The sequence below is a fragment of the Pseudomonas atagonensis genome, assembly GCF_011369485.1.
GTDB classification, from domain to species: Bacteria; Pseudomonadota; Gammaproteobacteria; order Pseudomonadales; family Pseudomonadaceae; genus Aquipseudomonas; species Aquipseudomonas atagonensis.
The window spans coordinates 57,672-115,342 of record NZ_VXCA01000028.1; the positions used below are offsets into that span (position 1 = coordinate 57,672).

The following is a 57,671-nucleotide window of genomic DNA, read 5'->3' on the forward strand; positions in this document are numbered from 1 at the left end:
CGCCGAATAATCCACGGTTTTCGGTGCGACACAGCCGCCGAGAACGGTCAGCGCCAGGCCAGCGGCCAGCAGCTTCAGGGCACGGGAGATCATTGCGCGTCTCCGGTCTTGGCGTTTTTCAGCAGAAAGTCCATGTACGTGCCGGACTCAGGGAACAAGGTCTTTTCGGTGCGCAACTGCTGCACCATTTGATCGTCCTTGCCCATGCTCAGGTACAGCAGACCCAGGTGCGCGTGGTAACCCGGCGGCACGGGTTTGCCACTGGCGCGGATCTTTTGCAGATCGGCTTCCAGCGCTTCGGCCTGAGCCTCTTTCGGCGTTTCGCTTTTGAAGTATTCGTAGACTTGCGGCTGGTAGCCTTCCCACTGGTACAGGGTTTGCGGGCTGCTGCAACCGGCCAGCAAGGCGCTGGCGGCCAGCGTCAGGGCCATCAGTGACCGCGACAGATTCGAATTCATGGTGTGTTGCTCCTTGCAAAGAGGGGCTATCAGTTGCCCGGTTTCCAGGCACCGGCGTTCATGCCATCGACCAGGCGATTGATCGCCTCGCGCATGGCCAGATCGAGGACTTTGCCGTTGAGGGTCGAATCGTAGGCAGCGGTGCCGCCGAAGCCGATGATTTCACGGTTGGACAAGGCGTACTCGCCGGCGCCCTGGGTCGAATACACCACTTCGGAAGTGCTGATGTTGACGATGTTCAGGTTGACCTTGGCGTAGGCGACCTGAGTCTTGCCACGGCCGAGAATGCCGAACAGTTGATGATCGCCGGTTTCTTTGCGGCCGAACTCGGTGACGTCACCGGTGACCACGTAATCGGCGCCCTTGAGGCGCTGGGCCTGACCCTTGATCGCCGCTTCCTGCTGGATCTCGCCCATGTTGTCGCGATCCAGTACCGAGAAACGGTTGGTCTGCTGCAGGTGGGTGATCAGGATGGTCTTGGCCTGGCCGCCGAGACGGTCGACGCCGTCGGAGAAGATCCCGCGCATATAGCTGGAGCGGTTATCGAACTTGCCCACCGCCATTGGCACGCGTACGCCGGTCCAGACTTGCGTGGCGCTTTCCACCTTGGCCACCGGCAATGCACGGGAGCTTTCAGTGGCGCAGCCGGAAAGCGTGGTGGCCAGCGTGCCAAGCACGGCGATGGCAACGCCTGAGACCAACATCCGGGAGATCATTCTCACTGGGTATTTCCTTCTTGAAAAACGGTATGTCCCGGCGTGATAAAGCGCTGGGGAGCGGAAAAGGGGCGGCATTATGACAAAGTGCCATCATTGAAGACAGGTTTTTTTGACGCCAGTGAATTGGCTATTCGAACATACGCAAAACCTTGTAGGAGTGAGCCTGTTCGCGATAGCGGTTGATGCTGTCTGACACACCGCTATCGCGAGCAGGCTCACTCCTACAGGGGGTGTGTTTATCAGTGGAAGTCGCGGCTCTGTACGCGGATGCCGTTGAGCAGCGGGCTCAGGTCGCTCAGGCGTCCGGCGATCAGGTGGCGCACTTCGCCTTCGCGCTCCCAGCGCCCGTCGACCTTGAGCAGTTGCGAGCCCACCAGCACCTGGCGCTGACGCTCGGCCAGGTCGCGCCAGACCACCACGTTGACGTTGCCGAACTCGTCTTCCAGGGTCACGAAGGTCACGCCGCTGGCGGTGCCGGGGCGTTGTCGACCAGTGACCAGCCCGGCGATGCTCACCGGGCGACCGTGCTCGACGTCGAGCAATTCCCGTGAGCTGCGGCAACGCCGTGCGCTCAATTCGTCGCGCAGCAAGGCCAGCGGGTGCGGGCCCAAGGTGGTGCCGACCGTGGCGTAATCGGCGTGCAGATCCTCGCCGACGCTGGGCTTGGGCAGCAGCACTTCAGGTTCCTCCTCACTCGGCAACCCGGCAAACAGCCCCAGCTGCTTTTGCACACCGGCCACTTCCCAACGCGCCCGATGGCGATGCCCGGCCAGCCCGCGCAACGCTCCGGAATCCGCCAGCAACGCTTGCGCCCGACTGTCGAGTGCGGCGCGCTCGCCCAGATCGGCAACATCGGCAAACGCCCCCCGCGCCCGCGCCGCTTCGATACGCCGGGCATCGTCCTCGCGAAAGCCCTTGATCATGCGCAGGCCCATGCGGATCGCCGGTTGTGCGCCGGTGGTGGTTTCCAGGCTGCAATCCCAGTCACTGGCGCGCACGTCCACCGGGCGAATCTGCAATTGATGCCGCCGTGCGTCCTGCAAAATCTGGTCGGGACTGTAGAAACCCATCGGCCAACTGTTGATCAGCGCGCAGGCGAAGGCCGCCGGTTCGTGACATTTGAGCCAGCAACTGGCGTAAGTCAGCAAGGCGAAACTGGCGGCGTGGGATTCAGGAAAGCCGTAACTGCCGAAACCCTTGATCTGCTCGAAGATCTGCGCGGCGAACTCGGGGGTGTAGCCGTTTTTCTTCATGCCGGCGGCGAGGCGTTCCTTGTGCGGTTCGAGGCCGCCGTGACGTTTCCACGCGGCCATCGAACGGCGCAACTGATCGGCCTCGCCGGGGCTGTAGTCGGCAGCAACAATGGCGATCTGCATCACTTGTTCTTGAAACAGCGGTACGCCGAGCGTGCGCTTAAGCACCACTTCAAGTTCCGGTGAAGGATAGGTTTCCGGTTCTTCCTTGTTTCTGCGGCGTAGATACGGATGGACCATGCCACCCTGAATGGGCCCCGGTCGAACGATCGCCACTTCGATCACCAGATCGTAAAACTTCGCCGGTTTCAGGCGTGGCAGCATCGACATCTGCGCCCGCGATTCGATCTGGAACACACCGATGGTGTCGGCGCGGCTGATCATCTCGTAGGTCGGCTTGTCTTCGGACGGGATCGTCGCCAGGCTCAGATCCATATTGCGATGGCGGCTCAGCAAGTCGAAACAGCGGCGGATCGCACTGAGCATGCCCAGCGCCAGAATATCGACCTTGAGCAGCCCCACCGCGTCGAGGTCATCCTTGTCCCACTGAATGATCGTGCGCTCGGCCATTGCCGCGTTTTCCACCGGCACCAGTGTGTCCAGCGGCTGCTCGGAAATCACGAAGCCGCCGGGGTGTTGCGACAGGTGCCGGGGGAAACCGATCAGTTGCCCGGTCAGGCTCAAGACCCGGCGCAGCACCGGACTGTCGGGGTCGAAGCCGCCCTCCAGCAGGCGCGCCACGGGCGGGGTTTCATCACTCCAGTGGCCGCAGCAATCGGCCAATGCGTTGATCTGATCCGGCGGCAGCCCCAGCGCCTTGGCCACATCGCGCACCGCGCCGGCGGCGTGGTAAGTGCTGACCACCGCCGTCAGCGCTGCGCGATGCCGACCGTAACGGCGGAACACGTATTGCAGGACTTCTTCGCGGCGTTCGTGTTCGAAGTCGACATCGATGTCCGGTGGCTCGTTGCGCTCTTTCGACATGAAGCGCTCGAACAGCAGTGTGGTGCGATCCGGGTCGATTTCGGTGATGCCCAGGGCAAAACACACCGCCGAGTTGGCCGCCGAACCACGGCCCTGACAAAGGATGCGTTGCTGGCGGGCGAAGCGCACCACGTCGTGCACGGTGAGGAAGTAGCTTTCGTAGCCGAGTTCGGCGATCAGCTTCAGCTCATCGTCGATCTGCTTGAGGACTTTCGGCTGTACGCCTTTCGGCCAGCGCCAGGCGATGCCCTCCTCGGTCAGATGTCGCAACCATGAACGGCCGCTGTGCCCCTCGGGCACCAGTTCTTTCGGATACTGATAACGCAGATCACCGAGATCGAAGGTGCAGCGCCGCGCCAGATTCACCGATTCGTCCAGCAAGGCCTGCGGGTACAAGGCCTGCAAGACGTCGAGGCTGCGCAAGTGCCGCTCGCCATTGGGGTGCAGACGCAAACCGGCCTCGGCCACCGGAACGTGATGGCGGATCGCGGTCATGGTGTCTTGCAGGGCGCGGCGGCCACGGGCGTGCATGTGCACATCGCCGCTGGCCACGGCGGGAATCTGCAGTTCGGCCGCCAGATTCAACAACATCGCCAGCCGTCGCTGATCGTCCTGCCCGCGATGCAACTGCACGGCCAGCCACAGCTGCTCGCCGAAGGTTTGCTTCAGCCAGTGGCCCTCTTCCCTGTCATCCAGCGTGTCCGGCACCCACAACACCAATAATCCCGGCAGTGGTTCACTGAAGTCCTCGCGCAGCACTTGGTACTGGCCTTTCTGCGTCCGCCGCCGGGCGCGGGTGATCAAGCCGCACAGTGCCTGATAGCCCTCAAGGCTCTCCACCAGCAGCACCAGTTTCGGGCCGTTGTCGATGCGGATTTCACTGCCGATGATCAGCGGCAACTCAACCGATTTCGCCGCTTGCCAGGCGCGAACGATTCCGGCCAGCGTGCATTCGTCGGTGATCGCCAGCGCCTGATAAGCGTGCTTTTTCGCCCGCTGGAACAGTTCCAGCGCACTGGACGCACCGCGCTGGAAACTGAAATTCGACAGGCAGTGCAGTTCGGCATAACCGTGGCTCATGCAAACCAGCCCTGCAGCCACAACGGACCGCCCTCGCCCACCGCCCGATAGGCCCAGCCTTGCTGACCGGCGCGGTTCTGGATCAGGTAATAATCGCGGCGCACATCGTCACCGTCCCACCAGCCGGATTCAATGCGCTCCGGGCCCATGAGGATCCGCGCCGAACCTTGCGGCACACTCTGCGGCTCGCCAAGCAACCAGCCCGGACGATGCACACCGGGCAAGCCCGGACACGGTTGTTTATCGACGCCGTTTTGCCAGGCGCACTCCGGTCGGTGATCCGCCTGAAAGCGCAGCCCCTGCACCGCGTCATCGCCCAGCCGTGCACGCAGGCGTTCGCGCAGTTGCTCCCAGGGCAAGGTCTGCTGCGGACGGTCGTCGAACAGTTCCTGAAACTGCGGCACGAAACTCGGCAGATCTTCGGCGCGCAAACGAAAGCCTCGTACCGGCGCCTCGACCTGCACCTGCTCCAAACGGCCACGGGCCAGCTCGAAAAGCATCGCCGGGTCACGTTCGGCGCTGAGCAGGCCGACCTTGATCACGGTGTCCGGCAGCCCGGCGTGTTCCAGATGCAGATCAAAGCGCTGCACACCGCTGTCACGCCCGCACAGGAAGGCTGACAGATCGCCGGTCAAACGCCGTAAAGGGAACAACAAGGCTTGATGGGATTGCACGTCGAAATTGAGTTCGATGCGCACATCGAAACGATCCGGCGGCAGATAGAACGCCAGCGCCAGTGGCCGGGCGCCAAACAGGGTATCGAGGTGTTTGAGCATCGGCGCCTCGAAACGCCGGGCCAGCGCCTGACGCGGCAGGCTTTGCAGCTGGCTCAGATTGCGCAGGCCCATGCGCGACAACGCTGTGGCCACGCCCGGCTCCAGACCGACGCGGTCAATCGGCAACTGGCCGAGATGATGCTGCAAGGCCTCGCCGTCCGGCACCACCAGCCCGTCATAAGCGTTGGCCAGAATACGTGCGGCCGCCGGGTTGGGCGCCGCGACGATGCGATGACGGAAACCCAGATCGGTCAGTTCCTTGCGCAACCGCGCCTCGAACTGCGCCCAGGAACCGAACAGGCCCAGGCTCGACTCGATTTCAAACACCACCGTGCGCGGGTAATGCACGCTGACCTGTGCACTGAAACGGTAGGCCCACGCGGCGAGAAACTGCTGCCAGTGTTCGACCTCGGCGGCTTCGTAATCGGCGGTGGCGAAACCTTTGCTCATGGCCTGGGCGGCCGTTATCGACTGGCCGGGACGCAGGCCGAGTTTGCGCGCCGGCGCATTCACCGCTTGCAGCACCCGGCGCTGGGCCGGGCCGCTGAGCAACACCAAAGGCTCATCGGGATCGGGACGCTGACGCAGCACGGCGTCGAGGGCCAATTGCGGAAAAAGGATACACACCCAGCGCATGAGGACCTCAATGACCCACGGCAAAGGCAATCGGCGCCGTACGCGCCAGCCCGCCACGGCACTTGAGTATGCGTAACTGCGCGGGCTGCGCGTCGATGGCAATGCGCAGCGCCGCCGGTGACGGGTTGACCGCCTCGCTCAAGGGGCGCCAGGCAAATGCCAGGGTCTGGCCGGTTTCCGCCGCCACTTGCAAACGGCGCAACGCACGGTCGTCAGCCTTGTGCGGCCAGCACAGCACCGCGCCGCAACTGCCCGAGCGCAGGCATTGTTCCGCCGCCCACAAGGCATCGCGCTCATTGGCCTGGATCACCGACAACTGGCGCAGATCGACCCCGGCACTGGCCCACGCCTGCGGGTACGGCACAAATGGCGGCGCCACCAGCACGATGCGCTCGCCCGCCGTCGACAGCCGCGCCAAGGTCGGCCAGACCAGTTGTAGCTCACCGACACCGGGGCCGGCCAGGAGGATTTCGCTCAATGCCGCTTCCGGCCAGCCACCGCTGGGCAGCGCCGCATCCAGTGCGGCATGCCCGGTCGGTTGCGGACTGGCGGCCGGTGGCGCAGGCCGGCCCTTCCAGACCTGGCCGCCATTGAACAGCGTATCCAGTGCAACGACGGCGCCCATCAGCCTTGCCTCACCAGACCGCAGAACACCCCTTCGATGGCCAGATCCTGGTCATCACGCACGACAATCGGCTGATACGCCGGGTTTCGCGGCAACAGCCGGACTTCATCGCCCATTCGTTCGAAGCGCTTGATCGTCACTTCACCGTCGAGCCGCGCTACGACGATCTGGCCGTTGAGCGCCTCGGGATTGCGCCGCACACCGACCAGATCGCCGTCGAGGATGCCGTCCTCGATCATTGAGTCGCCCTGCACGCGCAGCATGTAATCCGGAACGCGGGAGAACAGTGCCGGGTCGAGCATCAAGCGGCTGTGGATGTCGGCATCGGCGCCGATCGGTGCCCCGGCGGCGACGCGACCGAGCACCGGAATGTCCAGCAGCTCCGGGCGCGGCGGTTGCCCGAGCAACCGAATGCCCCGGGCCTGATTGGGGTTGACCTCGATAAACCCGGCTTCAGTGAGCGCCAGCACATGCTTGCGCGCCACGCTGCGCGAGGCAAAACCAAAAGCCTCGCTGATTTCAGCGAGGCTTGGGGGCTGACCGTGTTCGGCGATGCGTTCGCGGATAAAGGTCAGGATGGCGGTACGGCGGGGAGTCAGGTTCGTCATGGAGTACATTTGTACTCTTCTGGCATTTTCCTGACAAGCACCGCAGGTCGGCCTCCCCATGTGATCGTTCCTACGCTCCGCGTGGGAATGCAGCCCGTGACGCTCCGCGTCACTGGACGCAGAGCGTCCCCATAGGCATTCCCACGCAGAGCGTGGGAACGATCAACCACGCTCGGCCAGAAACTCACTGATGTAATCGATGAACGCGACGACTTTCGCCGTGGCCCGGCGATGGCTCGGGTACACCGCCAGAATGTGCGGGCCGAAGCTGTCCGGGTCGATGGCGTAGTCGGCCATGACCCGCACCAGACGCCCGTCGGCAATGTACGGCGCGGCGCTCCACAGTGGCGTGTGCAGCAAGCCGCGCCCGGCCAGGGCACTGGCCAGCAACAGGTCGTAATTGTCGCTGCGCAATAACGGCGCCGAGGGTTGAGGCAGACTCAGGCGCTGACCGTCGCGCTCGGCCCACCAGAATTCGCGGCTGAGCAACGGATGCCTGTACAACAGCCATTCGTGTTGTTCGAGGGTTTGCGGATTCACCGGCAGACCCTTGCGCGCCAAGTATTCAGGGCTGCCGCACAGGGCCAGCCGATTACTGCCGACCACCCGCGAAATCAGCCCCGGCAAATCATCGTGACCTTCGCGCAAGGCCAGGTCATAACCACTTTCGAGCAGGTTGACGAACTCGTCGCACAGATCCACTTGCAGACTGATCTGCGGGTATTGCTGCAAAAAGCCGTCACACACCTGATCGAGAAAGGCTCGGCCGTACGCCAGTGGCGCGGTGATTTTCAGACTGCCGCGCAGACCGTGCTGCAACTGCTCGATTTCCTCGCCGGCCTCCTCCAGCCGCTGCAGCACCAGACGGGCTGTCTCCAGATACACCCGGCCGATTTCAGTCAGCAGAATCCGTCGCGTGCTGCGCTCGAACAGCCGCGCACCAAGCTCCGACTCCAGATGATTGACCGCTTTGGTCAGTGCCGACGGGGTCTTGCCCAATTGCTCGGCAGCACGGCTGAAACTGCCGAGTTGCGCCGTGACCACGAACATTTTCAATGCACCCAACTTGTCCATGCTTTTTCCATTCAGGCAAAAACGTTTTTCGTAAGGGAGGCGTTCTGTCGACCGGGGACAGCCACTAATCTGGCCATCAGACGCAATAACAAGGAAATCTTCAATGAAAAGATTCATCCCGAATCTGTTGGTCGCTGCCGTAAGTTTTGCCTCGATGGAAGCCATGGCCGCCCCTGATCTGGTCCTGCTCAATGGCAAGATTTTCACTGCCGACCGCGCTCAACCAAAGGTTCAGGCACTGGCCGTGGAAAACGGCAAAGTACTGAAAGTCGGCAGCGACGCGCAGATCAAAGCGCTGATCGAGCCCGGCACCAAAGTCGTCGATCTGGGCGGCAAGGCGCTGATGCCCGGCCTGATCGACAGCCATTCCCACGCCATTTTCGGCGGTCTGGAAATGGTCTCGGCGAACATGGAAGACGAAGTCGTCGCCCTCGACGAACTGGAAAAAAACCTGCGCACCTGGCGTGACGATGGCAAGGCCCGGCACGGCGATGTGCTGAGCATTGCCGGCATGAGTTCGAAGTATTGGGCGCAGGCCGAAGCCTTGGGCAATATTTTCAACAAGGGCGAATGGGCCAATGTGCCGGTGGTGTTCATCGGCAGCGACCACCACACCGCATGGGCCAATAACGTCATGCTCAAACGCGCCGGTATCGACGCCGCGCTGCTGAAAACCCTGCCCGACGCGGAAAAAGACACTATCGGCAAACTGGCCAGCGGCGATCCCAACGGTTTTGTCGTCGACGCCGGATGGGATCGGGTCGCCTCGAAAATGCCGGTGCCGAGCGCTGCCGACATGCTTAAAGCCGCGCAGTCGGCCGTGCGTTTCAACAACAGCCTCGGCATTACCGCGTGGATGGATCCTGCCGCCAACGCCGCACCGGGCGAAGCGGTGTTCGCCCTCAAGCCCACCGAGAAAACCATCGGCGTGCTGCCCGCCTACAAAGCGCTGTCGGAAAGCGGCGACATGAGCGTGCACGTTGCCGCGCTGCTGGTGGCCAACCCGAAAAGCATGCCGGCCGACCTCGAAACGCTGGATAAAGTGCGCCAGCAGTTTCAGGGCATCCCAAACCTCAGCCTGCCCGGAATCAAGATTTTCGCCGACGGCGTAATCGAATACCCGGCGCAGAGCGCGGCGATGATCGACCCGTACAGCAACTCGCACAAACAGGGCGAATTGCTGATCGATCCGCAGCACTTCGGCGAACTGGTCAGCGCCATCGACCAGCGCGGCTGGCTGGTGCACATCCACGCCATCGGCGACCTCGCCGTGCGTGAGTCGCTGAACGGGATCGCTCAGGCGCGCAAGGATCGCCAGAGCGGCGTGACCCACTCGATCACTCACCTGCAAATGGTCAACCCGAAAGAATTTGCCCGCTTCAAACCGCTCAACGTGATCGCATCGATGCAACTGCTATGGGCCAGCGCTGACGACTACACCACCGACATGATCAAGCCGTACGTCAGTGCCCTCGCCTTTCGCTACCAGTACCCGGCGCATTCGCTGCTGAAACAGGGCGCAACGATTGCCGGCGCCAGTGACTGGCCGGTGTCATCGCCGAACCCGTTCAACGCCATGGCCCAGGCCATCACCCGGGTCGGCCCTCTGGGCGTGCTCAATGCCGACGAACGTCTGGACCGCGAAACCATGTTCTACGCCTACACCGTCAACGCGGCGCGCACCATTGGCCTGGAGCAGCAGATCGGTTCGCTGACACCGGGTAAACAGGCTGACTTCATCGTCCTTGATCGCGATGTGTTCAGCGTCGACAACAAAGCCCTGCACGACACACAGGTTCTGCAAACCTGGTTCGGTGGCCGCCAGGTCTACACCGCCACCCAATAACAACACCCATCTCTGTGGGAGGGGGCTTGCTCCCGAAGGCGGTGGATCAGCCACATCTGAGCTGACTGACTAACCGCATTCGGGAGCAAGCCCCCTCCCACAAAGTGTCCGGCCTGCCCTCCCATAACAATCACAACACCGGGACTTCACATGAAAGCCTTGCCCCTGTTCACCCTGAGTTTTTTCAGTGTGCTGCCCTTGAGCAGCCACGCGATTCCTTTGAACGACGACTTCGCCGTGCTGGTGGATCTGACCCTGGCCAGCGATTACCGCACGCGCGGTATCTCGCAAACCCAGAATGACCCTGCCGTGCAGGCCGGTCTGACCCTCGCCCACAGCAGCGGCCTGTACCTGGGCGCCTGGAGTTCGAACGTCGACTTCGGCGGCGGTCTGAAAACCCGTCAGGAAGTCGATTACTACGCCGGCTGGCTGTGGCAGGCCACCGAGGATGTCAGCCTCGATCTGGGCTACATCAAGTACGCCTACCCCAAGGAAAGCCAGTTCAACCAGAGCGAGGTCTACGGGATTTTCGGCGCCTACGGCGTGAAGGTTGCGGCGTATTACTCCAGCGACGCACCGGGGATCGACAGCAAGCAGAGCTCGCTGTACAGCTACGTCAGTTATGAAACCGAACTGCCGTTCGATTCAGGCCTGAAACTGCGCTACGGCAATATGGACTTCAAGGATCCGCACTTGTACTCGGCGTCCGGGCAGGCCGAAGACAGCTATCGCGAATGGGAAGTCAAAGTCACCCACAACCTGGCCGGTGTGGTGCTCGGACTGAGTTACATCGACACTGACCTTTCGCAGACGCAATGCCTGAGTAACTGGGGTTTCAAGGACGTGTGCACCGCGACGGTCGTCGCCAGCGTCAGCAAATCCTTCTGACACGCTGAAATTAAAGTGTGGGAGCAGGCTGGCTCCCACATTTTTGATCTGCGCAAACCACTTGTTACAGGATGTTTACGAATTTTTTACTAATGTTCTTCTACAGTTACACGCGAACCGCGTGGTTTTTCATTCATGTAGAGGAATGTTTGACATGGCTTTGGGCAACGGACTGCGTTTACCGTCCATCACTCCTACCCGACTGGTGCTGCTGTTTTCTCTGGCGCTGGTCGCGCTATACAACCTGGCGACCTGGAAGGCGCTGGGCACGCTGATTACCCTGCAAGGCACGCACAAAGTGGCGTTTTTCGCATCCTTCGGGGTGTTCCTGTGGGCCGCGATCACCCTGCTGCTGACCCTGGTGTCATTCCGCTGGACGCTGAAACCAGTGCTCACCGTGGTCGCACTGCTGTCGGCCTGTGCGGCGTATTTCATGAACGAATACGGGATCACCATCGACACGGTGATGATTCAGAACGTATTCGAAACCAACCCAGCCGAAGCCGCCGCTCTGTTCAACGGCAAGTTGCTGGCTTACGTGCTGCTGCTCGGCGTCTTGCCGGCGGCGTTGATCTGGCGCTGGCCGGTCAGTTATCGGCCGTTCTTTCGCGGCCTGCTCAACAAGATTCTGGTAATCGTCGCCTGTGTGCTGGTGATCGCCGCGTCGGTGGGCGCGTTCTATTCGACCTACGCGCCGATCTTTCGCGAGGAAGACAAACTCACCCACTTCATCAACCCGACCAACTACATCTACGCGATCAGCAAATACACCAAGCAGCGCCTGGGCATCAAAAAGCATTTCGTGGTGCAGGCCATCGGCGAAGACGCGGTGATGAGCGCCAAGGCTGCCAGCCGCGAGAAGAAATCGCTGATGGTCTTCGTGGTCGGTGAAACGGCCCGCGCCGATCATTTCTCGCTGAACGGGTACGAGCGCGAGACCAATCCGCAACTGAGCAAACTGGACATCCTCAACTTCAAGCAGGTGCACTCCTGCGGTACGTCGACGGCGGTGTCGGTGCCGTGCATGTTCTCGATGTTCCCGCGTGAGGATTACAGCGACAAGAAAGGCAAAACCTACGAAGGCCTGCTGGATATCCTGCAACGCGCCGGCGTGCAGGTGCTGTGGCTGGACAACAACAGCGACTGCAAAGGCACTTGCCTGCGCGTGCCGCATCGCGATATTTCGAAGAATCAGCCGGGGCCGTTCTGCGACGGCAACAACTGCCTCGATGAAGCGTTGCTGGCCGACCTGCAAAGCTACATCGACAGCCTCAAGGGCCACGCAATCATTGTGCTGCACGCCGATGGCAGCCACGGCCCCGAGTATTACGAGCGCTATCCGAAAGAGATGGAGCGCTTCAAACCGATCTGCCACACCAATCAACTGGGCAGTTGCAGCCGCGATGAACTGGTAAACGTGTACGACAACACCATCCTGTACACCGACCACTTCCTCGCCAAGGTGATCGAACTGCTCAAGCGCAATCAGGCGACGCTGGATACCTCGATGATCTATGTTTCCGATCACGGCGAATCCCTCGGGGAAAACGGCTTGTACCTGCATGCCGCGCCTTATGCGCTGGCGCCGGAGGCACAGACCCATGTGCCGATGGTGATGTGGTTTGGCGACAACACGCTGGCTCATGAAGGGATTGATCGCGGTTGCCTGCAAGGCAAAACCGGTCAGGCAGACCTTAGCCACGACAACCTGTTTCATTCGGTGCTCGGTCTGTTTGAAGTGAAGACTTCGCTGTATCAGCCGGGGCTGGATATTTTCCATGGCTGCCGACCATCCATGACGGCTGCGCAATAACCCATCAAACACTACAAAAACCTGTGGGAGGGGGCTTGCTCCCGAAGGCGGTGGGTCAGCCACATCTGAGCTGACTGACTAGCCGCATTCGGGAGCAAGCCCCCTCCCACAGTTACTTGAGGTTTGCCAGATAGGCCCACGGGTAGATGCCGCGCTGGTGACCGTCGCTGAAGATCAGTTGCAGGCCGTAGCCTTGGGGGTTGAGTTCGAGAATGCGCACGCGGTCATCGACCCGTGGCGGCGAGCCGCGCAGGCGAAACGCACGGCATTGCGAGCACGGGCATTGGCGGCGCAATTCGGCGTGATTGAGCTGCTGTTCGCGCCCGTCCGGCCAGCTCAACCGCAGCGTCTGCTCGCTCGGCGAATTGCCCACCGACAGCGGATTCATTGCAACTGACTCAAGGCAATGCGCACCGCTTTGCGCACTTCCGGGTCGCCGTCATCCTGCGCGGCCTGCAACGCCGCCACGGCGCCGCGATCATTCAGTTCACCCAAGGCCAGCGCCGCTTCCTTGCGCAGGTTGCTGATGCGGTGGCCGAGGGTGTCGATCAAGGCGTCCAGCGCGGGGGCAAAGCGCAAGCGACCGAGACTGCGGGTGGCGCGCAGGCGAACTTGCCAATAGTCGTCGCTCAAGGCCTCGACCAACGCCGGGCCGGCGTCTTGGTGACCGATCTTGCCCAATGTCGTTGCGGCCTCTTCGCGCACTTGCCAGGCGCTGTCCTGCAAAGCCTGGCGCAGGGCCGGCAAGACGTCTGCACTGGAGGCCAAACCGAGAGCGCCGGTGGCGGCACGGCGGACTTCGGTGTCGGGATCTTCGCTGGCCAATCGGGCCAGGGCTGGCAGTGCATCAAGTTGTTTGAGCCAGCCAAGCACACCAACGGCTTCGCGACGGACATTGGCGTCGGCGTCATTCAGCGCCGCGAGCGCCGCCGGTGCAGCGTCAGCGAAACGCAGTTCTCGCAAGGCGCGGAACGCGGCGATCCGCACCGCGACGTCGGCGTGAGCGGTCCACGGCAGAATCACCCGCCCCGCCGCCTCGGATTTGAGCAGGCTCAAGCTTTGCGCCGCAGCGGATTGCACAGCGGGCGCCGGGTCGGTCAGTGCTTCACACAAGGCCTGCACGACCTCCTCGTCTTCCCACGCTTCCAGCAAGCGCGCAGCTTCGGCGCGGACTTCTTCGGCGGGATCCTGACCGAGGCGATCGACCAGCCAGAGCAAGCCGTCCGGCTCTTCCAGATCCGCCAGATCAATCAGCGCGATGCGCCGTACCCCGGCGTCGTCGGCGGTCAGGCGCGGTTGCAGGGCAAGGATGTCCTGGATATCGGTCACAGCAAAAATAGAGGTCATAAGGCAAATCGCGGCAAAGGGTTTTCGGGAGGCAGGCCGAGCGGATTGAGGCGCGGCAGCGGTCGGTCGTTGTCGTGGCGCAGCAGGTCGAGGCAATGGCGTTTGAGGCGCGAAAATTCGTGGCTGGTGACCAGTTCGGTGGTGCGTGGGCGCGGGAAGTCCAGACGCAAGTCTTCGATGATTCGCCCCGGCCGTGCGCTCATCACCAGCAAGCGATCGGCGAGGAACAGCGCCTCGTCGATGTCGTGGGTGACGAAGACCACGGTGGTACGAATGCGCGTCCAGATGTCCAGCAGCAGTTCCTGCATGTTCAGTCGAGTCAGCGCATCCAGCGCGCCGAAGGGCTCGTCCATTAGCAACAGCTGGGGACGATTGACCAGCACCCGGGCGATTTCCACCCGTTGCTGCATGCCACCGGACAGTTGATCGGGCCAGCGTTCGGCGAAGCCTTCGAGGCCGACCAGTGCGAGGATTTCATCGGCAGCGCAATGGCGCTCGGTCTTGCCGATGCCACGCATCTTCAGGCCGAAAGCAACGTTGTCGCGCACCGTGCGCCACGGAAACAGGGTGTGATGCTGGAACACCATGCCGCGCTGTGGCGACGGGCCAGACACCTCGGCGCCGTCGACTTTCAACTGCCCAGCATGGGGTTGCAGATGCCCGGCCAGCGCGCCGAGCAAGGTCGATTTGCCGCAACCGGACGGGCCGAGAATGCACACGAACTGGCCGGGCTCGATCTGGCAATCCAGCCCCTGTACCGCTTCGAACGCTTGCCGGCCTTCGCCGAGGACAATCGACAGCTGACGGATGTCGATCCGCCCTTCCGGGGTTTGCATCGCGCTCATCAGGCTTTTCCTCGTGGTCGATGCCAAGGCGTGAACACTGCGCCGAGGCGTTTGATCAGCAGACTGCTGCCCATGCCCAGCACGCCGATCAGCAACATGCCGACGACGATGTCGGCGTAGTTCTGAATGGTGTAGGACTCCCAGGTGTAGTAGCCGATGCCGAACTGGCCGGAGATCATTTCAGCGGTCACCAGACAGAACCACGACGTGCCCATGCCGATCGCCAGGCCAGTGATGATGCTCGGCGCGGCGCCGGGCAGGATCACTTCCCGCAGGATTGCCCGGCGCCCTGCCCCGAGGCTTTTCGCCGAGGCGATCAGCCGAGGATCGACGCCTTCGACGCCGTGGACGGTGTTGAGGAGGATCGGGAACAACGCGCCGGTAAAGGTGATGAAAACCATGGACAGTTCGGAAGACGGGAACATCAGAATCGCCAGCGGAATCCACGCCACGGCGGGGATCGGCCGTAGCACTTCCAACGGTGGCAGCAGCAGGTCTTCGGCCCATTTCGAGCGGCCGATGGCCAGGCCCAGGGCGATGCCGATCACCAGCGCAGCGAGGTAGCCGACGAAGACGCGGCTGAGGCTGGCGGTGAGGTGCTGGATGAGCTTGCCGGAGTCGCCGAGGCCGAGAGCGGCTTCGATTACGGCCAGCGGGGTTGGTACGTTGGCGAAGGTGACGAGGCCAAGATTCCAGTGGTGGCTGGCGGCGAGTTGCCAGAAGAGCAGGCAGAGTACTAGGGAGGTTGCTCTGGGTATCCAGCGGTTTTTTGTGATTCTCATGGAGCGATTTTCCGTGTGATGGCTGAGATCGCCCCCCCTCACCCCAGCCCTCTCCCCCAAGGGGGCGAGGGGGAAAGGGAGCCGATCTTCAAGCCTTTCAAAACCTGAGTTCGGCTCGATATTTCAGGTCGGCGTAACTCTTCAGAACAATACGGTCAGTCCCCTCTCCCTCCGGGAGAGGGTTAGGGTGAGGGGCTCTTGATCTTCAATCAGCGGGTGGCCACGGCCTGGGTGGTGGCGTCGGTGAAGTCGAACACCTTCCCGCCCTGCGCCGACGCGTATTGCTGCGCCTGGCCCTTGAGCAGAAACGCGCTCAAGCGACCCTTGGCATCACTGGCAAACCACGCCTGATCGGCCAGCAACTTGATCCCGCTGTCACTGGCCTGCGCATACACAGCGCGAATGTTCTTGCCTTCCTGCTTCAGCGCGGCGAGCGCAGTGAACGCAGATTCAGCGGAGGTGTACTGGCGCACCTTGTCTTCACCACGCACCCAGATTTCGGCGACGTGACTGAAGTCGGTGATCGCTTTCGCAGTCGCCGCATCCGTGGCTTGCAACGGGGTCTGCGCGTAATTGCCCAGTTGCGCCGTGTAATCCAGATTCGAAGCCTTGAACGCCGCACGGATGTATTGATCGTCAATAAAGGTATTCAGATCGAGCCCACGATCAGCCTTCTTCAGCAGCTTCAACGTATCAATGGCGGTGCCAACGGCCTGACGATATTCCGGCTTCCAGCTCAGGTCACGGGTCTGCACGCCGAGCGGGCCGTGGAACAGGTAATTGACCTCGGCATCAACGCCGGTAACCTTGGCGATCAGTTCGCTGTACCTCTCGGGTTCGGCGGCCAGCAGTTGATTGGCCTCGATGCTGGCGCGCAGATAGGCAACGACGATTTCCGGGTACTTCCTGGCGTAGGCCTGATCCACCAGCGCACCGTGGAAAGTCGGCGCATTGGCCTGGGCGCCGTCGTAGATCTTGCGGGCGAAACCACGGCTCGGGAACAGTTCGGCGAACGGCACGAAGTCGGCGTGGGCGTCGATCTTGCCGGCCTGCAACGCGGAGCCTGCGACCTCCGGCGGCTGGGCGATGATGTTGACATCTTTCAGCGGATCCCAACCCTGCTCCGCCACCGCGCGCAGCAACATGCCGTGGGCGGTGGAGGCGAACGGTACGGAAATGGTCTTGCCCCTGAGCTCGCTCAGCGACTGCACGCCGGAAGCGCTCGGCACCACGATGCCGTTGCCGCTGCCCTTGATACTGCCCGACAGCACGCTGATGAACAGGCTGTGTTTGCCGGCGGTTTCGAACGCCACGCCGTTGAACGCGCCGGGGAAATCGGCCATGGCGCCGAAGTCGAGTTTGCCGGCGACCATCTCGTTGGTCAGCGGTGCGCCGCTGGTGAAGTTCTTCCACTGCACGTCGTACTTGGCGTCCTTATAGGCGCCGTCGTGAGGCAGGTATTTGTCGAGCAGGCCCAGCTCGCGAATCAATAGGCCACCGGCGGCGCAGTTGATGGTGGTGTCCTGGGTGCCGATGGCAATGCGGATGGTTTCGGCCGAGGCCGACAGGGTGAACGAAGCCAGTACCAGACCGGCGATTGCTGCACGCAACATGGTTTAATCCCCTCGAATCATTTATAGGATGTTCGTCTCCGCCGCGATCAGGGCGCGGTGGGAAACGAGGGGTGTCTTGAATCAGGCGTCCGGTGTTGCCGGATAGCTTTGGCTTGCCACAAATCCCGAATGTGGGAGATCCCTTGCGGGAGAGGGCTTGCTCCCGAAAGCAGTGTTCCAATCAATAGAGATGCCAGCAATGCAGGCCTCTTCGGGAGCAAGCCCCCTCCCACAGTGGATTTGGGGTCACCGTAGGAGATAAGGGATATCGACTTTCACGGCACCGGTCGGGCAGTCCTTTTCGCAGGGCATGCAGTACCAGCATTCATCGAAGGCCATGTAGGCCTTTTGCGTGGCCGGGTTGATCGCCAGCAGGTCCATCGGGCAGACGTCGACGCACACGGTGCAGCCTTTTTCGGCGATGCATTTATCCTCGTCCACGGTGACGGGGGCGTTGGAGCGGAAGAAGATTTCCTGGGCTTGATAGGCCATGGTTCGGACTCTCTCTAGTGATGCATCAAGCAGCGAAAGCGCCAACACGCAAGCGGTCATAGGCCTGCATTTCTTCGGCATCAAGCGGGATGATGTAAGGCTCGACGGCTTTCTTGAAACTGGTCATCCGGCCGTCCTCGCCCTTCTTCAGATGGCAATGGCAGAACCACTCAGTGTCATTGCGCTGCGGGTGATCGACGCGATAGTGGTACAGGCCCCAACGGCTTTCGGCACGAAACAACGAGGCGCGGGCGGCCATTTCGGCGCAGTCGCGGATCACACTGGTTTCCATGGCGCGCATCAGTTCGTGGGCATTGTTGGCTTTCATCTGCTCGAGATCGCGCTCGATGTCGTTGAAGCGTTGCAGGCCGATCTGCATCTTCTTGGTCACTTTCGGCGGTTGCAGGTAGTCGTTGACGAAGCGGCGCAGCTTGTACTCGACCTGTGCCGGCGGCAGACCGTGCTCGCGATCCAGTGGTGCATAGACCCGGGCTTTCTCCTTTTCGATCTGCTCGGCATCCAGCGCAGAAAATTCACGCCCGGCGACAAAATCCGCCGCGTTGTGCCCGGCGAACCAGCCGTAAGTGAACGCGCCGAGCATGTAGTTGTGCGGTACGGCGGCCATGTCGCCGGCCGAGTACAAACCTTTCACCGAGGTTTCGGCGCGCTCGTTGACCCACACCCCGGACGCCGAATGACCGCTGCAAAAACCGATTTCGGAGATGTGCATTTCAACCATCTGCGTGCGGTAATCGGTACCGCGATTGGCGTGAAATTGGCCCCGGCTCGGGCGTTCGTTGCTGTGCAGGATTTCTTCGATGTTCTGGATGGTTTCTTCGGCCAGGTGATCGAGTTTGAGGAACACCGGGCCGTTGCCGCTCTCCAGTTCCTGGTGGAATTCCCACATCATCTGCCCGCTCCAGTAGTCGCACTCGATGAAGCGTTCACCCTTGTTGTTGGCGGTGTAGCCGCCCAGCGGGCCGGTGACGTAGGCGCAGGCCGGGCCGTTGTAATCCTTGATCAACGGGTTGATCTGGAAACACTCCAGGTTCGCCAACTCGGCCCCGGCGTGATACGCCATCGCGTAACCATCGCCGGCGTTGGTCGGGTTCTCGTAGGTGCCCATCAGGTAACCCGAGGACGGCAGACCGAGGCGTCCGGCCGCGCCGCAGGCGAGGATCACTGCCTTGGCCTTGATCACATGGAAGTCGGCGGTGCGGCAGTCGAAGCCCATGACACCGTTTACGGTGCCCTCCTCGTCAGTCAGCAAACGCGTGCAGACCAGGCGGTTGGTGATGCTCACCCGCGCGCGCTTCAACTGGCGGTAGAGGACTTTCTTGATATCGTGCCCTTCTGGCATCGGCAGCACGTAGGCGCCCATGTGGTGGACTTTTTTCACCGCGTAATCGCCGGTTTCGTCTTTCTCGAACTTCACGCCCCAGCGGTCGAGCTGCTCGATGGTTTCAAAGCTGTGGGTGGCGTAGGCGTACACCGCCGCCTGATTGACGATGCCGTCGTTGGCGATGGTGATTTCCTTGGTGTACTGCTCCGGCGTCGAGTGGCCGGGAATGATCGCGTTGTTCAGGCCGTCCATGCCCATGCTGATCGCGCCGCTGCGTTTGACGTTGGCCTTGTCGACCAGCAGCACGCGCAGCTCCTTGTTCTTTTCCTTGGCCTTGATCGCGGCCATCGGGCCCGCGGTGCCGCCGCCGATCACGACGATGTCGTATTCCTGTTCGAGGGTGTTGCGCGTCATGCCTGCTCCCCTTTTTGCCGGTCGATCCGCAGTCGGTACTGGAACGCATCGCCGCGGTAGTAAAGGTGTTCGAAGTCCAGTGGCTGGCCGTTAGCGTCGTGGGTCAGGCGTTCGATGCGCATGATCGGCGAGCCGGCTTCAACGTTCAGCGCCTGGGTCAGGTCGCTGTCGGCCAGCACCGCGTCGATGGCCAGATCGGCGTGGCCGAGCGCGATGCCACAGTCGTTTTCCAGAATCAGGAAGATGTCGCGGGTCACCAGATCAGCCTTCTCCAGCCGCTCACCAACTGCTTTGGGCAGGTAGGTGATTTCCAGCGAGATCGGCTCGCGGTTGATCAGCCGAACGCGTTTGATCTGCACCACGGTCTCGCCTTCGGCGACTTGCAAGCGCTCGGCGACACGCTTGTCGGCAGGGATGAATTTGAAACTGCGCAGACGGTTGATCACCTCGTAGCCACGCCCGGTCATGGACTCAGCGAGGCCTTGCAGGCTGCTGACGTTTTGAAAGGTTTTCGGCTTGGCAACGAAGGTGCCTTTGCCGTGGATCTTGAAGATCAGCCCTTCTTTCTGCAGATCACCCAGTGCCTGACGCACAGTGATGCGGCTGACTTTGAACAGTGCACCGAGTTCGCTTTCGGACGGCATCTGGCTGTCTTGCGGGTATTCGCCGTCGAGAATCCGGGCGCGCAGTACGTCGCGCAGCTGGGTGTGCAGCGGGACACTTGATAAGGAGAGCGGGCTTAAGGAGAGAACGTTATCGGTCATCACGGGATCACTTGTCATAACGAGTTATGAGGTGATCTTAGAGATGTTATGACAAGGTTGAGAAATATTGTTTGGGCATAACCTTAGATGCGACAACACAAAGAACATTGTGGGAGGGGGCTTGCTCCCGAAGGCGGTGTATCAGGCAATAGTGATGCCAGCAATGCCGGCCCCTTCGGGAGCAAGCCCCCTCCCACAAAGAGAAAGTGTGTGGTCTGGGGAATCAGTGGCGTTTGAGGATCTGGTCCATGACCCAGTCGGTTTTGAGGGCTTGTTCGGCGACGGCGGGATGTTTGGAAACACCACGAATATGGGCATTCATGCCGAGCACGTGGTGCCACTGGATATGCTCGTGATGGGCGATTTCCAGGCTGACGACTTCATCCGCGTGCAGTTGAACGGGATGTTCATCGAACACGGAAAAACTGATCCGCCCATGGCTGCCGATGATCTCGACCCGATCCTCGCGTCGATCGGCCACAAAGCTCCAGCAACCCATGCCCAGCGCTCCTGAAGCAAACCGCCAACTGGCGCTGACGGCATCTTCCGCCGCATACAGACCGGCCTGACGCGCCGTGAATCCGGCGACTTCTACGATGTCGCCGAGCAGGTACTGGAACAGGTCGAAGCCATGGCTGGCGAGATCGGCGAAGTAACCACCGCCGGCCACCGCAGGGTCGGTTCGCCAGTTGTTGCTGCCGTCCAGATCCTTGGGCGATGGCGCCTTGGTCAGCGTCCAGCTCAGGTGCCGCACTTCGCCGATGCGCCCCTGCTGCAGCCATTGTCGCACTTGGGCGAAACGCGGTAACGAGCGGCGGTAATAGGAAACGAACAGATGCAAACCGGCGGCGGCAAACACCTGCTGCATTTCGCGGCTTTGGCCGGCATTCAGCGCCATGGGTTTTTCCACGCAGCAATGCTTGCCGGCGGCGGCGACTTTGAGGCTGTAAGCGTGGTGGCTGTCGGGCGGCGTGGCGATGTACACCGCGTCCACCTCGGGATCGTTGATCAGGGCATCGACATCGGTGTAGACCCGGGCGATACCGTGGCGCGCGGCGTAGTCGGTCACGGCTTCGAGGCGGCGGCCCATCACCGCCACCAGCGCCGAACCGGGCGCTTTATAAAACGCCGGCCCGCTCTTGCGTTCAGCGACACTGCCGCAACCGATCATGCCCCAGCGCACCACGTCCATGTTCATGCCTTTAGCCGATGCGCAAGGCGCGCAGATCGAGGTGACCGTCCTTCAACGGCGGGCACCAGTAGTAGCCGCCAGTGATGGGTCGGCTGATGCGATAGAGGCCATCGGTGATGCCATCTTCCAGACCGCTCATACGGCGCAGTTGCGCTTCGAACGCGTCCAGCGAAAAACCGAAGGCGAGGAACATCAGGCCGGCGCGGTCGCCTTCGATCCACGGCATCGAGCGGCGGACGACGAACGCTTCAGGGGCGAAGCTTTCCTGGGCGGTGCGTTTGACGTGGGCAGAAACCGGCGCGTCGTCGATTTCTTCGTTGTCGCTCAGGCGACGGCCCATGATGTTGTCCTTGTCGTCGGCGGACAGCTTGTGGAACCCCTTGAGGTCGTGCTGCCACTGCTGGATCGCGGCGAAACTGCCACCGACCAGACCTTCGGCGCCTTCACTTTGCAGGGCGGCGGCGATGGCGGCTTCGTCATGCGGGTTTTCGGTGCCGTCCTCATAACCGGTCAGGTCATGGCCGTCCTTGTGGCGGAAGGCTTCCTGCATCTGCACCAGACGTAGTGCCGGAGCCAGTGCGGCTTCGAAGGCATTGCAGCGGTTGAGCAATTCACCGCGATCAACGCCGTGCAACCAGACCCACAGCGCATGCTGGGTCGACGGGTTTTCCACGCCGACACCGGTCATCGCCGGAAAGCTGCGCAGGCCGTCGATCTGCACATTCAGGGCCTTGACCAGGGATTCACCGAAACCGACCACCGCCGACTGCCCGTCCACCAGATTCATCAGGTTGTCGATCGCCTGCGGCAATGCTTCAACCGACTCGAGTGCGAAAAACAGATGACGTGCTTGCGCAGGAACAGGGGTGGCGAGAATGCCCGGCTGGTAGTAACTCATGTGAACTCCTTGGAAAGTGCGCGGGAGTTTACCTGTGGCCGGAGGATTTGTGTGGGTTTGGATGACGCCAAAAGCCCCTCACCCTAGCCCTCTCCCAGAGGGAGAGGGAACCGAATGGGGGATATTCGGGAAATGCACCGACTTGAACGTGCGGTATTGAATCCATAATCGACGCAAAACGTTCAGGTCGGTGCATGAAGCAAGACACCTCGGTCGGCCCCCTCTCCCTCTGGGAGAGGGCTGGGGTGAGGGTTTGCGTCATTACGCCAGGCACTCGGGCTCATCCCCGTCCAGCGCTTGAACGCCCGGCGAAAGCTGCGCACATCGCTGTAGCCCACCTCCTCGGTAATCCGCTCGATCGGCATGTCCGGATTGGCCAGCAGACTCATCGTCCGCGCCTGTCGCACCTGCTCCAGCAATGCCTCAAACGTCAGCGAATGCTCGGTCAGGCGCCGGCGCAAAGTACGGCTGCTCATGTTCAGGTCGCCGGCAATCTTTTCGATGTGGCTGCCACGGCTCAGGTCCCGGGCAATTGCGCGCTCCACGGCTTGAATCAGATCAAGCTTCTGATGCACCTGCGCCGCTTCCAGCTCCAGCAACGCCACGGCCTGACGCAGGGCCAGCGAGTGGTGATTGGGCAGATTGACGTCGAGCCATTGCGCGTCGATCAGCATGCGATTGTGCAGGCAACCGAAGCGCACGTTCGGCCCGAGCAGGCGGTGATATTCGCTCACGTAATCCGGTGCGGCGTGTACGAATTCCACGGCAATCGCCTTGAACTCGGCCCCGGCCAGCGCGCGGCCGTACACCAGCAGACTGGCGAAAAACTCCTCGACCGCGAACACCTGAACATCGGCGAACGGCAAGCGGCACTCGGCATCGAGAAGCACCTGCTCACCCACCACATCGACGCTGGACACCACAATCCCGCCAGAAGTGTGCTGATGGCGAATGCCCAAGGCAAAGGCATCGCGCAAGGTCTTGCACAACGACAACACATGACCGAGCAGCCCCAGTGTGCCGAGGACATTCTGCGCACCGACCCACAGGCCCAAGCCCTGATTGGGTAGCGCCTTGAGCGCGCGCTGAATCATCGCCACGGCCTGACGATAGGAAATCCGCTGCGCAGGGTCCTGCAAATCTTCAAGGGTTAAGCCCAGGCCACGGCACAGGCTGTCGGGGTCGATGCCCTTGTTCTGCGCGACTTCGGCGAGGGTTTGCAGGAGAAACGGCGAGACCAGCGCCAGTTCAAAGGTCGGGTCTTGGACTTTTACGTTCATGGGGGAGAGACATTCCGGAGCACGCTTGATTGTTATTTTTGTAACCGGTTATGTCGAAAGAAGTTAGCACAGGGTTCACGCACTGTCCGCAGAAGTCCCCATAACTGTCCGCCAATACCCTGCTCTGTCGGGCGCCAAGCGCTTATTTCTATAGTGCCGGGCGTCCTGCGTGCCGGCGTTGCGCCCAATCACAATAATAATGAGGACGGATATGAACCCGAACCGCGCGACTTACCGTTGCCGCCTGGCCCTGACGCTGCTGGGCTGCGCCGCGACCCTGCCTGCTCTGGCCACTGAAGCCGGCGTCGACAACATCGGCACCGGCACGGACGGATTCTTCATGCTGCCGCTGGAAGTCGACAGCCTTCCGGAGAACATGGTCGCGTTCAACCTCTACTACAACCATTACAAGGCGACGAAGCTCAACATCAGCTCGTTTGGCGGCAAGGTGCCCAACGTCGAGATCGAATCCACCGCCGTAATCCCGCGTCTCGATTATTTAAGCCCGGTACGTATATTCGGCGGACGCCTGGCCGGCTATATCGCCCAGCCGTGGCTGAAGCAGGAGGTTTCAGTATTCGGCCTCAGCGACACCCGCGAAGGCATGGGCGATACCACCTTCGCGCCGATCATTCTGTGGGACATGGGCAAGAACCTGACTCTCGGCGCCGCCGTTGAAATCACCGTGCCCACTGGCGAATACAGCGTCGATCGCCTGGCCAACACCAGCAACAATTTCTACACCTACAAACCGCTGTTCTCCTTCACCTGGCTGCCGACCGACAAGACCGAAGTCTCGATGAAGACCACTTACAGCTTCAATGAGAAGAACAAGGACACCGACTACAAGTCCGGGCAGATCTTCCATTTCGATTACTCGGCCAGCTACAAAATCACTGACGACCTGATGTTCGGTGTCAACGGCTACTACCTCAAGCAGACCACCGACGACAAACAGTTCGGCCACACCGTGCAGTTTGCCGGCCAGGACGTTGATGACGGCGTGCGCGGCAAGGTGTTCGCCATCGGCCCGGCGCTGCATTTCACCTTTCTCAAGTACGCCAGTGCGGAGATTCGCTGGGCCAAGGAGTTCGATGTGGAGAACCGGCCGGAGGGGGAAATGTTGTGGGCGAAGGTGAGTATTCCGTATGCGTTCTGAGTGCATTTGTAGGAAGGTGCGCGCGGATTTGTAGGCTGAAAACCTGAAAAACAGAGGGGAGGAATACGCCTACAGCGGCGGTCGAGATTGCCGGACAACGGTGGGAAACGTCCGGCAGATTTAACGGGGGCGCTTGCAGATACTGGCTTTCGTTATCCCATGGTTCCTCAGGGTTCATAGGGTACATCGTTTGCGAGTGACGACAGCGAACCAATCCCCTTGAGATTGATCACCGAGGCCACTATGAGCTTTTTGCTTTCCCCGTTTTATTCCGAGTTTGAATCCGAAGAAGAGGCCGAAAGCTACGATCGCTGGTTTCGAGCAAAAGTACAGGCTGCATTCGATGATCCTAGTCCTGGCATTCCCCATGATGAAGCTATGTTAATGCTCGACCAAATGCTGGAAGAAATGCGCAGGACGCGACGCGCTGCGGCGTGAATAGATCAACTGGCTGACATCTTCAACATAAAAAAGGGCGGCCAATTGGCCGCCCGAAGCGTACTACACGAGAGTCTTTTACAACGTCAGCTGCCCCCGCTCCTCCTCGGTCAACTGCTGTTTCGCCTGTTCATCCAGCGCCCCGGCGCCCAGCACCTGCACCGGGCTGTTGGGGTTGTAACCCGGCGCTGGTGCGCGGCTTGCACCGTCGCGGTTCGGGGCCAGTTGTTCGTTGCCGAAGCTCAGTACCTGCACGGTGAATACCGAAGCCTGATTCTGGCGCGATGCGGCTTGCTGCTGACGGGCGACGTCTTCCGCAGCCTGAGTCGCCGACGACGCGGCGGAGCTGGCCGAGGTGATTGCTCCAGTGTTGACCGCCGAGACCACCGGCACGCCGGTTGCCTTGCCCTGCACCGAGATGTTGGCGGCGTTGACCACCGTCAGCGCGGCGATGTTGACGTTGCCCGAGACGCGAATCCCCGCCTCGCCCGCATCGATGGTGCCCAGCGGCGCGATCAGGTCGATGTCCCCCGGGGCCACTTCGGCAATCGGGTTGAGTGTGGCAATACCGGCGCCGGTGCTTGGCACCGATGGCGACAGGGTCACGTTGCCCCAGGTGTCGTACACGCGTTTCGGCGGCGTGTAGACCACGGTGGTTTTCGAACCGCGACCGGCGTTGATGTCGCCCTCGGCGGACCAGCCGAGGATCGAGCCACCAAACGTGGTCATGATCCGGCTTTGCCCCAGCAGAATGCTGCCTTGGGAGTAGAGCTGAATGTTGCCCGAACCCTGGGTGATGATCCCCGCCGTGGAGGGCGGCGCCGCACCTTCGATACCGAATACCTGGCCACCGCCCGGCGTGAGCATCTGGATGTCGCCACCGAACAGCGTCTTGACCCCGGCGCCGCCATAAAGCGTGATATCGCCGTCATAACGGACGGGATTGCCGGCCACATCGGTTGTCGGGAACAGCGAAGCAATGGCGTTGCGACCACGCAGGTAACTGCCTTTGCGCGGGCCATCGACATCGTTGTATTCGAGGCCACCGGCACGCAATTCAGCGAAGTACACCTGACGGGCGAAGATCGCCTGCTCGGCACTTGGCAGCGCGGCGTAGAACGTTTGCGCCTGTTCCGCGTTGCCGCTGAAGCCGTAGCCGAGGGTCAGCCAGCTCTGCAATTCGTCGAGGTAAGTCTTGACCACTTTGCCTGGCTGCCCGTTAAGCGACGCATTCGGGTCGGCGAGGTTCTGCGGGTTCAGATAACGGGCGATGAACCGTGAATAATCCGGCCCCTGCGCGCCTACACCGGCCTGCAATACCACGCTGGCGCCCGGTTGTTTATCGCCGGCCACCAGCGAGCCGAGGCTGGTAATACTGGCGCGGTTCTCCATCAGGATGTTGCGCCCGGCATTGATATCCAGCGTTCCAGGCCCGGCGATGTCGAAGCTGCTGTAGAGAATGTCGCGGCCTGCCGACACTCGCGATACGTCTCGCGGATCATTGTGGACAAACAGGTTGCCGGTGGAAGAAATGCCATCCTTGCCGTTGCTTATTTCCGAACTCGGTACTGCCGTAGGCTGCCCCAGGGTGGTGCCGGAGGCGACGATGTCACGACCGGCGATCATCCACACGGGCCCAGCGGCTTCGTACCAGGTGCGTCTGGAAGTGGAAAAGCTCAACGTTTCACCACTGCGAACGCCCACCAGGTCCCCCGTCAGTGCGTAGATTCGCGCCGGCCCCTGTACGTCGTTCAAACCCGAGTAGCTATCGGGACCAAAGGCAAATAGCGGATATCGCATGTTGCCCTGGGGTGCCACGCCATCCTCGCTGTAGTTGGTGCGTAGCGGTTTACTGGCGTTGCTGTTGGCATACGTGTTGAACGCCGGGTTGAACCGCGTGGTAATGGCCATCGGGCTAGCCCCCGACTGGTTGATCGCATAGCCACCGGCGTAGATAGAGTCACCTGCCAACAGTTCAAGCTGTCCCGACTTCGACGGTGCCAGGAGCAGTGAGTAACCTTGCAGCGGGTAGATATCCACGCCAGTGAACGTCGCGGACGGTCCTGCATAGATGGATCCCTGCCCCGCCACCGCGCGTAGTATCGATGGATAGACAAACCGGCCATCGGTAGGCGAGGTATTGCGTCCCGTGATCAGGCCGTTGGAGGTATTGAACTCGGATATCTGTGTGCCCGGCGTCAGGTTCCCGCCAGCCGAGAACAGATCGATTGCGGTGTGGTCAGTCCACAATGAGAAGCCGCTCAGGGTGCCGCCCTGCTGAACACCTCCGTCGGCGGAAATGGTCGGGCTGGCGTTCATCAGACTCACCCGCCCAGGATCCGCTGCACCGCCCAACACCAGATCCCCACGGCTGCTCAGGCTCATGCCCGCGTCACCCGGAATCAGCACCACGCCTCCGGAAGCGCTACCGGTGGTCGAGGTAAACGGATCAAGTGCCCGGGTTTCCCGAAGATCATTGACCACGGTGCTGGCGCCGTACTTCAGGTTGATGCCACCCAGTGCTCCACCCGTCATCTGTGCCGCGCCGCGCAGGTTGATCAGCGCGCCTTGCAGATCATGGACCGGTTTGCCGATACCGGTTTCTCCTGCCCGCGCTTGCAGCGACGGGTTGAAAGTACCGCCGATTCGAATATCCATGTCACCACCACCGGTCATCTGCACGCTGCCATCGCTGGCGACTCGACCGGTGCTGCCCACCGCGACGATCAGACCTTGGCTTCGAGGATTGTTCACGGCATCCCCCAACGGCTTGAGCATGCCGGCATCACCACCGGCCCGCAGGCTGATATTACCGCCGCCCAAAGTGCCAAAACCGGTGAACCCGACCAGGTACGGTTCGGTATTGGTGTTCGTGTCTGGCATCAATTGGGTGGCATAGCTGCCGAAGTTGATCCACCAGGCCGTGGGCATATCCGGGTTGTCCGTGCCTTGGCGCCACAGCCAGCTACCAACCGCGACACTTGCGATCTGCTCCCGGGTTCCACCTGAAGTCGATCGAGTTTTCTGCCCTACCGAATCGCCCGAAACAGACCCGCCCGCGTTGATCGTCAGATTGCCGCCCATCTGCGGATACCAGGCCTGGTAAAGACTGTCGGTGCCGCCGTTGACCCATTTTTCATAATCGGCACCGGCGCTGCCCAATACCGAATTACTGTTCGAGAGATGCCCGCGTTTCTGGTTGTACAACGGATCGACGTTCGCTGATTGAGTGCCGGCGGTATAAACGCCAAACGGTGAATCCATGCTCAGGTTGCCGGCAGCCATCAGATCGAGATCACCAGTACCGGTGCGCAGCACACTGAACATCTGGCTGTGGGCCTTGGCGGTTGTGCCGGGATTATTGCCGATGCAGAACTCCGGATAGATTTCACAAAGGACCTGATACTCCTCGGGAACGGGTTCGTAGTCAGGTCCTTGACCACTGCCCGGCGCCCATACCCAGCGTGCCATCGGCACACAGAGCCCTTCTATCTGCGCACAGATCTCCAATTGGTCATCGGGCACAGGGTAATACCCCGGAAGGTCATACGGATTGCCCGGTGCCCAGACGAGTATCCCCGTTGCCTGGGTAAGCGTGACACCGTAATGAGTGTCCGCCAGTCGCAGATTGCCATCGGTGGTGACGGGCTTCACGGCACGGCTGTCTGCGGCTTCAAGATCGGCACCCGCCACCACGCGCATCGACCACGACGCACTGCCCGATGGCAGCATGCTCGCCACCGCCCAGTTCTTGCCTTGCTGCGTGCCGTTGAACGGACGCAGTTCGATCAGCGAAGTACCGTCGGCAAGCTTTACATCGGTCATCGAAGGAATCAGCGAGCCACGCAGCAAGGCCAGCGAGCTACTCAGTTTCACACCGGAAACCGTTGAAAGATCGAGGTCGAAAACCCCTGGCAGCGGCACGCCCTTGGGCCAGGTCATGGCCAGCAGGCTCGTGGCCTTGTTCAGACTGATACCGGCTCCCAGGCGAGTGTTCGCCGGCAACGTCACACTTTCGCTGAGCAACGTTCCCGCCGCGTACAACAGATTTCCGCTGGCATCATGGATAGCCCCCGCCAGCACAGTACCGGCGCTGAACGTATAAGCCTCGCCCAGTACCGCCTGGGTCGGCAGCAACGTGCCACTGGCCAGTCTCGCGCCTTGAATCGTCACGTCGTAATTGAGCGTCGCGCCCACCGGAAACTGCGTGCCCTCGGCCAGCGTCACCCCACTGCCCGGCACGATCAGATCGCCACCGAACGGCTGCACGCCGGCAATCAGTTTCCAGCCGGCGTCATCCGTGGTTTCGGGTGGAGGCGCGAAGCCGTCGTTGATGCTGCCGTAAATATCGAGGTTGCCACCGGCACGAATCACCAGGCTGCCGGCCTCCCCTGAGCCGTACACCGACGGGTTCAGTCGCGTGTGCGGATTGAGACTGGCGTAGCGATAGCCCGAAAGGTCCAGATCGCCCTCCACCACCAGATCACCGTCGGCAGTCTTGCTGGCGATTTCCACGCCTGGGCGCAGATGGAACGCGTCAGCGTAAGTGGCGTTGTTCAGCCCGGCGAGTTTGCGTTGCAGCAGATCGTTGTTGCCCAGAGCGGCATTGATGAAGGTTTCGCTGTCACCGTGAATACGGTCAAGCATGACCTTGTCAATCACCTGATACGGCCGGCCACTGACGGCCTGATCGACACCATCACGGGCATCGGTGTAACGGCGCATGCCATTGAGGCCGATGGAACGCGCGCCCTGAATGCTCAGCACGCCGCTGGCGTCGATGGCGATGTCATTGCTGCCCAGACGTGGCGCGTTCAGCTCCAGCGTGCCGCGCAGCATTCCGTCATGTTGTCCTGCGAGGAAACCCGGCACGGCATCGGTGCCGTGGCGCAAGTCGATCCGGGCACCACTCGCCAGCGTGAGCAAGCCCTCGCCGGAACTCAGTTCAACCGTGGCACGGTTCGGCGCATCGATGATCTTGCCGTAGCTGTCGACCCGCAGCACGCGGCCATGAGCATCGAGCACGCTGTTACCGGCCAGAGTCAGACCGTTTTTCGCCGACAGACGAATGCTGCCGACACGTTCGCCGCTGGCATCAATCAGACCGGCCACCGTCAGGCTGCCATTGTCGACCGACACATTGACCTCGCCAGCCTTGAGACCATCGCCGATCACCAGGTTGCCTTGCTTGAGCTGCAAGCTGCGGCTGCCGAAAACCTGCCCGGCATTCAAGCGCTGATTGAGTGCGGCGAACTGCTCGGTGGCGTCACCGCCCAGACGTTGCGCGCGAATGTCCACGCCACCGGCCTTGTACGGCACCAGAGTGCCCCCGGCGTCGTAGTAACCGCTGCTGCCGCCGACAATCTCGCCCTGCAGATCGACCATCCCGGCCGCATCGGCCAGAGCGACGACGCTGAGGTTACCGGCCTGATTGTTCCTCGCCGACAGATCGATCCGCGAGCCCACAGCCTGACGGATATTGCCGTTGGCGCTGTACAGCGATACGTCGCCGCCCCAGCTGTACTTGCTGACATCGTTGAATGGCAAAGTGCGCCCGGCCATATCCAGCACGCCGCCGGTGCCCAGGATCAGATCGCCTTCGGACTTCACCGTCAGCTTGCCGCTGGCCAATGCGATGCGGCTGTCGAGCACGATATCGCGGGCTTCAAGGTTCAACTCCGCCCCCAGGTCATTGGCCACGCCGGCAGCCCCGGCGCCGCTCAAGGTCAGGCTATTGCCGGCCTTGAGCAGGCTGACTGATGCCGCCTCGCCAGTGAGCAACGGCGTACGCAGATTCAGATTGCCGCCGCTGTAGCTGTAACCCTTGACCGGATCGTAAGCGCCCTGCTCCTGATACACCGCGAGGCTACCCTTGTGATTGGCGGTGATGCGGTCGCTGGCGCTCAGGTTGACGTTGGCGAAACCCAGCGCCAGGCGATTGTTCTGATCCAGCCCGCTGGCCTGAGGCATCGGGCCATAACCCAGCTCGATACGCTGGGCCTGAATGTCCAGCGTGCCGCTGCCGGTGCCCGCGCCACCCGTGATGACGCTGCCGGGGCTTTGGGTCGCGCCGTTCCAGATCAGGTTGGCGGTCCGGATACTCGCCACGTCGCTGGCGTTGCCCAGACCGTAAATCGCCGGAGTGACCAGCACCAGATTCTGCAGTTTGCTCTGGCCGGTCTGTGGATCGATCGTGTCGAGGCTGACGCTGCCGAAGAAATTGAAGGCGTCGCGGGTGGTCAGGCTCAGGGTTTCCAGGGCCGGCGCACCAAACTGCGTATCTCCGCGCAGCAAACGGTCGAGTACGTTCTGGTTGAGCGTGAGGCCGGCGGGAACGCGGCTGCCTGCCGCCGCCAGTGCATCGGCGCTGCCGGCATTGACCGAGCCGACCGACAATGCCAGATGACGGGTGCCGAAACGCACCGCTTCACCGAGTTCGAACTGGTTATCCGTGGCGGCAGTGATGCTGCCGTTCGAATACAGCAGAGCCGGATTACTGCACACACTCGTTGCGCAAGTGCCGATCCGGATACTGCCCGCTCCGGTGATGTCACTGGCCCGCTCCGGCGCGAGTACCTGGGTCCAACCGTTGGAAACGAGCAACACGCTGGAGGCTTTCGGCTCATAAACGAAACCGGCCATTGAGTCATAGGTCACGTTGCCACGCCCCAGCGTATTGATCCCGCCCCCCGCCTCGACCGTGATGCCGCCAAGCGTTGAGGTGGTGCGCAGCAAAACCTGCGGCGCAGACAGAATCGCCCCTTCACGCAAGACAATGTTTTCACTGGTGCCCAGGAAACCGATGACGTTGGCGGTAGTGTTGTACAAGACATTCGGCATCGCACCGATGGTCAGCCGCCCCGCGTTGAGACTGTTGAGCGTGTCGGCGTACAGCGACACACCGTTGAAACCAGTTGTCGATGCACGGCCCGCGCCCAGTATCTCGAAGCTGCTGCCGGCGTAGCCGCCACGTACCACCGCCGTGCCGGCCATACCGCCCTCGGCAGCGTCGAACAGTGCGCGCCCGTTGAATTGTAGAGCGATGTCTTGCTTGCCGCCGGGGGCCAGACGCAGATCCAGTATCTTGCCGTCCATCGGTGTCAGCGCGCGTGGCACACCGCGCCGGGCGGCGTCGCTCTGGATGAACTGGGTGAAACCGGTTTCGTTGTACTGCGAGTAACGACGCAACACGTCGGCAGACGTGAGAATCACCTGACTGGCCAGGCTGTCACGCAGGCCGGTATTGGCAATCGACATCTGCCCGCTGCTGGTCCATGAACCATTGCGCAACGCCAGCGCGCCAGTTGTCACGCCGGGCGTCGCCTGACCGTTCACCTCAACCCGGAACGCGCCGGGCATCAAGGCAAACGTTGATGGCAACAGCGTGTAAGTACCCGCCGCCAACCCCGGCACGCCGGCACCAATGGTGATCTGCTGACCGATGCGCGGATCGACCGCACCCGCCTCGGCCAGCATCGGCGCATAGCTGCTCTGATTGCCTGGCACGATGGCATAGACCGGGTTGCTCGCCAGCCCCGGCAGGCTGAAGGTGCCATCAGCCGCATTGCGCACCAGCGGGTTGAAACGCGCATCGGTGGAGCCACCACGACCGGACACGAAACCGGCGCCGCGCAGATCCCCGCCACCGGACAGGTCGATGACCGCGCCGCTTTGCACATCGGCGAACTGCGTGCCGATCGACACGCCTGATGTTTCGCCGGAGATGCCGTCGAGCACCACGGATTTGCCGTTGTAGCGATAGTCGATTCCGTCCGTGGTGCCACCGTATGGCATGACCAGGCCGGCACCGCTGACCGAAGTCAGACTGCCCGGCAAGAGATGAACCTCGCGAGTAGTGCTGAGCAAATCGTCACCCAATACGATCTTGCCCAGCGGTGCACGCAAGACACCACCCTGCTCGATGTAGGCGGCAGAAAAAATCAGCTTTCCGAATGCCGAGTACGGCACTGCAGCCGGTGCAGCCCCGTGACCGCTGATCCGCAAGGTGTGTTGAGAAACCGGAACCTCGCCCTGATATCCGACGCGCACCTCGGCCTGAATACCGGTGGCGGGATAGATCTGCGCAGCCCCTAGGTTCAAGTCGCCTGGCGTCCACAAACGGGTGCCCACAGCGCCATCGTTCGGCGCGAGGAAACGCAGGTCGCCGCTGCTGTCGAGGCTCACCAGACCGAAAGCCCGACGGCTGTATTCAATGGCCGGCGCCTGCCGTTGCAGGATCGAACCCCGAGTCCCGAAGGACAGGCCATTGCTTACATCCAACAAGTTCGCGGAGGCATTGAACGTCGCGTCGGACAACCGGGTCGTCGGGCCAGGAAGCAATCGTGGGCGCATCATGCTGAAGCCGGCAAAGTAGCTCCCCACCCCTGACAGACGCAGGTACGGCGCACTCAAATCAACCCGCGCCGTGCTTTTGGAGTTCTCGGCAAGCGACAGCGCTCCGGCGAACAGACTGAGGCTCTGATTCATGCGCAGATTGACGTCACCATCAAACGACAACAGGCCATTGCTCAGCAGGCTGAGATTGTCGAAACCGCCCGTCATCAAGTTATCGGCACTCAGGCGGCCCTGACCGTAACGCAAGCCATCGGCGCCTTCGCCGGGTCGCAGATTCGCGGGCAACAGCGCGTTCTCTGCCACTTGGCCGATGATCATTTCCCTCGGTGCCCGCACCGCGTTGCTCGCCGAGTCGGAATACAGCGGTGTCTCCAGCGCCAGCTCCAGACGACCACCGGCAGCACCCACGCCACCCGCCGCCGCACGCAAGTTGCCTTCAACGAATAAACCGTTATAAGAACTCAAACTGATACGCCCGCCGTCCGTTGCGACGCGGGTCGGGCCCTGACCGGCAATATCAAGAACGGCCTCGGTGCCTGAGGCATCCAGCCGCGCGCCCGGGCGCACAATCACGTAGGCATCGGCGGCCGTGGCGGTTGCCAGCTTCGAATCGATCTCGCCGCCGATGATGATGCTGCCGCCCTTGCCGACCTGCCCGTAAGTGCGGCCCAGGGTGTCGGTCGCTGTATTGGTGCGCGCGGCGACATCCAGCACGGCCTGCTCGCCGATCCAGATCGAGCGGTCATGTGCGTTCGGATCCCCAACTTGAATGGAGGTGGCCGGCTGGATCGAGCCGAACTGTTGCTGACGAATATCGATGGTGCCGCCCCAGGCATTCAGCTCACCTTCAACGGTGATCTGCCCGGCGCCGCGCAGTTTGATGCTCTGGCCTGGGTCGACGCTGATGCGAGAGCCTCGGCCCAGGGTCAAGGTGCTGTTGGCGGCATCGATCAGCCCGACCAGCGTCGCGCCGCCTTGCAGTGTCAGGCTGGCGCCGCCGCGCTGAGTCAGTACGCCCTTGGTCGGGTTTTCCTGGAACAGTGTCGGGGTCCACAGCTCCAGCGCCGTTCGCGGGTCAACGCCGCTGACCTCGTTCGGTGCCGCATCGCCGAAACGGTAGACCGGCATGTTCACGTCAATCGCGGCGCCTTCGGCAACGTCGAGCCCGCTCAGACCGATCAGGTTGTAGGCGGAAAATCCCTTGCTGAACAGGTCGCTGGACAGTTGCAGGGTGTTGTCTGCCAGGGTTTTATCCGTTTGCCCGACCAGTATTTTGTTGGCCTGCACCGTCAAGGTGCCGCCGCCCGTGACGCCGTAACCGCGCAGTTCGCCATCGAGGTTCAGACGGGTTTTGCCAGGCGCGGAAATGGCGCTCGATTCCAGCGTCAGATCCCCGCCCTTGCCATCCCGGGTCTTGCCATTGGCGAGTACGGCGCCACCGGAAGAAACGTCGAGCAGGCTGCCGGTAGCGACATCGATATCACCGCTGCTGCGGATCGATATCAGGCCACCGTTCAGATACGCCAGGCTGGCGTTATCGTCCGGGTTGGTGCGCAGGTTGCTCCACAGACCTCGTGTATCGAGAAGCACGCCCTCGGCGATGCGGGTTTGCGTCGTTTTGTCGGCTTTGGCCGCCAGACGAGTGTCAGTGTTTGCACCGCCAGTGAACTGATTGAGTACGTTGCCCAGACGCAGACTGCCGCCACGAGCGGTCAGGTCGGCGCCGACCTGCACATCCGGGGCGTACAGGGTGATGTCGCCACCGCTGTCGACCGTAAGCGCACCGTCAACGACGACCTGATCCTTGGCCGACACCTTGAGCGCACCGAGGCGAAATCCGTTGAGCTGATCGTTATCGAGATACAGCTTACCCTTGCGGGTATCGGACACCGCGCCGGTCAAATCAAGATCATTGCCGGCGACCGGACGCGTGCCACCGATCTGTACCTGATCGAGCAGCGGATTGAGGGTATAGAGCAGCCCATTTGACGCCGCGACGAAGGTCGGGTCGTAACTGCCGACGATCAACTGCGCACGCCGGGCCAACGCGGTCTGGCTCTGCTGATAGCCGTCGAGCACCGGTTTCGGCGCCTGATTCTGCCGTTCACCTTGATACACATCGCCAATCATCTGCCCGTTGAGCACGGCGTTGGCTGTGGAAATCACCAGTTGCCCGGCATCGCGGCCCACGGTGTAACCCGACTCGAAACGTGAACGCGGGGCGATCAGCGGGTTGTAGAAATAACTGGTCTGGCCCCAGCGTTCGCTGCTGTCTTCATAACCTTTGTACAACCCGGTGTAGAGCAGATCCCCCGGCGCACGAGAGACTTCGTACAAGCGCCCGTCTGCGCCGCGCAGCCAGCTCTGGCGGATCTGTCCGCTCTGCACATCCAGGGTGCCGCCGGACAGGTTGATCAGCGAGCCTTTTTCCGTCACCACGTCGTTGCCGGCGAAACTCACCGTGCCGCCCTGGGCCATCCATTCGCCGACGCTGTGGCCCTGGGTGCCGAGATAACCACCGACTTCCAAAAGGCCACCGGCGGTGTACCAACGATCCGTGGCGTAGCCGTTGGTGCCGGCCGGCACATACACCAGCTCGCGCACATCGACCCAGATGTCGTTGCTGTTGAGCGCGCCTTTCTCGCGGTTGACCGACGCATCGCGCTGCTCGTTGCCTTGCACGTTGATCTTGATACTGTTGTTTTCCATTGCCACTTTGACGCCGATGGCACCGGACACATCGATCATCGCGCCGTCACGCACCAGACTGCGGCGCTGTGCGCTGACCGCGACCTGACCACCGGTGGCCAGGGTGATGGAGCCGTTCTGGAACTCGACACTGCCGCCGCTCTGGATCTCGATGCGCGACTGGTCGCCACGGATCCGGTTGTTGGCCGTGACGCCCGTCAGCGCGGCCTGATGCTGGCTGTCGAGGGCGGTCATGTCGCTGCTGTCGAGCATGATCGCCGTGGCACTGCCCTGCCCCAACGTCACGCTGCCGTTGGTATCGGTGATCGGGTTGGAGAGGTGAATCGTGCCCCGCGTCGCGACTGACGTGCTGGCGAGCAATACGCCGTTTTGCACAACCTCGTGGCCGGTAAGGGTGATGTCGCCGGTCGACGACTGGATCAGTCCGTTGTTAGTGACTTTGCCCGCAACGGCACCGGCCTTGAAGCCCGGAATGACTTCGCTGCCGAAGGTGGTCGACAGCGCATTGCCTTCGGTGCCCGAGCCCTTGCGGATGTAGAAGCGGTCACCGGCCGCCAGCACGGTCTGGCCTTTGGCGGTGTTGATGCTGCCGTCGTTCTGCACTTCGTTGCCGAGCAGCAGCGCATAGCCGCCGGCATCGGTGGAAGCCGCCGGTTTGTGGGTTTCAATCGACGCACCGCGCTCCACCAGCACCTTGCCGGCAGCGTCGGTGAAGGTCGGCTGAGTGCCGGTGCTGTCGAAATACAGACCGCGATCGCGGAACTGGATATCGGTGATATTGGCGGCAGCCGCCACCAGATTGCGCACGTTGACCTGACTGCTGCCGCTGAACACGATGCCGTTGCGGTTGATCAGCATCACCGTGCCGTTGCCCTTGATCTGGCCTTGAATCTGGCTGGCCCGGGCGTTCGGATCGTTGACCCGGTTGAGCACCGCCCAGTTCGACTGCTGGGCGAAATCGACCGTGGTGTTGCGGCCTACGTTGAAGGTTTCCCAGTTGAGAATGGCCTTGTCGGCAGTCTGCTCGATCGTCACCGTGGTTTTGCCATCGACTTGGGTCTGCTGCGGGCCCTTCGCGTTCTGCCAGCCTTGGGTCAGGCTGTTGTCGACTTTCAAACCGCCCTCGCCCAGGCCGTCCGGCACGAATTGCACCGTGCCCAATGCAGCAGCGCGTCCGGCCGCCTGCGCCGCCTGTTGAGCGGCAATCGCAGCGACCGTGTTGTTCAGAGTCTGAATCGAACGCTGTAACTGCGCATTGGCCTTTTGCTGCTGGGCCAGCGGCGGCGTCATGCCCGGCAAGCCACCCACGCTCGGGCGTGCTGCCGCAGCCTGTTGCGCCGCGCCCTTGGCAGCAAACCAACCCGAGCTGAACGCCGTCTGCGCCTGCGCGCTACCCGCCACCAGACACAACGCCACCGCGTGCGCCAACGGTTTGAGCAGCCACAGCGACGGCTCCCCGGTTTCACGCTTGGAGGACAGAACGTTGGTACGACGACGGGATGGGCGAGCGAGCATCACTACGAGATCCTTTTTGATTGCCACACAAGGCCGCAGGCGTGCAAAAACCTGCTGTTACGTCATAGGCAGTTGGCGAAGGGCGCGACCGAACGGATGTCACACAAACTTCATGTTGGGGGAGTATTCGCGCAATCCGCGGGACCGAATGCCGGGCGAATAAAATGGCGGTCCCAGAAAGGGCCGCCATTGGGTTTCAAGATTTGTCGTTTAGAGGCCGGCCAATGCCGTTGCAAACGCTGGGGTTGTTGATATCGAGGTTATTGCCGGTGGTGTTAGTGACGAAGTTGGCGATGACCGCGTTTTTCCAGGCATAAGACATGGCAATGAATTTATGGGCCTGCGTCGCGACGTTGTTGCCGGGAATACTGTAGTGAGCTGCCAGAAAGGCCTTAACTTCCGCTGCAACCGCAGCATCTTTATAGCATTGGCCGAAGATGAAGTTGGTGTAGGCAGCCAGTTTGTAACCCGAAGTCGGGTTAGCGACCACTGGCGACCACTTGGCCGGATTACCCGCATCAAAGATTGTCGTCGGTGGACTTAAACTCACCAACGCCAACAGGACATTAGGGTTCGTCGGCTGGATGCCATTGATGCGAGCAACAACCGCGTTGCTCGTTGCATCAACGTTATCCGGGCCGGCATATCCGATGGAACCATCGACAGCGTTTACGGCTTCTGCGACATCCTGGTCATATTCCACCGCTACCCAATTTGCAGGTATTGAGGAATAGGGGATGCGTGCGACAGTGAATCGCGCATTGGTCACGAATTGCGTTGGGCAGATCGAGCTCAAATGGCGGGTCAGAATCTCCGTAGCGCCACTCGCCTCCTTCCGGAAGACAACGCGAATAGGGGTGGTGTCCGAGGTGCCCAGTAGAGAACCCCACGTGGTTTTATTACCGGAAAACACATCGCAAAGCTGATTATCAAACAGGTTCAGAGCAGTCTGGCCAGACTTTCTATAAGGGATCGCCACGGACGTGATAACCGACGGTAGCTGGATCAATGGACCGTATGAAGCCCCATATTGGGTGCTATAGGTCGAAAGCTCCGAGGCCGTCAGTGTGGAATCACTGGCCGCAAAATGCACCGTCCCGGTTTGAGCCAGACGCATGGGATCGTTAGTCAGAAAGGCCTGTTTTCCGTAACCGCTACCTGCTGCGGCGTAGTTGAAGGTGGCCGGCAATATGCTGTTCACCGAGCCCCTGTAAAGTTTCGCCGGGATGGTTGCCCCACCTCCGATCACCGTCACCGCCATCGCCTGCCCCGAAACCAGCGCCGCCGATACCAGTGCGGCCACTCCAATACGTTTGAACATTTTCAATCTCCTTATCGAATGCCCCCCGAACGGGAGCCAAAAAAAATGGCAGCCCCGAAGGGCTGCCACCGTTACAGCTAACTAAACCAACCTGCTTACAACGGACGACCGATGGTGTTGCACACGGTGGTGTTGTTGATGTCCAGGTTGTTGCCCGAGGTGTTGGTGATGAAGTTGGCGGTTACAGCGGTTTTCCAGGCGTTAGGCACAGCGACAAACTTGTGTGCCTGAGTCGCAGTGTTGTTGCCTGGGTTGCTGTAGTGAGTGGTCAGGAAGGCTTTAACGTCCGCGGCCACGGCTGCATCCTTGTAGCACTGACCGAAGATGAAGTTGGTGTAAGCAGCCAGTTTGTAACCCGAAGTCGGGTTGGCAACCACTGGCGACCACTTGGATGGGTCGGCAGCATCGACAGCAGACGATGGAGGGGTCACCGACGACAGCGCCAGCGTCACGTTGAGCGAAGTCGGCTGAACACCGTTGACGCGGGCAACAACAGCGTTGCTGGTAGCGTCGACACCGTCCGGACCGACATAACCGATGGAGCCGTCAACCGCGTTCACGGTAGTGGCGACATCGGAAGTGTTGGCAACGCCGACCCAGTTCGAAGGCAGCGCCGAACCGGCTGGAAGACGAGCGTTGGTGAAGGTGGAGTTGGTAGCGAACTGAGTCGGGCAGACCGAGTTCAGGTGACGGCTGAGGATTTCCGAAGTGCCGCTGGAAACGTTGCGATAAACGACGCGGATCGGAGTGGTGTCGGCAGTGCCCAGCAGCGCGCCCCAAGTGGTTTTGGCGCCGGAGAAGGCATCGCACAGCTGAGCGCTGGTCAGGTTCAGAGCAGTCTGACCAGCTTTTTTGTAAGGGATGGCAACCGAAGTGGCAACCGAAGGCAGCTGAATCAGCGGACCGAACGAAGCGCCGTAGGTGCTGCTGTAGGTGCTGAGTTCCGAAGCGCTGAGGATCGAGTCGCTACCGGCGAAGTGCACGGTGCCAGTGGTGCTGAAGCCAGCCGGGTTGTTGGTCAGGAAAGCGGTCTTGCCACCGCCGCTGCCGATGGCCGCGTAGCTGAAGTTGGCTGGCAGGATGCTGTCGGCAGAACCTTTGTACAGAGCGGCTGGCAGAGTTGCACCACCACCGGTAACGGCCATGGCTTGAGCGGAAGCCAGAGCGGCAACGGTCAGGGAAGCTGCGATCAGAGTGCGCTTGAACATGAAGAATCTCCTTTTCAACGTTGGTTGTGAACACAGGTTTTCAGGGGTCTTGCATGACACTGGGAAGACTCACCGCTGACCTTCGCAAGCGGGGTCCGTGGTTAAGTCGCACTGAGAAATTCGCAGTTTCCGGTGACAGATAAAGGAAAAAACCTCGGGAGGTGCAGGCTGTTTTTCGAGGGATTTTCTCGGGTGTTCTGGTTGTTGTGCGGAGTGTCTGAAACAAGCTTTTCGAGGGAACCGGCCACAGGCCTTGAAGGGCCGTTGCAGATGACAGAAAGGAGAACCCGAGGATGGCCGGATCGAGGCTCGGGTGATGGAGAATCCTTTGCAAAAATGCTGAATTATTTATTGCTCTGACTGGCCTCTTCGCGAGCAAGCCCGCTCCCACAGGGGTGTGAGGTGGTCACAGATTCTGTATTCACCACCGACCACTGTGGTATCGGGCTTGCTCGCGAAGAGGCCAGCGCATACAACATCAAATAAACAGGCACACCTCTACTGCACCAACTGATTGATCTCGATGATCGGCAACAGCACCGCCATCACGATCACCAGCACCACCCCGCCCATCACCACGATCATCAGCGGCTCCAGCAGCGCGGTCATACCCATCGCCCGGCGCTCGATATCGCGTGACAGGGTTTGTGCAGCACGCTCGAGCATCGGCGGCAGTGCCCCGGTTTTCTCGCCGCTGGCGATCAGGTGAATCAGCACCGGTGGAAACACATTCTCCACTTTCAGCGCAGCCGCCAGGTTGACGCCTTCTCGCACCTTGGCGGTGGCCTCATTCACGCTCAGGCTCAAGCGATCATTCGACAAGGTCTGCCGCGCCGCCTCCAGCGCGCGCAACAACGGCACCCCGGCGCCGCCGAGAATGGCTAGCGTGGAAGCGAACCGCGCAGTGTTCAGCCCCAGCACAAACCGCCCGATCAACGGCAGCTTCAGTACTCGATGATGCCAACTCAAACGCGCCGCCGGATTGCGCAAATACAAGCGCCAGCTCCAGAACGCACCGGCCATGATCCCGGCGCACAGCCAGCCCCACGCGCGAATGAAATCACTGGCATTGAGCATCGCCAGCGTCAGCCCCGGCAGGTCCTGTCGCGCCTGGGAAAACGCACTGACCACCTGCGGCACCACATAACTGAGCAGGAAAATCACAATGCCGATCGACACCAGCCCGACCACGCCGGGATAGATGAACGCGGTAAGAATCTTGCCGCGCAGGTTGTTGCGTTCCTCGATGTAATCCGCCAGCCGCTCCATCACCTGCGCCAGATCGCCGGACTCCTCACCTGCTGCAATCAGCGCCCGGTAAATCTCCGGAAAATCCCGTGGCCGCGCCGCCAGCGCTTCGGCCAGGCGCATGCCGCTGCGCACATCGGCACGAACGGCGCTGAGGGTGTGGGCGATGTGTTTTTTTTCGGCCTGTTCGACTGTGGCGCTTAGCGCGGCCTCCAACGGCAAACTGGCACCGAGCAGGCTCGACAGTTGCCGGGTGGCCCACGCCAGATCGTTATCCGACAGTTTGGCGCTGAAAAATCCACCGCCGCCATGCTGGGAGACGTTGCTTTCCTTCTCCACCGACAACGCCGTCAAACCACGACCGCGCAGCACGCCAAACGCGGCGCCCTGGCTGTCCGCTTCCAGATGCCCGGATTCGATTTTGCCGCTGGCATCGGCGGCTTCAAAACGATAGCGATTCATCAGGCGTCCCGTGTCACACGAAGGATTTCTTCCGGCGCCGTGGCACCGCTGCGAATCCAGCGCTCGCCGTCCTCGCGCAGGCTGAACATCCCGGTCTTGCTCGCAGCCGCACGCAACGCCTGCTCCCCTGCCCCTTGGTGAATCAGGGTGCGGATGTCGTCATCGATGCAGAACAACTCATGAATGCCGGTCCGGCCGCTGTAACCGGTGTGATTGCACGCCGCACAACCGACCGGGCGCCAGGTGCCGGGCGTGGCCGGGTCTTCCTGTTTGCACTGATTGCACAGCCGCCGCACCAGCCGCTGGGCCAAAACCCCAAGCATCGACGAGGCCAGCAAAAACGGCTCGACGCCCATGTCGACCAAGCGGTTGACCGCCGACACCGCGTCGTTGGTGTGCAGGGTCGCGAGCACCAGGTGACCGGTCAGCGAAGCCTGCACTGCAATCTGCGCGGTTTCGAGGTCGCGGATCTCACCGATCATGATGATGTCCGGGTCCTGCCGCAAAATGGCACGTAGCGCGAGGGCAAACGTCATGTCGATCTTGGCGTTGACCTGAATCTGGCTGATACCCGGCAAGTCGTATTCCACCGGGTCTTCCACGGTGAGGATGTTGCTGGTGCTCGCATCCAATCGCGCCAGCGCAGCGTAGAGACTGGTGGTCTTGCCGCTACCGGTCGGGCCGGTGACCAGCACGATGCCGTGGGGCTGGCGGATCAGGTGATCGAGTTTGGCCAGCACCTGCGCGTCCATGCCCAATGTTTCCAGATGCAGGCGGCCGGCCTGCTTGTCCAGCAAACGCATCACCACCCGCTCGCCATGGCCGGTGGGCACAGTAGAAACACGAATGTCGATTGGCCGCCCCGCTACGCGCAACGCAATGCGCCCGTCCTGCGGCAGACGTTTTTCAGCGATGTCGAGCTGGGCCATGATCTTGATCCGCGACACCAGCGCACCGTGCAACGCCTTGCGTGGCGAGACCACGTCGCGCAGGGTGCCGTCGACCCGGTAGCGCACCACCGAATGGGTTTCGAACGGTTCGATGTGGATGTCGCTGGCCTCGTCGCGCGCCGCCTGCGTGAGCAAGGCGTTGATCATGCGGATCACCGGCGCGCCGTCCTGGGTGTCGAGGAGGTCGGTGATTTCCGGCATGTCCTGCATCAGGCGGTCGAGGTCGACTTCGTTTTCCGCCGCACCGACCACCGCCGCCGCGCTGCCGGTGTCGGCGTAGGCAGTGGCGAGCAAGCCGTCGAGCTCGTCATCGCGCACGCGCTCGATCCGCGCCTCACCGAACTGGCGCCGCACCTCGCTGATCGACCAGCCGGGCGTCGACGGGCACACCGTCAACACACCGTCGCGCAACAGTATGCGCTGGGCCTTGGCCCAGGCGTAGGGCAGCGCACTCATCCCTCCACCTCCCCCACCACATTGCTCAGAAGTACTTCTGTGGCGAGGGGATTTATCCCCGCTCGGCTGCGCAGCAGTCGTAAACCCGAAACACTCGGTATGTCAGGAGAAACCGGATTGCAGGTTTTGGGGCTGCTTCGCTGCCCAACGGGGATAAATCCCCTCACCACAGGGGTATCACGCCTATGCAGAACCGGTTTCATAATGAGGGCCCCGGCTGGATCGGCACGGCTTTGATGGTCGCGCGGGGGCCAGAACTCGGCACCACCGCCGGCACGCCTTGCGCTGCGGTCGGCAACTGCGGCGCCTGCATGTCCGGCATCGCCCAGCTGCGCTCCGGTTGCAGACCACCCTGAGCGCGTCGCATGAAGTCGTAGCGGTTCAGCGTGATGCTCCGCCCCGCCGCGCTGTCGCGGATGATGTACGGGCGCAGGAACACCATCAGGTTGGTCTTGGTGATCGAACGACGCTCGTTGCGAAACAGCGCGCCCAGCCCCGGGATGTTCGACAGCCACGGCACCGCGTCATTGCTCTGGCTGTAGCCATCCTGCAGCAGACCACCGAGCACCATGATCTGCCCGTCGTCGAGCAGGATGCTGGTGTCGAGCGCGCGTTTGCTGGTGACGATCCCCGCCGAATTGGCCGCGGCCGAGGCACGTTCGTCGATGCTGCTGACTTCCTGATAGATGTCGAGCTTCACCGTGCCGCCCTCGGAAATCTGCGGCCGCACGTTGAGCTTCAAACCGACCTCTTCACGGGTCACGGTCTGGAACGGGTTGTTGCTGGTGCCCCCGCCGCCGGTCACATAGCTGCCGCTGACAAACGGGATGGTCTGGCCGACGAAAATGCTCGCCGCTTCGTTGTCCAGGGTCAGCAGGTTCGGCGTCGACAGCACGTTGGTCCCGCCCTTGCTCTTCAGGGCCCGGGCCAGCACTTTCAGGTCGAGGATCTTGCCGATGCCGGGGATGTCGACGGTGCCGTTGACGTAACCGAGGTTCAGGCCTTGCGGCAATACGTCGATGCTGGTCTTGCCGTTGACGTTGATCCCCGAACCGCCAAGGTTGGCGCCGCCGATCACGCCGTTGCCGCCGAGATTGCCGGTCTGCCATTGCACGCCGAATTCGCTGGCATCGTCCTCGCCGACTTCGACGATCAGGCTTTCGATCACCACTTGGGCGCGGCGCTGGTCGAGCAGGTCGATGACTTCGCGCAGGTTGCGGTACAGCGGTTCCGGCGCGGAAATCAGCAAGGTGTTGGTGGTCGCGTCCGCCTGAATGGTCACGCCGCCGGCGCTGAAGGCGACGTTCTGTTCGCTGCTTTGCGCATTGCTGCTGCCGCTGGTGGCGCTGCTGCCCTGAGCGTAGCTGCCGCCGGTGCTGCCGCTGTTAGTGGTCGAGGTGCTGCCGGTGGTTTGCGTACCGCTCTGGCCGTTCTGTCCGCCACCGGAGTTGGTGGAGCTGCCCATGTTGCTGAGCACCGAACGCGCATTGTCGCTGGTGCCGCTGTCGCTCTCGCCGGTCAACAAACCGCGCAGTGCCTGGGCCAGTTTGCCGGCCTGGGCGTTACGCAGGTACACCACGTGCAGGTTGCTCGGATTGCTTTGGGCATTGTCGAGTTTGTAGATCAGGTTGCGCGCCAGCTCCGTGCGCTCGGGGCTGCCGGCGCGGATGATGATGGTGTTGGAGCGCGGGTCGCCGATCACTGCGATTTTCTGCGTCGGGTCATTGCCCGGTGCGTCGAGCAGGTCGGCGACCATCGGTGCGATGTCGGCGGCGATGCCGTTCTGGATCTGCACCACGTCGGTGTCAATGGCGCTTGGGGTGTCGATACCTTGAATCAACTGCGCGACCCGCGTGAGGTTCTCGGCGTAGTCGGTGACGACGATGGTGTTGTTGCCCGGATAGGCGTTGATCGGGTTGTTCGGCGACACGATCGGGCGCAGCACCGGGATCAGGTTCACCGCGTTCTCGTATTGCAGACGGAACGTGCGGGTGAGCATGCCGTTGCCGGCCGGTTTGTCCGCGCTGTAGATCGGCCCGCCGAGCAACTTGGCATCGGCCTCTGGCACCACCTGCGCCACGCCGCCGACATCCACCACGCTGAAACCCTGCATGCGCAACGCCGCCAGCAACATGTCGTAGGCCTGATGCGCCGGTACCTGGCCTTCAGAGACCAGCGTCAGATTGCCCTTGACCCGAGGATCGACCAGAAACTGCTGACCGGTGGAGCGCGACAACGCCCGGACCACCGCTTGAATATCCGCGTCGACAAAATTCAGCGTCACCGGTTGATCGCCCAACGGATTGGCCGGCAACGTCGTGCCCCGCGCCGAACCGCCGCTGCGAGCGCGTTCGGTGATGTTGTGCAACTGCTTCGGCGCCGGTTTCACCTGAGCCTGCGCCCGCTCGCGGTCGAGCACCGCGTCGCCACTGCGCTGGGTGTTGGCCAGCGGCCGGCCGAGTTCGCTGTCCACCAGCAGCGGCGGTTGATTCGGTGGTGTGGTGTTGCTGCACGCGCTCAATGCCATCAACAGCATCGGCAACGCCATGCGTTTGGATCCTGACCCCTTCATGAAGCTTCCTTAGCGCCCAGCGCCTGATCCATGCGTACGGTGCCCGACAGAGTGCCGGCGGTGTCATCGGTCGCGGCGTCGTCTGCGCGTTGCAGACGGGCCTCGACCACTTGCAGTGAAAAATTCCGGGGCTGGCTCAGCAGCCAGTCGAGCACGGCGTCGGCCGGTGCGGCGTCGAAGGTCAACTGCCAGCCGGCGGACGCGGCCGCCAATTGGTAATGGCCGCCCAGTCCGCTGGCCTGCAGGGTTTGCTGCAGCGACTGCTCCAGGTTCTGCCCGTCCGGGCGCACACTGACGTCGCGCAACAGCAGTTCCAGCGCTTCGGCCTGGGCGCGCAGTTTTGGCGTTTCGATTTGCGAGGCGGCGATCTTCTTCAGCGGCGGCTGAACCAACGCCACCCACACAAACAGTCCGAGCAACAGCGCCGCCATCCCGCCGACCATGCGTTTTTCCCGAAGGGCCAGTGGCTGCCAACGGGCCTGTAACTGAGCGTTGAAGCGCTGCCAGCCGGCGCGGTATTTCGCAAGCGATGGGCTATTCATCTTCGGCTCCGCTGCTGTCGTCGTTTTCGGTGGCGGCGGTCGCCTCGCCAGCCGGGCGCAGGACCCAGCCGTCGTCATTCGGGCTGATGCTGATGCCGGCCTGGGCCAGCGTGCCTTGCCAATCCTTGTCGCTGCCCGAACGCCGGGCCTCGGGCAGCAAACTCAATTGCAACGCGCCGTCGACAAACTCCAAGCGCTGCACCGTGCCCGCCATGGACGGCATGCCGCTGCCAGCCTGCGACACCAGCCGCGTGAAATCCTGTCCCGGCGCATCCACCGCGCCTTGCTGGCGCGCAGCGATTTGCTGACGAGCCTGTTGCAGCGGATTGAGGATCACCGGCAACTCGGGAAACGCCTGCTTCACCCGCTGCGCCATCTGCGCCTTGAGCTGCTGGGCCTGCCCGGCCTCGCGGGCGGCGTACAGGTTCAAACCGATCACCCACACCGCCAGTGCCAGCGCACAACAGCCGATCGCCCTGCCCCAGCCGCGATGCTCGGTGCCCGGTTGCTGAAGGCCGCCGTGCAGACCCCAATTTGGCAACGGGCCGGAGCAGCGTTGCGTGTCGGCCAATGTTGATTGCACCGCTTCGGGTGCGCCGTCGCCGATCCAGTGCGCCGGCAGACCGGTTTGCAACAACCACGCTTCATCGATCATCGGCTGCACTTGCGCCGCATTCGGGCCGTGGCGCAGCAACAGATGATCGTCGTGCAAGCAACCAACGCCACCGGCCATCACCGGCAAGCTGTAGGCCGCCGGATACAGGCCTTTGAGGTTCAAGCCGAATTGCCCGAGGTGCTGCAAATCCTTGCAAGCTACCCAGGCAATCTGCACCTGGCCGCTTTCATTTCGAGCGCTGTGGGCGATGTGCATCTCGGCGCTGTCGCCGAGCATCAAGGCCTGCGCCGCACATTGCACCGCCGCGGCGGTTTTGTTCGCGGGCAACGGCGGCAGATCGATGCTCGCCAGCAGGCTGTCCGACGGGTGCAGAAAGCACACCAGCGGTTGCTTCGGCAGCGCGCCGAGCCGTACGCGCTCCTGCCGCGTGACCTGCCCCTGTCGATCCAGCCACGCACAATCCACGTCACTGTCGAGGCTCAACTCCGCCAGAGGCGGCAAACTCACGCGCAACTGGCTCATACACCCACCCGCGACCAGATCACTTGCGGCAAACGATCCTGACTGCGATGCAGCAACGCATCGAGGCTGACCCGTCGCTGATCGCGCCGCGCCTGCCCGCGCAGCCGGAACCAGTCGCTGGTGATGCCGACCTTGACGCTGGTGATCTCCAGTTGCGGCAAGCGCAGGCGATTGACGAAATCCCCACGATTGATAAACCAGCGCCCGGCGTCGCGCTCATTGATCAACGCCTGCGCCCGCTCCAGCGACAGCCCCGGCACATAAGCCGCCAGCACCGGCGCCGTGGCCGTGTTGCCGTTGAGCCAGGTAGTCGCCGGAATCACCGTCAAATAAGGCGCCAGTTTCGCCAACAGCGCATCGTTGACCCCGTCGACACTGCGCAAATCGTCAAGCGTGCGCAGCATCGGCAAGGTCGGCGATTGCGGTTTGCGCGACGCGGACGGCGACGTGGCGCGCCCGCTGTCGAAAGTGTTTTTCGCCACAGGCTTGTCCACCACTTGGGCATTCAACAGGTGCGGATAAGAGCCGATTACCCGCTGACTGATGCGTCGGCTCAAGCCGCTGCTGACACCGATCAACTCGCACAAGCGCTCGAACGCCTGCACCTGCGCGTCATCGATCCGCTCGTTGGCCACCAGATTGCGCAGATTGAACTTGCCCTGCTCGTCCTCCAGCCGCCCTTCGAAACCCTGGGTGTTCAAGCGCTGCGCCCAGGGTTGATCGAGCCGGGTCAGCGGATCGCGCTGCCGGGCGTCCCACAACAATTGCCGGCTGATCTCCAACCCGCCGTGCAACACCCAATGGCCCTGCACGCGCAGTTGTTCGGCTTCCAGCGCCCGGGTCGAAACGCTCTGGCGGGTCAGCATGCCGGCGGCGATCACCGCGACCACCGCCGCGATCAGCAGCGCACTGATGATCGCCATCCCCTGCTGGTTCGATTGGCTGTTCATGACCGGCCTTACAACTGCCAGGAACCGATGTCGGCATTCACACCGTCGCCGTCAGGCTGGCCGTCGGCGCCGAGGGAAAAGATGTCGATCTCGCCGTTGGCACCGGGATTGAGGTACTGATAAGGACGACCCCACGGGTCATTCGGCAGGCGCTCCAGGTACGAGCGCCAGTTGGTGTTCTTCGCATCGGCCGGCCGCTCCACCAGCACCTTCAGGCCCTGGCTTTGGCTCGGGTAAGTGCCGTGATCGAGGCGATACAGCTTCAGCGCCTGCATCAACCCGCCAATGTCCTGCTTCGCCGCCGTCGCCCGCGCCTGATCCGGCCGGTCGAGCACCTTGGGCACCACCATCGCCGCCAAAATCCCGAGAATCACCACCACCACCATGATCTCGATCAGCGTGAAACCCTGCTGCCCACGGGGCATCCGGCTCGGTCGACTGGGCTGTTTGAATTGCGCGATATCCATCTCGTCATTCCCTGGCTTGATTCGATTCGACGCGCAGTGTTGCAAGAAGATATGTCAGGGATGTTGAAAATCCTCGGGTGTTTTCGTCGTCAAGCCGTCAAGCACGGGCGTTAGCGTCAAGGGCTGCCCGACCGCCCGAGCCCCCGATGCGCACCCCCTCCCCGCAAGCCGGATTCACCCTGATTGAAGTGCTCGTCGCGCTGGCGATCATCGCCGTCGCCATGTCCGCCGCCGTGCGTGTCGCGGGATTGATGACGCAGAGCAGCGGGGTTTTGCGGGATCGCTCGATTGCGATGATTGCGGCGCAGAGTCGGATGGCGGAGTTGCGGCTGGAGGGGCGATTGCCGATGGGGGTCAAGGCGGTGGAGTGTGATCAAGGGAGGTTGTTGTTGCGGTGTGAGCAGGTGATTGGCACGGCGGAGAATGGGCGGTTGCTCAAGGTTGGTGTGCAAGTTTTTGATCGCAGCCAGGAAGCGCCGCCGTTGGCTCGGCTGGAGACGTTGCTTAGCCGTCCTGAAAATCCCTAGCCCTAAACCGTCCCGAAACGTCGGACAGCTCAGAGGCATATGAATCAGCCGTGGGACATTTCCGATACCCACCTAAAGATCTAAACCAACTTGCGCTTACCGCGTTGAATCCATAATCAACTCGATCTCTCAGGTCGATGTAGAGCGCAAGACACCTCCGTCGGCCCCCTCTCCCTCCGGGAGAGGGCTGGGGTGAGGGCCGCTTGTTGAACCACCCGTTTACCCACTCCAAAAACCCCGTTTAAAAGACACCCACCGTTACTTCCTCAAGGCTACACAACCTTGCGTCATTACCTACGACTACGCCAGAATCCGCCGGCTTGTGCGTCTGGGGTGCGGGTTTTATCGTTTCCGGGTCACTGAAAAACAGTGATCGGGTTTGGTAGCCCGACCTCCCATATGACGCATAACGTCACCTAGCGCAGACGCCCTTTCGGCATTTGTCTTATGGTGGCCATGCGCAGGGCGCCCTCGGGCGCGCCGGATTTTCCATATGGGCCGGTCTACCAACCTTCGTATGGCCACCACCACTCGTTTGGTAGCGAGAGTGATGGCTCCTTAAGTCCCATATGGAGCTACATCTATGTTCAAACCAACACCAAACCCACCAGAAACCGATCCGGTCTCCCCCTACAAATTCCCCGACTCCCGAACCCTAAACGAAGCCGCCGAACGCGCCCTCGATCACTACCTCACCCCACAACAACGCATCATGGGCAGCCACCACAAACACGATCCCATGTACCTGGCCAACCCGGCCTACAACACCGAGTCACTTCTAGCCAATGCCAGCGAATCCCTGGGATCGGCCAGCGAAATGCTCAACAACTTTGCTGCGACGCTGGAGCCTGCTCATCGCAAAACCGCGATTGGAATTGCACAGTTGGTGATGCTGAGCGAGTTGGCGGTGAACCAGGCGCTGGATCATGTTGAGGTGAAGGCGTAAGCGGCTGAGTGCGGTAGCTCAATAGACGAAAAGAAAATGGCCGAGGTTGTCAGGTGTGACTGACGACCTCGGCCAAATGCGTTTTTCTCTGTACCAAAAGCTTCAACCGATCCGAACACGAAGGCGTTACGGACTACTCGCTTCAAGAACATTCACAACCCGTCAACCGAAGAATTGTAAGAAATGTTGAGCGCAACATTTGCCTCAGGCATCCTGTGCGACGCAAACGCACAGGGTGGCGGATTTTGATACTCCCGCTCTGCCAAACGTTTGATGTTCGCACTATCTCAGTGGCCGGAATTTCTAATCCAATCAGGCCAAGGACAACTGAATCTTTGAAAAGGAACTTCCCGTGAGTGGCAAACCTGCAGCCCGAGTAACAGATCCCACCAGTTGCCCACTCCCGGGGCACGGCACAAATCCAATTGTCAGCGGCTCTCCCAATGTCAATTTCGACGGCCTTCCCGCCGCTCGGATGACCGATAAATCCGCATGCGGTAGCCCGATCACCGGCGCGGTCAGCTCGACGGTTTTTATCAATGGCCTGAATGCCGCTACTAAAGACAGTACCGGTGGCCACGGCAACGTGGTTGTGGGTGGCTCTGGCACCGTCATTATTGGTGACACCGTCGTATCCGCGCCCTTCAGCGGTTTGATGCCGATGCCAGTGCACTTCAACGACAAGTTCAGGCTTATTGACGACGAGTCAGGGGAGCCCTTGGCTAATCTTGATTACGCCATTCAGCGAGCTGACGGCAGCATTGAGCACGGCGTCAGCGATTCAATGGGGTATACGCACGTAGTTAGCTCGCACCTCGCCGAAACGATCCAACTGTTTTTGGAGGATTGAACATGGATGTCAAAGCAAATAACGGAAGTTTTCCTCATGGCTGAAGTCATTAGCAAAAACGGCCGAAAAATGTCACCTGTAGCCACCAGAACGGTGACACCTGTCAAAGACTCCAGCCCTAAAGCTGTATCCGTAGACGCAAAGCAACAAAAGAGGCGTGCCGAGAATGCGGAGTTCTTAAAGAATCAAAATGTGAAGGCCTTTCTGGACACGTTGGCAAAAGTCGAGGGTGGCGATTATCACGCGAAATTCGGGTATGGCTGGGCAGCCGGCTGGAAATCCGGGAAGTGGACATTCAGTGATGAGTCTACTCACCCAGGACCAGGTCATGGTGGTTCAACGACAGCTTCTGGAAGGTACCAAATCACGAAAGCCACATGGTCGGAACTCTCCATCAAAGCAATGGGGCTAACTGACTTCAGCCCCGGAACCCAGGATTTGATTGCCGTTGAGCTCCTGCGCAACGTGAGTGCCATCGAACCGCTGATCGGCGGCGACTTAAAAACGGCAGTTGGAAAAGCATCAAAAAAATGGGAAGCGTTGCCTATGGGGCCGGGGTTGGCAAACCGACCAATCAACGGAAAGCCTTCCGGCCAACCTTATACCGAGTACGACGAAGTAGAAAAAATATATAAAGGCTTTGGCGGTACTGTTAAATGAAACTAAAAATATTAGCCATCAGCCTTTTAGGTTGCGTCAGTTTATTTTCTAGCGCAGCAGACCTTCCTATCAAAGAGGGAATGTCATTTTCAAAAGCCCGAAAAGCCTTGATCAAAAATGGCTGGAAGCCAAATCCGACCTACTCCGGTGAGTTCGGCGTTGAAAGCGTCATCCAAAGAAAAGGCTTCAGTGAAATCGAGTCTTGCACGGAAGGCATCCGTTACTGCAGCTTCAACTACACCAAGAACGGAGATTGCTTAGGTGTAGGAACTGTCGGCGAGGAAGTCAAAGACATGAAGGTTTATTCCTGGAACTTCAAATGCCCTGAAAAGGATTGAAGCCAGAAACCAAAGGGAACAGAAACCTGTTCCTTTTTGTGGAACGATCAAATGAAGACACCGACCCTCCTGCTCCTTGCAATGTATTGCACGGGTACAAGCTCTGCGTTTGCCGGCGGCTCGCAAGCGACAAACGTCAAGCACGGGCCAGCAGGCGTCGCCGTCGATGAGCCCTTGGTGTCGGCCAGATCCAAGCTGATCAAACAAGGATGGAAGCCAACCCGAATGCACACCAGCGATGGCTATGAATACAGCGGTGTCGAGCGCGAGCTGGCTGCACGCAATTTCCTGGAACTCGATACCTGCTCTTTTGATAGCTCGCGCTGCATCCTGTTCTATTCAAAGAAAGGCGCCTGCTTGCGCGTCGACACCATGGGTGAGCAGCTCAAAGACATGGCGGTAACGCGATGGAGCGATGAATGTCCGGATGCACCTTCAGAGCCAGATAGCGGCGACGCGGGTTAAGAAACAAAGGGGACTGAATGAAATAATTCAGTCCCCTTTCCTTGGGAGCGGGCTTACTCGCGAAAGCGCCAGAATTGACCCGTTTAATCAGCAGGTGATCCCGAGGTCTGCCTCACCGGCAATTGCAAATTATCCAACGCCCGATTCACCGCCAACTCTCCGAGCATGATCAACTGCGCAATGCCCACCAACGCCCGACGCTGCGAAGCCGGCACCAGACTGGCGATGTTCTGGGCAATGGTTTGGGCCGAAGCGAGAGTCTCACTGGCATCAATCAGCAGTTCTTCGTTTTTGTTGTCCGCAGTCACGGCATACATCCCGCGGGTTCTGCGTGGCGGCGGCGTGGAGCCGGGCGGACAGAGGTAATGGTCGAGCGCGCGGTCGGCGGCTTCGTGGAGTTTTCTGGAATCGATGGATTCGTAGGGGGAAACCGATTCGGTTTCAGGCGGGTTGGGTGTTGGTTTGATCATGGTGAAGCTCCATTTTTATACCTGGTGGAACCACCAACACCTGTCGCTAAACAAGTAAGGGTGGCAGCTGTGCGCGGGTTAGCGAACCGAGAGGTATAAGACCCGGCAGACCCGAAGGTCTCCCACGCACAGCCACCATATCGTCATCGCAAATGTCTGCGACAAACGGGAGCGTCGTTGAACTTATACCTGGTCGGGTCGCTAAACCCGGTCGCTGGGTTGCCAGCGACACGTAGACGATAAAGACCAGGTACAAAGCGCACAAGCCGGCGGATTCTGGCGTAGCTGTAGGCAACGGCGCAAGGACATGTAGCCTGAGAGAGTTTCTGGAGATGTCTTTTTAAACGTTGGTGTTTATCGAAGCCTTACTGCGGCACCTCCATGAGGTGTGGAGGCCGGCCAGATGATTTTCCGGTTTATTTTTTGGAAATAAATCAGTCCCCTTTTTCCCTTTTTCTACTCGCCAACCAGTCGTGCTACAGATTGCTCATTTCTGAAATTGACTATTGAATGTACTGGCCCCCGTGATACCTTCCTTGTGCTATGGCGCAATGATTTGGGTAGGGGCACATGGAATTAGGTGCGTTGAAGAAGCGGCTCCAGCAACATCTTGGTGACGGACTTGTATTAGTAATTGGTTCTGGATTGTCCTGTGCAGAAGGCGTGCCCGGGATGGGAGCGCTTGGGCAGCATCTTGTCACGCATATTCCTGCGGCCCTCTCTCCGGACGACAACACACTCTGGGAACAGATTCATCCCCTCATAGAAACCGACGGGCTGGAGGCAGCTTTACTGAGGTATGCTCCCACTCCCTCCCTCGAGGCGGCCATTGTTCAAAGTACGGCCGACTTCATTGCTCTCGCTGAATCAAGCATCATTTCCGAAGTTTTCAATAACACAAAGACGCTTCGCTTAACCAACCTCATTCCTCATCTATTAAAGCCGGACACCGGCATACCAATTGTTACAACTAACTATGATCGCCTTGTCGAGATTGCGTGCGAGGAAGCCAAGCTAGGTGTTGATACGATGTTCAGTGGTCATTTTGCAGCGAGGCTTGACCCGCAGGATAGCTATTGGAGTTTCTGCCGAGGCGTTAAGCTAGCGGGCAAAAATGTGCGCTATAAATTCGCGTCGAAGGTGAATGTATTCAAACCTCACGGTAGCCTCGACTGGTATTACCGCGAAGGCAATCCTGTGCGCTACGCTGGGACCTTGCCTCTTCCCCGGCTCATCATTACGCCAGGTTTGAACAAGTTTCGGAGCGGTTACGATAGCCCTTTCGACAAACATCGCGAAAAAGCGAACGATGCCATTGATAAGGCGCGATATTTCCTCATCATCGGCTACGGCTTCAATGACGATCATTTGGAAACCCATCTCACCCCTCGCATAAAGTCCGGTGTGAAGACGGTTATTTTGACGCATTGGCTGTCCCCTAAAGCTCGGGAGATCGCTACGAAAAACAAGCATGTAATTGCTGCCGAGTATCACGAAGATGGAGGAACTGTTGGTACTCGTTTCATAGTTGATGGCACCGAAAAGTTTTATCCCGGTATTAACTATTGGGATCTCGACGGATTTGTGAAAGGAGTTCTATCCGCATGACTGGTTCAGCGCTTGATTTTACAGACAACGACCAAATTGGACGCGTGGCCGGTGTCGACACCAGTCGTGTAGCCATTGATGTCACCAACTCCGACATGTTGACCCGCGTTGGAATTGGGCAACTCATCGCCATCAAAGGCGTGACCCAAGCAGAATATCTGATCGCAATGGCTGATCGGGTTACTCGCACACTCCGAGAGGAACTTCCTGATCCGGCAGATGGTGAGTTCGGAACTCTGATGATTTCGCCTGCAGATCACATGCAAGCATTTGTTATCGGCACCTATCGGTCGGTTGATGGTGACAGTTCTGACACCTTCAAGCGCGGCGCTGATAGCTTTCCACAGATAGATAGAGACTGCTTCGTCATTGAAGGCCCCAATCTTCAGCGATTTATGGGTATTTTGGGCGCTGGGCTCTCCGAAGACGAGCGGTTGAAACTTGGGACCTTTGTTGCTGATCGGAGTGCTGAAGCGATCGCGAGTGGTGACAAATTCTTTCAGCGGCACGCGGCAATTCTGGGTAGCACTGGATCGGGTAAAAGCTGGGCTGTCGCTCTCATTCTCGAACGGGCCGCCAAACTCAAGTTCCCCAACATTGTGGTATTCGATATGCATGGCGAATATCAACCGCTTGCAGACCAGAGCAAAGGCGGATTCGCACAGCGTTTCCGTATCGCTGGACCTGGCGACCTTACAGCACCAAAGGACGATGCGTTGTTCCTTCCGTACTGGCTGCTAAACCGTGATGAGATGCTTTCGATGATTTTGGACCGGAGTGATCAAAATGCTCCCAACCAAGCTTCTCGCTTCACTCGCCACGTTCGAGAGTTAAAGGGCGCCACTCTGGATATTTCGGATAAGGCCAAGGTTAAAGAGACTTTTACGGTCGACTCGCCGATACCCTATGCCGTTTCAGACCTAGTCGCAAAGTTGAAGATCGACAACACGACGAAAGGGGTCGGATCAAAAGGCGCAGCGGTAAAGGGGGAATGGGAGGATAAACTGACCCGATTTATTTCCCGTCTTGAGGCGAAGCTTGAAGATCGCCGTTACGGTTTTATGTTCTCGCCGCCACCAGAGTCATTAGATTACGGATGGCTCGCAAAGCAGATTGTGAAACTGCTTCGCGCGGGTTCAAATAATGGCATTAAGATTATTGACTTCTCTGAGGTTCCTGCCGATGTACTACCCGTCGTTACCGGTACACTGGCTCGCCTCCTTTACGATGTCCAGTTTTGGATGAGTGGGGATGCACGGACGCCGATCACGCTGCTCTGCGACGAAGCGCATCTCTACCTACCGGTGAAAGATGACGCCGACGCTGTCCAGCGGCAGGCGTTGTGGTCATTTGAACGTATAGCAAAGGAAGGGCGTAAATACGGTTTTTCATTACTCGTGGTTAGCCAAAGACCATCTGATGTGAGTCGGACGATTCTCTCCCAATGCAATAACTTTCTCGCTCTCAGGCTTACAAATGATAGCGATCAGAATGTTATAAAAAAACTCATGCCGGACTCATTAGTTGGGCTAACAGCAATGCTACCCTTACTCGATACAGGCGAGGCTCTGCTTCTAGGTGATGCTGTTCTCCTTCCCACTCGAATCAAGCTGGATCGACCTCAAGTAAAACCTGACAGCGCGACGCGAGAATTCTGGAAGGAATGGGGTTCGCTGAAACCTAATGAGGACTTGCTGGAGGCAGCAGTCGAATGCCTACGGAGTCAGTCGCGAGCAAGCTGATCGATTACGCTTGATGTTGAATGAAGGTAAAAACAGGGGAATTCCTTATTCCCCATTTTTACAGCTTCTTACATTTGATAAAAACCAAGCCCCCCCCCAAAAAAAACGGCCAAATAAAAACCGACAGCCCAATCCACACAAAACACAACAACCCAATAAAATATCAAACACAGCACAAATCATGCAGCCATATTAATTAAGCAACAGAGCTTAGCATCAAACCTATAACAACGGACATTTAACACAGACACGAAGCCGACCCCAATGAATAACCCTAAGCGCATGAACTATAACAACACCACACTAAAGTGCCGCATAGATGACTTCGAGAGCGGCCGACTGATGGAAGACCACAGTTTCAATAACTGCCTACTCTACCTAACTCAGCCGACAACTTATTCACCTGAGATAACATTGGCAACTGTCTGCTTCGTTCGCAACGATCATGTCGTTCGAACCTGGCACGCACGAATTACAAAATTCAGCAAATTTAACGCGACATTAGCACACACCTCAAATGGAGAATTCAGCGCCGCTGTAAATTTATTTGAATTTAATTCCCAAGAAGCTAGCATCCTGGATGATCGTTCTGCATATAGAGAACTTATAGAAATTGCAGGACCAGCCACTGCTAAAGCTCTCTTGTTTCGCGCTCATGACGCTGCAGTCCTACACGCATTCAGACCTACCAGCCAGCTGTATAAAAAACTTGTTCAAGACTCATCTCTACACGGGCTCATTGTAAACGACAGCGAATTCTACACTTACATCTCTCTAAAGCTTATATTTGAGGAAAACGCAATTGGAGGTCATAAGACGATCTCTCATTTACAATCGACTTTACCG

44 protein-coding genes (2 of these 44 cut by a window edge) are annotated in these 57,671 nt (G+C 60.4%); 14 read left to right on the top strand and 30 right to left on the bottom strand.

The features are described from left to right. The 8 genes from F2P67_RS20490 to F2P67_RS20525 form a co-directional block, all read right to left on the bottom strand. Positions 1–93, bottom strand: partial view of a DUF799 domain-containing protein gene (locus F2P67_RS20490; RefSeq protein ID WP_166222931.1) — the 5' end (the start) only. The gene continues 567 nt to the left of window position 1, outside the view; 93 of the gene's 660 nt are visible here — the first part of the coding sequence; the start codon lies at positions 91–93; its stop codon lies off the left edge, out of view. Beyond that, the gene (locus tag F2P67_RS20495) at positions 90–458 is read right to left on the bottom strand and encodes a DUF4810 domain-containing protein (RefSeq protein ID WP_166222933.1); all 369 of its coding nucleotides are present in this window, start codon (positions 456–458) and stop codon (positions 90–92) included. Before F2P67_RS20495 ends, F2P67_RS20490 begins: the two co-directional genes overlap by 4 nt. 29 nt (positions 459–487) lie before the next feature. Further along, a complete protein-coding gene (locus tag F2P67_RS20500) occupies positions 488–1,174 on the bottom strand; it encodes a CsgG/HfaB family protein (protein ID WP_166223043.1) in 687 nt (228 codons plus the stop codon). Positions 1,175–1,416: 242 nt separating this feature from the next. Beyond that, complete coding sequence (locus tag F2P67_RS20505) at positions 1,417–4,494, bottom strand: error-prone DNA polymerase (protein WP_166222935.1); 3,078 nt, start codon at positions 4,492–4,494, stop codon at positions 1,417–1,419. After that, on the bottom strand, positions 4,491–5,906 hold the full coding sequence (locus tag F2P67_RS20510) for a Y-family DNA polymerase (protein ID WP_166222937.1): 1,416 nt from the start codon (positions 5,904–5,906) through the stop codon (positions 4,491–4,493). Before F2P67_RS20510 ends, F2P67_RS20505 begins: the two co-directional genes overlap by 4 nt. A gap of 7 nt (positions 5,907–5,913) precedes the next feature. Beyond that, on the bottom strand, positions 5,914–6,531 hold the full coding sequence (gene imuA, locus F2P67_RS20515) for a translesion DNA synthesis-associated protein ImuA (RefSeq protein ID WP_166222939.1): 618 nt from the start codon (positions 6,529–6,531) through the stop codon (positions 5,914–5,916). Further along, entirely contained in the window at positions 6,531–7,148 is a 618-nt protein-coding gene (gene lexA / locus F2P67_RS20520) for a transcriptional repressor LexA (RefSeq protein ID WP_166222941.1), read from the bottom strand. The genes imuA and lexA overlap by 1 nt, the downstream gene beginning before the upstream one ends. Positions 7,149–7,301: 153 nt before the next feature. Then, a complete protein-coding gene (locus F2P67_RS20525) occupies positions 7,302–8,213 on the bottom strand; it encodes a LysR family transcriptional regulator (RefSeq protein ID WP_166222943.1) in 912 nt (303 codons plus the stop codon). 103 nt (positions 8,214–8,316) lie between these two features. Here F2P67_RS20525 and F2P67_RS20530 point away from each other — a divergent pair, with 103 nt between their 5' ends. The 3 genes from F2P67_RS20530 (at position 8,317) to F2P67_RS20540 (ending at position 12,760) form a co-directional block, all read left to right on the top strand. Beyond that, positions 8,317–10,059, top strand: a complete 1,743-nt coding sequence (locus tag F2P67_RS20530) for an amidohydrolase (RefSeq protein ID WP_166222945.1) — start codon at positions 8,317–8,319, stop codon at positions 10,057–10,059. A 150-nt stretch (positions 10,060–10,209) separates the two neighbouring features. Further along, positions 10,210–10,947, top strand: a complete 738-nt coding sequence (locus F2P67_RS20535; RefSeq protein ID WP_166222947.1) for a TorF family putative porin — start codon at positions 10,210–10,212, stop codon at positions 10,945–10,947. A gap of 154 nt (positions 10,948–11,101) precedes the next feature. Beyond that, on the top strand, positions 11,102–12,760 hold the full coding sequence (locus F2P67_RS20540; RefSeq protein ID WP_166222949.1) for a phosphoethanolamine transferase: 1,659 nt from the start codon (positions 11,102–11,104) through the stop codon (positions 12,758–12,760). Positions 12,761–12,872: 112 nt separating this feature from the next. Here the strand turns inward: F2P67_RS20540 and F2P67_RS20545 are convergent, their stop codons facing one another. From F2P67_RS20545 to F2P67_RS20595, 11 genes are all read right to left on the bottom strand, one after another. After that, a complete protein-coding gene (locus F2P67_RS20545; RefSeq protein WP_166222951.1) occupies positions 12,873–13,148 on the bottom strand; it encodes a DUF971 domain-containing protein in 276 nt (91 codons plus the stop codon). After that, positions 13,145–14,107 (bottom strand): HEAT repeat domain-containing protein, encoded by a 963-nt coding sequence (locus F2P67_RS20550; protein ID WP_166222953.1) that lies wholly within the window; start codon positions 14,105–14,107, stop codon positions 13,145–13,147. Before F2P67_RS20550 ends, F2P67_RS20545 begins: the two co-directional genes overlap by 4 nt. Continuing rightward, a complete protein-coding gene (locus F2P67_RS20555; protein WP_166222955.1) occupies positions 14,104–14,952 on the bottom strand; it encodes an ABC transporter ATP-binding protein in 849 nt (282 codons plus the stop codon). Before F2P67_RS20555 ends, F2P67_RS20550 begins: the two co-directional genes overlap by 4 nt. Beyond that, a complete protein-coding gene (locus F2P67_RS20560) occupies positions 14,952–15,734 on the bottom strand; it encodes an ABC transporter permease (RefSeq protein WP_166222958.1) in 783 nt (260 codons plus the stop codon). Before F2P67_RS20560 ends, F2P67_RS20555 begins: the two co-directional genes overlap by 1 nt. A gap of 209 nt (positions 15,735–15,943) precedes the next feature. Then, positions 15,944–17,347, bottom strand: a complete 1,404-nt coding sequence (locus F2P67_RS20565) for an ABC transporter substrate-binding protein (RefSeq protein ID WP_166222961.1) — start codon at positions 17,345–17,347, stop codon at positions 15,944–15,946. A 246-nt stretch (positions 17,348–17,593) separates the two neighbouring features. After that, the gene (locus F2P67_RS20570) at positions 17,594–17,839 is read right to left on the bottom strand and encodes a 4Fe-4S dicluster domain-containing protein (protein ID WP_003225615.1); all 246 of its coding nucleotides are present in this window, start codon (positions 17,837–17,839) and stop codon (positions 17,594–17,596) included. A gap of 25 nt (positions 17,840–17,864) precedes the next feature. Continuing rightward, the gene (locus F2P67_RS20575; protein ID WP_166222964.1) at positions 17,865–19,595 is read right to left on the bottom strand and encodes a fumarate reductase/succinate dehydrogenase flavoprotein subunit; all 1,731 of its coding nucleotides are present in this window, start codon (positions 19,593–19,595) and stop codon (positions 17,865–17,867) included. Beyond that, a complete protein-coding gene (locus F2P67_RS20580; protein WP_166222967.1) occupies positions 19,592–20,359 on the bottom strand; it encodes a GntR family transcriptional regulator in 768 nt (255 codons plus the stop codon). Before F2P67_RS20580 ends, F2P67_RS20575 begins: the two co-directional genes overlap by 4 nt. A 223-nt stretch (positions 20,360–20,582) precedes the next feature. After that, on the bottom strand, positions 20,583–21,551 hold the full coding sequence (locus F2P67_RS20585) for a Gfo/Idh/MocA family protein (RefSeq protein ID WP_166222969.1): 969 nt from the start codon (positions 21,549–21,551) through the stop codon (positions 20,583–20,585). Positions 21,552–21,561: 10 nt separating this feature from the next. Further along, positions 21,562–22,449 (bottom strand): Dyp-type peroxidase, encoded by an 888-nt coding sequence (locus tag F2P67_RS20590; RefSeq protein WP_166222972.1) that lies wholly within the window; start codon positions 22,447–22,449, stop codon positions 21,562–21,564. A gap of 182 nt (positions 22,450–22,631) precedes the next feature. Further along, positions 22,632–23,729, bottom strand: coding sequence for an AraC family transcriptional regulator (locus F2P67_RS20595; RefSeq protein ID WP_166222975.1), 1,098 nt, complete (start codon positions 23,727–23,729; stop codon positions 22,632–22,634). Between the two features lie 211 nt (positions 23,730–23,940). Between F2P67_RS20595 and F2P67_RS20600 the strand changes: the two genes are divergently transcribed. Then, positions 23,941–24,888, top strand: a complete 948-nt coding sequence (locus F2P67_RS20600; RefSeq protein WP_166222978.1) for a SphA family protein — start codon at positions 23,941–23,943, stop codon at positions 24,886–24,888. 243 nt (positions 24,889–25,131) lie between these two features. Then, entirely contained in the window at positions 25,132–25,326 is a 195-nt protein-coding gene (gene relB / locus F2P67_RS20605) for a type II toxin-antitoxin system RelB family antitoxin (RefSeq protein ID WP_166222980.1), read from the top strand. A 78-nt stretch (positions 25,327–25,404) separates the two neighbouring features. Here relB and F2P67_RS20610 read toward each other — a convergent pair whose 3' ends face one another. The 10 genes from F2P67_RS20610 to gspG all read right to left on the bottom strand — a co-directional run bounded on the left by F2P67_RS20610 (position 25,405) and on the right by gspG (position 49,219). Then, positions 25,405–37,905, bottom strand: a complete 12,501-nt coding sequence (locus tag F2P67_RS20610) for a filamentous hemagglutinin family protein (protein ID WP_166222983.1) — start codon at positions 37,903–37,905, stop codon at positions 25,405–25,407. Positions 37,906–38,101: 196 nt separating this feature from the next. Next, positions 38,102–39,226, bottom strand: coding sequence for a substrate-binding domain-containing protein (locus F2P67_RS20615; RefSeq protein ID WP_166222986.1), 1,125 nt, complete (start codon positions 39,224–39,226; stop codon positions 38,102–38,104). Between the two features lie 95 nt (positions 39,227–39,321). Further along, positions 39,322–40,434, bottom strand: coding sequence for a substrate-binding domain-containing protein (locus F2P67_RS20620; protein WP_166222989.1), 1,113 nt, complete (start codon positions 40,432–40,434; stop codon positions 39,322–39,324). Positions 40,435–40,932: 498 nt separating this feature from the next. Continuing rightward, positions 40,933–42,144: a type II secretion system inner membrane protein GspF gene (gene gspF, locus F2P67_RS20625; RefSeq protein ID WP_166222992.1), complete on the bottom strand. Its 1,212-nt coding sequence runs from the start codon at positions 42,142–42,144 to the stop codon at positions 40,933–40,935. Further along, positions 42,144–43,550, bottom strand: coding sequence for a type II secretion system ATPase GspE (gspE, locus tag F2P67_RS20630; protein WP_166222995.1), 1,407 nt, complete (start codon positions 43,548–43,550; stop codon positions 42,144–42,146). The genes gspF and gspE overlap by 1 nt, the downstream gene beginning before the upstream one ends. Positions 43,551–43,749: 199 nt before the next feature. After that, positions 43,750–46,122: a type II secretion system secretin GspD gene (gspD, locus tag F2P67_RS20635; RefSeq protein ID WP_166222998.1), complete on the bottom strand. Its 2,373-nt coding sequence runs from the start codon at positions 46,120–46,122 to the stop codon at positions 43,750–43,752. Further along, a complete protein-coding gene (gene gspM, locus F2P67_RS20640; protein ID WP_166223001.1) occupies positions 46,119–46,664 on the bottom strand; it encodes a type II secretion system protein GspM in 546 nt (181 codons plus the stop codon). Before gspM ends, gspD begins: the two co-directional genes overlap by 4 nt. After that, complete coding sequence (gene gspL / locus F2P67_RS20645) at positions 46,657–47,802, bottom strand: type II secretion system protein GspL (RefSeq protein WP_166223004.1); 1,146 nt, start codon at positions 47,800–47,802, stop codon at positions 46,657–46,659. Before gspL ends, gspM begins: the two co-directional genes overlap by 8 nt. Continuing rightward, positions 47,799–48,752 carry a type II secretion system minor pseudopilin GspK gene (gspK, locus tag F2P67_RS20650; protein ID WP_166223007.1) on the bottom strand — a complete coding sequence of 318 codons (954 nt, stop codon included), beginning with the start codon at positions 48,750–48,752 and terminating at the stop codon, positions 47,799–47,801. Before gspK ends, gspL begins: the two co-directional genes overlap by 4 nt. Before the next feature lie 8 nt (positions 48,753–48,760). Further along, positions 48,761–49,219, bottom strand: a complete 459-nt coding sequence (gene gspG / locus F2P67_RS20655; RefSeq protein WP_085610505.1) for a type II secretion system major pseudopilin GspG — start codon at positions 49,217–49,219, stop codon at positions 48,761–48,763. A gap of 146 nt (positions 49,220–49,365) precedes the next feature. Between gspG and gspI the strand changes: the two genes are divergently transcribed. The 6 genes from gspI (at position 49,366) to F2P67_RS20685 (ending at position 53,005) form a co-directional block, all read left to right on the top strand. After that, entirely contained in the window at positions 49,366–49,746 is a 381-nt protein-coding gene (gspI, locus tag F2P67_RS20660) for a type II secretion system minor pseudopilin GspI (protein WP_166223010.1), read from the top strand. Between the two features lie 583 nt (positions 49,747–50,329). Then, a complete protein-coding gene (locus F2P67_RS20665; protein WP_007959368.1) occupies positions 50,330–50,692 on the top strand; it encodes a DUF6124 family protein in 363 nt (120 codons plus the stop codon). A 352-nt stretch (positions 50,693–51,044) separates the two neighbouring features. Continuing rightward, on the top strand, positions 51,045–51,542 hold the full coding sequence (locus tag F2P67_RS20670; protein WP_166223013.1) for a PAAR domain-containing protein: 498 nt from the start codon (positions 51,045–51,047) through the stop codon (positions 51,540–51,542). 36 nt (positions 51,543–51,578) lie between these two features. Beyond that, the gene (locus tag F2P67_RS20675) at positions 51,579–52,202 is read left to right on the top strand and encodes a glycoside hydrolase family 104 protein (RefSeq protein ID WP_166223016.1); all 624 of its coding nucleotides are present in this window, start codon (positions 51,579–51,581) and stop codon (positions 52,200–52,202) included. Then, a complete protein-coding gene (locus F2P67_RS20680) occupies positions 52,199–52,540 on the top strand; it encodes a hypothetical protein (protein ID WP_166223019.1) in 342 nt (113 codons plus the stop codon). The genes F2P67_RS20675 and F2P67_RS20680 overlap by 4 nt, the downstream gene beginning before the upstream one ends. Positions 52,541–52,591: 51 nt before the next feature. Continuing rightward, positions 52,592–53,005 carry a hypothetical protein gene (locus F2P67_RS20685; protein ID WP_166223022.1) on the top strand — a complete coding sequence of 138 codons (414 nt, stop codon included), beginning with the start codon at positions 52,592–52,594 and terminating at the stop codon, positions 53,003–53,005. 83 nt (positions 53,006–53,088) lie between these two features. On the opposite strand, the gene F2P67_RS20690 is transcribed toward F2P67_RS20685, so the two are convergent. Then, positions 53,089–53,475, bottom strand: a complete 387-nt coding sequence (locus tag F2P67_RS20690; protein ID WP_166223025.1) for a DUF6124 family protein — start codon at positions 53,473–53,475, stop codon at positions 53,089–53,091. 570 nt (positions 53,476–54,045) lie between these two features. Here F2P67_RS20690 and F2P67_RS20695 point away from each other — a divergent pair. The 3 genes from F2P67_RS20695 to F2P67_RS20705 form a co-directional block, all read left to right on the top strand. Then, a complete protein-coding gene (locus F2P67_RS20695; protein ID WP_166223028.1) occupies positions 54,046–55,083 on the top strand; it encodes an SIR2 family protein in 1,038 nt (345 codons plus the stop codon). Then, positions 55,080–56,825, top strand: coding sequence for an ATP-binding protein (locus F2P67_RS20700; protein ID WP_166223031.1), 1,746 nt, complete (start codon positions 55,080–55,082; stop codon positions 56,823–56,825). The genes F2P67_RS20695 and F2P67_RS20700 overlap by 4 nt, the downstream gene beginning before the upstream one ends. 264 nt (positions 56,826–57,089) lie before the next feature. Continuing rightward, positions 57,090–57,671: the start of an AAA family ATPase gene (locus tag F2P67_RS20705; protein WP_166223034.1), read on the top strand. 1,005 nt of this gene lie beyond the right edge of the window; 582 of the gene's 1,587 nt are visible here — the first part of the coding sequence; its start codon is at positions 57,090–57,092; its stop codon lies off the right edge, out of view.

Coding starts and splice junctions, on each gene's coding strand:
- F2P67_RS20510 (WP_166222937.1), bottom strand. CDS start 5,906: ATGCGCTGGGTGTGTATCCTTTTTCCGCAATTGGCCCTCGACGCCGTG.
- F2P67_RS20560 (WP_166222958.1), bottom strand. CDS start 15,734: ATGAGAATCACAAAAAACCGCTGGATACCCAGAGCAACCTCCCTAGTA.
- gspL (WP_166223004.1), bottom strand. CDS start 47,802: ATGAGCCAGTTGCGCGTGAGTTTGCCGCCTCTGGCGGAGTTGAGCCTC.
- F2P67_RS20680 (WP_166223019.1), top strand. CDS start 52,199: ATGAAACTAAAAATATTAGCCATCAGCCTTTTAGGTTGCGTCAGTTTA.
- F2P67_RS20545 (WP_166222951.1), bottom strand. CDS start 13,148: ATGAATCCGCTGTCGGTGGGCAATTCGCCGAGCGAGCAGACGCTGCGG.
- F2P67_RS20535 (WP_166222947.1), top strand. CDS start 10,210: ATGAAAGCCTTGCCCCTGTTCACCCTGAGTTTTTTCAGTGTGCTGCCC.
- F2P67_RS20675 (WP_166223016.1), top strand. CDS start 51,579: ATGGCTGAAGTCATTAGCAAAAACGGCCGAAAAATGTCACCTGTAGCC.
- F2P67_RS20495 (WP_166222933.1), bottom strand. CDS start 458: ATGAATTCGAATCTGTCGCGGTCACTGATGGCCCTGACGCTGGCCGCC.
- gspG (WP_085610505.1), bottom strand. CDS start 49,219: ATGGATATCGCGCAATTCAAACAGCCCAGTCGACCGAGCCGGATGCCC.
- F2P67_RS20575 (WP_166222964.1), bottom strand. CDS start 19,595: ATGACGCGCAACACCCTCGAACAGGAATACGACATCGTCGTGATCGGC.
- F2P67_RS20700 (WP_166223031.1), top strand. CDS start 55,080: ATGACTGGTTCAGCGCTTGATTTTACAGACAACGACCAAATTGGACGC.
- F2P67_RS20665 (WP_007959368.1), top strand. CDS start 50,330: ATGTTCAAACCAACACCAAACCCACCAGAAACCGATCCGGTCTCCCCC.
- F2P67_RS20610 (WP_166222983.1), bottom strand. CDS start 37,905: ATGCTCGCTCGCCCATCCCGTCGTCGTACCAACGTTCTGTCCTCCAAG.
- F2P67_RS20585 (WP_166222969.1), bottom strand. CDS start 21,551: ATGGACGTGGTGCGCTGGGGCATGATCGGTTGCGGCAGTGTCGCTGAA.
- F2P67_RS20550 (WP_166222953.1), bottom strand. CDS start 14,107: ATGACCTCTATTTTTGCTGTGACCGATATCCAGGACATCCTTGCCCTG.
- gspK (WP_166223007.1), bottom strand. CDS start 48,752: ATGAACAGCCAATCGAACCAGCAGGGGATGGCGATCATCAGTGCGCTG.
- F2P67_RS20695 (WP_166223028.1), top strand. CDS start 54,046: ATGGAATTAGGTGCGTTGAAGAAGCGGCTCCAGCAACATCTTGGTGAC.
- F2P67_RS20590 (WP_166222972.1), bottom strand. CDS start 22,449: ATGAGTTACTACCAGCCGGGCATTCTCGCCACCCCTGTTCCTGCGCAA.
- F2P67_RS20570 (WP_003225615.1), bottom strand. CDS start 17,839: ATGGCCTATCAAGCCCAGGAAATCTTCTTCCGCTCCAACGCCCCCGTC.
- F2P67_RS20505 (WP_166222935.1), bottom strand. CDS start 4,494: ATGAGCCACGGTTATGCCGAACTGCACTGCCTGTCGAATTTCAGTTTC.
- F2P67_RS20685 (WP_166223022.1), top strand. CDS start 52,592: ATGAAGACACCGACCCTCCTGCTCCTTGCAATGTATTGCACGGGTACA.
- F2P67_RS20555 (WP_166222955.1), bottom strand. CDS start 14,952: ATGAGCGCGATGCAAACCCCGGAAGGGCGGATCGACATCCGTCAGCTG.
- gspI (WP_166223010.1), top strand. CDS start 49,366: ATGCGCACCCCCTCCCCGCAAGCCGGATTCACCCTGATTGAAGTGCTC.
- F2P67_RS20565 (WP_166222961.1), bottom strand. CDS start 17,347: ATGTTGCGTGCAGCAATCGCCGGTCTGGTACTGGCTTCGTTCACCCTG.
- F2P67_RS20690 (WP_166223025.1), bottom strand. CDS start 53,475: ATGATCAAACCAACACCCAACCCGCCTGAAACCGAATCGGTTTCCCCC.
- F2P67_RS20500 (WP_166223043.1), bottom strand. CDS start 1,174: ATGATCTCCCGGATGTTGGTCTCAGGCGTTGCCATCGCCGTGCTTGGC.
- F2P67_RS20595 (WP_166222975.1), bottom strand. CDS start 23,729: ATGAACGTAAAAGTCCAAGACCCGACCTTTGAACTGGCGCTGGTCTCG.
- gspE (WP_166222995.1), bottom strand. CDS start 43,550: ATGAGTGCGCTGCCCTACGCCTGGGCCAAGGCCCAGCGCATACTGTTG.
- F2P67_RS20620 (WP_166222989.1), bottom strand. CDS start 40,434: ATGTTCAAGCGCACTCTGATCGCAGCTTCCCTGACCGTTGCCGCTCTG.
- gspF (WP_166222992.1), bottom strand. CDS start 42,144: ATGAATCGCTATCGTTTTGAAGCCGCCGATGCCAGCGGCAAAATCGAA.
- imuA (WP_166222939.1), bottom strand. CDS start 6,531: ATGGGCGCCGTCGTTGCACTGGATACGCTGTTCAATGGCGGCCAGGTC.
- gspD (WP_166222998.1), bottom strand. CDS start 46,122: ATGAAGGGGTCAGGATCCAAACGCATGGCGTTGCCGATGCTGTTGATG.
- F2P67_RS20530 (WP_166222945.1), top strand. CDS start 8,317: ATGAAAAGATTCATCCCGAATCTGTTGGTCGCTGCCGTAAGTTTTGCC.
- F2P67_RS20615 (WP_166222986.1), bottom strand. CDS start 39,226: ATGTTCAAACGTATTGGAGTGGCCGCACTGGTATCGGCGGCGCTGGTT.
- F2P67_RS20540 (WP_166222949.1), top strand. CDS start 11,102: ATGGCTTTGGGCAACGGACTGCGTTTACCGTCCATCACTCCTACCCGA.
- relB (WP_166222980.1), top strand. CDS start 25,132: ATGAGCTTTTTGCTTTCCCCGTTTTATTCCGAGTTTGAATCCGAAGAA.
- gspM (WP_166223001.1), bottom strand. CDS start 46,664: ATGAATAGCCCATCGCTTGCGAAATACCGCGCCGGCTGGCAGCGCTTC.
- F2P67_RS20580 (WP_166222967.1), bottom strand. CDS start 20,359: ATGACCGATAACGTTCTCTCCTTAAGCCCGCTCTCCTTATCAAGTGTC.
- lexA (WP_166222941.1), bottom strand. CDS start 7,148: ATGTACTCCATGACGAACCTGACTCCCCGCCGTACCGCCATCCTGACC.
- F2P67_RS20525 (WP_166222943.1), bottom strand. CDS start 8,213: ATGGACAAGTTGGGTGCATTGAAAATGTTCGTGGTCACGGCGCAACTC.
- F2P67_RS20600 (WP_166222978.1), top strand. CDS start 23,941: ATGAACCCGAACCGCGCGACTTACCGTTGCCGCCTGGCCCTGACGCTG.